At 45.3% G+C, this 57,671-nt stretch carries 45 protein-coding genes and 2 pseudogenes (2 of these 47 cut by a window edge); 21 read left to right on the top strand and 26 right to left on the bottom strand.

The window, feature by feature from the left end; translation table 11 throughout:
* Both vmeI and NB463_RS13490 read left to right on the top strand, forming a co-directional pair.
* Positions 1-1,637, top strand: the 3' portion of a protein-coding gene (gene vmeI / locus NB463_RS13495; protein WP_047008607.1) for an efflux RND transporter permease subunit VmeI. The gene continues 1,474 nt to the left of window position 1, outside the view; only the last 1,637 of its 3,111 coding nucleotides appear in the window; the start codon falls outside the window, past its left edge; its stop codon occupies positions 1,635-1,637.
* A 72-nt stretch (positions 1,638-1,709) separates the two neighbouring features.
* Positions 1,710-2,276 carry a DNA-3-methyladenine glycosylase I gene (locus tag NB463_RS13490; protein ID WP_258430835.1) on the top strand — a complete coding sequence of 189 codons (567 nt, stop codon included), beginning with the start codon at positions 1,710-1,712 and terminating at the stop codon, positions 2,274-2,276.
* 25 nt (positions 2,277-2,301) lie between these two features.
* Here the strand turns inward: NB463_RS13490 and NB463_RS13485 are convergent, their stop codons facing one another.
* The 4 genes from NB463_RS13485 to cls all read right to left on the bottom strand — a co-directional run bounded on the left by NB463_RS13485 (position 2,302) and on the right by cls (position 7,200).
* Positions 2,302-3,162 (bottom strand): lipase secretion chaperone, encoded by an 861-nt coding sequence (locus NB463_RS13485; protein ID WP_258430834.1) that lies wholly within the window; start codon positions 3,160-3,162, stop codon positions 2,302-2,304.
* Between the two features lie 12 nt (positions 3,163-3,174).
* Positions 3,175-4,104, bottom strand: a complete 930-nt coding sequence (locus tag NB463_RS13480; RefSeq protein WP_104974253.1) for an esterase/lipase family protein — start codon at positions 4,102-4,104, stop codon at positions 3,175-3,177.
* A 224-nt stretch (positions 4,105-4,328) separates the two neighbouring features.
* Positions 4,329-5,534 (bottom strand): cystathionine beta-lyase, encoded by a 1,206-nt coding sequence (locus NB463_RS13475; RefSeq protein WP_258430833.1) that lies wholly within the window; start codon positions 5,532-5,534, stop codon positions 4,329-4,331.
* A 211-nt stretch (positions 5,535-5,745) separates the two neighbouring features.
* Complete coding sequence (cls, locus tag NB463_RS13470) at positions 5,746-7,200, bottom strand: cardiolipin synthase (RefSeq protein WP_005393277.1); 1,455 nt, start codon at positions 7,198-7,200, stop codon at positions 5,746-5,748.
* Positions 7,201-7,630: 430 nt separating this feature from the next.
* Between cls and NB463_RS13465 the strand changes: the two genes are divergently transcribed.
* The 3 genes from NB463_RS13465 to NB463_RS13455 all read left to right on the top strand — a co-directional run bounded on the left by NB463_RS13465 (position 7,631) and on the right by NB463_RS13455 (position 10,740).
* On the top strand, positions 7,631-9,001 hold the full coding sequence (locus tag NB463_RS13465; protein ID WP_043884644.1) for a sodium-dependent transporter: 1,371 nt from the start codon (positions 7,631-7,633) through the stop codon (positions 8,999-9,001).
* An 82-nt stretch (positions 9,002-9,083) separates the two neighbouring features.
* Positions 9,084-9,776, top strand: a complete 693-nt coding sequence (locus NB463_RS13460; RefSeq protein ID WP_258430832.1) for a TIGR01621 family pseudouridine synthase — start codon at positions 9,084-9,086, stop codon at positions 9,774-9,776.
* Between the two features lie 31 nt (positions 9,777-9,807).
* A complete protein-coding gene (locus NB463_RS13455) occupies positions 9,808-10,740 on the top strand; it encodes a class I SAM-dependent methyltransferase (protein WP_031855477.1) in 933 nt (310 codons plus the stop codon).
* A gap of 90 nt (positions 10,741-10,830) precedes the next feature.
* Here the strand turns inward: NB463_RS13455 and NB463_RS13450 are convergent, their stop codons facing one another.
* The 9 genes from NB463_RS13450 to NB463_RS13410 form a co-directional block, all read right to left on the bottom strand.
* Complete coding sequence (locus tag NB463_RS13450; RefSeq protein ID WP_253656939.1) at positions 10,831-11,886, bottom strand: hybrid-cluster NAD(P)-dependent oxidoreductase; 1,056 nt, start codon at positions 11,884-11,886, stop codon at positions 10,831-10,833.
* A gap of 80 nt (positions 11,887-11,966) precedes the next feature.
* Positions 11,967-13,628, bottom strand: a complete 1,662-nt coding sequence (gene hcp / locus NB463_RS13445) for a hydroxylamine reductase (protein ID WP_253656938.1) — start codon at positions 13,626-13,628, stop codon at positions 11,967-11,969.
* A 174-nt stretch (positions 13,629-13,802) separates the two neighbouring features.
* A complete protein-coding gene (gene norR, locus NB463_RS13440) occupies positions 13,803-15,332 on the bottom strand; it encodes a nitric oxide reductase transcriptional regulator NorR (protein ID WP_053807230.1) in 1,530 nt (509 codons plus the stop codon).
* Between the two features lie 212 nt (positions 15,333-15,544).
* The gene (locus NB463_RS13435; RefSeq protein WP_053807231.1) at positions 15,545-16,024 is read right to left on the bottom strand and encodes a glycine zipper 2TM domain-containing protein; all 480 of its coding nucleotides are present in this window, start codon (positions 16,022-16,024) and stop codon (positions 15,545-15,547) included.
* Positions 16,025-16,148: 124 nt separating this feature from the next.
* On the bottom strand, positions 16,149-16,760 hold the full coding sequence (locus tag NB463_RS13430; RefSeq protein ID WP_053807232.1) for a CDP-alcohol phosphatidyltransferase family protein: 612 nt from the start codon (positions 16,758-16,760) through the stop codon (positions 16,149-16,151).
* The gene (locus NB463_RS13425) at positions 16,753-17,400 is read right to left on the bottom strand and encodes an ATP-binding cassette domain-containing protein (RefSeq protein ID WP_053807233.1); all 648 of its coding nucleotides are present in this window, start codon (positions 17,398-17,400) and stop codon (positions 16,753-16,755) included. Before NB463_RS13425 ends, NB463_RS13430 begins: the two co-directional genes overlap by 8 nt.
* Positions 17,366-19,075 carry an ABC transporter permease gene (locus NB463_RS13420; protein WP_053807234.1) on the bottom strand — a complete coding sequence of 570 codons (1,710 nt, stop codon included), beginning with the start codon at positions 19,073-19,075 and terminating at the stop codon, positions 17,366-17,368. The genes NB463_RS13425 and NB463_RS13420 overlap by 35 nt, the downstream gene beginning before the upstream one ends.
* Before the next feature lie 9 nt (positions 19,076-19,084).
* Positions 19,085-20,245 (bottom strand): ABC transporter substrate-binding protein, encoded by a 1,161-nt coding sequence (locus NB463_RS13415; protein WP_258430830.1) that lies wholly within the window; start codon positions 20,243-20,245, stop codon positions 19,085-19,087.
* 466 nt (positions 20,246-20,711) lie between these two features.
* On the bottom strand, positions 20,712-21,158 hold the full coding sequence (locus NB463_RS13410) for an META domain-containing protein (protein WP_005393252.1): 447 nt from the start codon (positions 21,156-21,158) through the stop codon (positions 20,712-20,714).
* Between the two features lie 210 nt (positions 21,159-21,368).
* On the opposite strand from NB463_RS13410, the gene NB463_RS13405 reads away from it, so the two are divergent.
* On the top strand, positions 21,369-21,617 hold the full coding sequence (locus tag NB463_RS13405) for a DUF1289 domain-containing protein (protein WP_012841935.1): 249 nt from the start codon (positions 21,369-21,371) through the stop codon (positions 21,615-21,617).
* A gap of 98 nt (positions 21,618-21,715) precedes the next feature.
* Here NB463_RS13405 and NB463_RS13400 read toward each other — a convergent pair whose 3' ends face one another.
* Both NB463_RS13400 and ushA read right to left on the bottom strand, forming a co-directional pair.
* Positions 21,716-21,937, bottom strand: coding sequence for a hypothetical protein (locus NB463_RS13400; protein WP_005393249.1), 222 nt, complete (start codon positions 21,935-21,937; stop codon positions 21,716-21,718).
* A gap of 413 nt (positions 21,938-22,350) precedes the next feature.
* A complete protein-coding gene (ushA, locus tag NB463_RS13395) occupies positions 22,351-24,039 on the bottom strand; it encodes a bifunctional UDP-sugar hydrolase/5'-nucleotidase UshA (protein WP_258430829.1) in 1,689 nt (562 codons plus the stop codon).
* 748 nt (positions 24,040-24,787) lie between these two features.
* Between ushA and NB463_RS13390 the strand changes: the two are divergent.
* A pseudogene (locus NB463_RS13390) lies at positions 24,788-25,302 on the top strand (GNAT family N-acetyltransferase).
* Between the two features lie 147 nt (positions 25,303-25,449).
* Here NB463_RS13390 and rplY read toward each other — a convergent pair.
* The 5 genes from rplY to NB463_RS13365 all read right to left on the bottom strand — a co-directional run bounded on the left by rplY (position 25,450) and on the right by NB463_RS13365 (position 30,360).
* On the bottom strand, positions 25,450-25,728 hold the full coding sequence (gene rplY, locus NB463_RS13385) for a 50S ribosomal protein L25 (protein WP_047008623.1): 279 nt from the start codon (positions 25,726-25,728) through the stop codon (positions 25,450-25,452).
* Between the two features lie 284 nt (positions 25,729-26,012).
* The gene (locus NB463_RS13380; protein WP_258430828.1) at positions 26,013-27,362 is read right to left on the bottom strand and encodes an ATP-binding protein; all 1,350 of its coding nucleotides are present in this window, start codon (positions 27,360-27,362) and stop codon (positions 26,013-26,015) included.
* Entirely contained in the window at positions 27,352-28,011 is a 660-nt protein-coding gene (locus NB463_RS13375; RefSeq protein WP_005378073.1) for a response regulator transcription factor, read from the bottom strand. The genes NB463_RS13380 and NB463_RS13375 overlap by 11 nt, the downstream gene beginning before the upstream one ends.
* A 76-nt stretch (positions 28,012-28,087) precedes the next feature.
* Positions 28,088-28,513, bottom strand: coding sequence for a PepSY domain-containing protein (locus NB463_RS13370; protein ID WP_258430827.1), 426 nt, complete (start codon positions 28,511-28,513; stop codon positions 28,088-28,090).
* Positions 28,514-28,608: 95 nt separating this feature from the next.
* Positions 28,609-30,360 (bottom strand): DEAD/DEAH box helicase, encoded by a 1,752-nt coding sequence (locus NB463_RS13365; protein ID WP_258430826.1) that lies wholly within the window; start codon positions 30,358-30,360, stop codon positions 28,609-28,611.
* A 121-nt stretch (positions 30,361-30,481) separates the two neighbouring features.
* Between NB463_RS13365 and rsuA the strand changes: the two genes are divergently transcribed.
* The 3 genes from rsuA (at position 30,482) to NB463_RS13350 (ending at position 33,481) form a co-directional block, all read left to right on the top strand.
* The gene (gene rsuA / locus NB463_RS13360; RefSeq protein ID WP_033905117.1) at positions 30,482-31,183 is read left to right on the top strand and encodes a 16S rRNA pseudouridine(516) synthase RsuA; all 702 of its coding nucleotides are present in this window, start codon (positions 30,482-30,484) and stop codon (positions 31,181-31,183) included.
* A gap of 436 nt (positions 31,184-31,619) precedes the next feature.
* A complete protein-coding gene (locus tag NB463_RS13355; RefSeq protein ID WP_005462380.1) occupies positions 31,620-32,822 on the top strand; it encodes a Bcr/CflA family multidrug efflux MFS transporter in 1,203 nt (400 codons plus the stop codon).
* Positions 32,822-33,481 carry a DUF2913 family protein gene (locus tag NB463_RS13350; RefSeq protein WP_005462414.1) on the top strand — a complete coding sequence of 220 codons (660 nt, stop codon included), beginning with the start codon at positions 32,822-32,824 and terminating at the stop codon, positions 33,479-33,481. The genes NB463_RS13355 and NB463_RS13350 overlap by 1 nt, the downstream gene beginning before the upstream one ends.
* A gap of 86 nt (positions 33,482-33,567) precedes the next feature.
* Here NB463_RS13350 and NB463_RS13345 read toward each other — a convergent pair whose 3' ends face one another.
* From NB463_RS13345 to NB463_RS13335, 3 genes are read right to left on the bottom strand one after another with little or no spacing between them, the layout of a single operon-like run.
* Positions 33,568-35,550: an MtrB/PioB family decaheme-associated outer membrane protein gene (locus NB463_RS13345; RefSeq protein ID WP_258430825.1), complete on the bottom strand. Its 1,983-nt coding sequence runs from the start codon at positions 35,548-35,550 to the stop codon at positions 33,568-33,570.
* A gap of 9 nt (positions 35,551-35,559) precedes the next feature.
* Positions 35,560-36,540 carry a DmsE family decaheme c-type cytochrome gene (locus NB463_RS13340; RefSeq protein WP_258430824.1) on the bottom strand — a complete coding sequence of 327 codons (981 nt, stop codon included), beginning with the start codon at positions 36,538-36,540 and terminating at the stop codon, positions 35,560-35,562.
* 53 nt (positions 36,541-36,593) lie between these two features.
* The gene (locus tag NB463_RS13335) at positions 36,594-38,858 is read right to left on the bottom strand and encodes an OmcA/MtrC family decaheme c-type cytochrome (protein WP_258430822.1); all 2,265 of its coding nucleotides are present in this window, start codon (positions 38,856-38,858) and stop codon (positions 36,594-36,596) included.
* 451 nt (positions 38,859-39,309) lie between these two features.
* Here NB463_RS13335 and NB463_RS13330 point away from each other — a divergent pair, with 451 nt between their 5' ends.
* Together NB463_RS13330 and NB463_RS13325 are read left to right on the top strand one after the other, a co-directional pair.
* The gene (locus NB463_RS13330) at positions 39,310-39,933 is read left to right on the top strand and encodes a c-type cytochrome (RefSeq protein ID WP_257082381.1); all 624 of its coding nucleotides are present in this window, start codon (positions 39,310-39,312) and stop codon (positions 39,931-39,933) included.
* 22 nt (positions 39,934-39,955) lie between these two features.
* Positions 39,956-40,527: pseudogene (locus NB463_RS13325) on the top strand (NapC/NirT family cytochrome c).
* On the opposite strand, the gene NB463_RS13320 reads toward NB463_RS13325, so the two are convergent.
* A complete protein-coding gene (locus tag NB463_RS13320; protein WP_258516009.1) occupies positions 40,484-41,962 on the bottom strand; it encodes an SDR family oxidoreductase in 1,479 nt (492 codons plus the stop codon). The pseudogene NB463_RS13325 and the gene NB463_RS13320 overlap by 44 nt on opposite strands.
* 95 nt (positions 41,963-42,057) lie before the next feature.
* Between NB463_RS13320 and NB463_RS13315 the strand changes: the two genes are divergently transcribed.
* The 8 genes from NB463_RS13315 (at position 42,058) to fabV (ending at position 54,424) form a co-directional block, all read left to right on the top strand.
* Positions 42,058-43,434: an MATE family efflux transporter gene (locus NB463_RS13315; protein ID WP_053807242.1), complete on the top strand. Its 1,377-nt coding sequence runs from the start codon at positions 42,058-42,060 to the stop codon at positions 43,432-43,434.
* A gap of 187 nt (positions 43,435-43,621) precedes the next feature.
* Positions 43,622-44,293, top strand: coding sequence for an ABC transporter ATP-binding protein (locus NB463_RS13310; RefSeq protein ID WP_005393230.1), 672 nt, complete (start codon positions 43,622-43,624; stop codon positions 44,291-44,293).
* On the top strand, positions 44,274-46,727 hold the full coding sequence (locus tag NB463_RS13305) for an ABC transporter permease (protein WP_005393229.1): 2,454 nt from the start codon (positions 44,274-44,276) through the stop codon (positions 46,725-46,727). The genes NB463_RS13310 and NB463_RS13305 overlap by 20 nt, the downstream gene beginning before the upstream one ends.
* Positions 46,727-47,851 (top strand): lipocalin-like domain-containing protein, encoded by a 1,125-nt coding sequence (locus NB463_RS13300; protein WP_005393228.1) that lies wholly within the window; start codon positions 46,727-46,729, stop codon positions 47,849-47,851. Before NB463_RS13305 ends, NB463_RS13300 begins: the two co-directional genes overlap by 1 nt.
* A 329-nt stretch (positions 47,852-48,180) precedes the next feature.
* On the top strand, positions 48,181-49,332 hold the full coding sequence (nhaA, locus tag NB463_RS13295; protein WP_006742626.1) for a Na+/H+ antiporter NhaA: 1,152 nt from the start codon (positions 48,181-48,183) through the stop codon (positions 49,330-49,332).
* 725 nt (positions 49,333-50,057) lie between these two features.
* Positions 50,058-50,702 (top strand): TetR/AcrR family transcriptional regulator, encoded by a 645-nt coding sequence (locus NB463_RS13290; RefSeq protein WP_005393225.1) that lies wholly within the window; start codon positions 50,058-50,060, stop codon positions 50,700-50,702.
* 62 nt (positions 50,703-50,764) lie between these two features.
* Positions 50,765-53,047 (top strand): acyl-CoA dehydrogenase, encoded by a 2,283-nt coding sequence (locus tag NB463_RS13285; RefSeq protein WP_006742625.1) that lies wholly within the window; start codon positions 50,765-50,767, stop codon positions 53,045-53,047.
* 174 nt (positions 53,048-53,221) lie between these two features.
* Entirely contained in the window at positions 53,222-54,424 is a 1,203-nt protein-coding gene (gene fabV / locus NB463_RS13280; RefSeq protein WP_006742624.1) for an enoyl-ACP reductase FabV, read from the top strand.
* Between the two features lie 76 nt (positions 54,425-54,500).
* Here fabV and NB463_RS13275 read toward each other — a convergent pair whose 3' ends face one another.
* Positions 54,501-56,183 (bottom strand): aspartate:alanine antiporter, encoded by a 1,683-nt coding sequence (locus NB463_RS13275; protein WP_006742623.1) that lies wholly within the window; start codon positions 56,181-56,183, stop codon positions 54,501-54,503.
* 174 nt (positions 56,184-56,357) lie between these two features.
* Positions 56,358-56,624: a GrxA family glutaredoxin gene (locus NB463_RS13270; RefSeq protein ID WP_005378026.1), complete on the bottom strand. Its 267-nt coding sequence runs from the start codon at positions 56,622-56,624 to the stop codon at positions 56,358-56,360.
* Positions 56,625-57,001: 377 nt separating this feature from the next.
* Between NB463_RS13270 and NB463_RS13265 the strand changes: the two genes are divergently transcribed.
* Positions 57,002-57,671, top strand: partial view of an iron-containing alcohol dehydrogenase gene (locus NB463_RS13265; RefSeq protein WP_258431261.1) — the 5' portion only. 575 nt of this gene lie beyond the right edge of the window; 670 of the gene's 1,245 nt are visible here — the first part of the coding sequence; its start codon is at positions 57,002-57,004; its stop codon lies beyond the right edge, outside the window.

Here is a 57,671-nt window from a genome sequence, read left to right as displayed (position 1 = left end):
TTACCGCTATCTCGTTGACACCGTTCTTTGCTGACATCTTCTTTAAAGGCCAGAAGATTAAACAAGGTGAAGGGGAAGAAAATGATCCATATAACGGGGTTATTTTCGTTATTTATAAAAAGTTTCTCCAGTTCTGTATGCGCCGTGCTTGGTTTACCGTTGTGGTGCTGATTGCGGGATTAGCGGCAAGTGTTTATGGGTTCACCTTTGTGAAGCAAGCGTTTTTCCCATCGTCGACAACGCCTATTTTTCAGTTAGATGTATGGATGCCGGAAGGAACTGATATTCGCGCCACCAACACAACGCTTAAAGAGCTAGAACGTTGGTTAACCAAGCAAGAGCATGTCGACCATATCACGACGACTGCAGGTAAAGGCTTACAGCGCTTTATGCTAACGTACGCGCCAGAGAAAAGTTATGCGGCTTATGGTGAGATAACCACTCGTATGGAAAATTACGAAGCGTTAAAACCATTAATGGCGAAGTTTCGAGAGTATTTAAAAGCCAATTACCCAGAAATCAATTACAAGCTCAAACAGATTGAGTTAGGTCCAGGTGGTGGTGCAAAAATTGAAGCGCGCATTATCGGCTCTGATCCAACCGTCCTTCGTACGATAGCCGCTCAGGTCAAGGACATCATGTACGCCGATCCTCAGGCAACAAATATCAGGCATGATTGGCGTGAACGAACCCAAGTTCTTGAACCTCAGTTTAACGAGAGTCAGGCACGTCGCTATGGCATTACAAAATCAGATGTCGATGACTTCTTGTCCATGTCATTCTCTGGAATGACGATAGGCCTTTACCGAGACGGCACGACGCTCATGCCTATCGTGGCTCGCTTACCTGAAGATGAACGTATTGATATTCGTAACATTGAAGGCATGAAAATATGGAGTCCAGCACAGAGTGAGTTTATCCCACTTCAACAAGTCACAATGGGTTACGACATGCGTTGGGAGGATCCTATCATCGTACGTAAGAACCGTAAGCGTATGCTCACTGTGATGGCAGACCCTGATATTCTAGGTGAAGAAACCGCATCGACGTTGCAAAAACGTTTACAGCCCCAAATCGAAGCGATTCAAATGCCTCCAGGCTATTCACTAGAGTGGGGTGGTGAGTACGAATCTTCAGGTGATGCTCAAGAGTCGCTGTTTACTACCATGCCAATGGGGTACTTGTTCATGTTCTTGATCACCGTATTCCTATTTAACTCTATCAAAGAGCCACTCATTGTTTGGCTTACCGTGCCGCTGGCGTTAATTGGTGTCACCACCGGTTTATTAGCACTCAACACGCCGTTTGGTTTTATGGCTTTGCTCGGCTTCTTAAGCTTATCGGGAATGGTGCTCAAAAATGGCATCGTATTACTGGACCAAATTGAAATAGAAATGAAATCGGGTAAAGAGGCTTATGATGCGGTCGTTGATGCTGCGGTAAGCCGTGTTCGTCCTGTGTGTATGGCTGCAATCACGACGATCCTTGGTATGATCCCACTATTACCAGATATTTTCTTCAAACCAATGGCGGTTACGATTATGTTTGGTTTGGGCTTTGCGACAGTCCTGACACTGATTGTCGTGCCAGTGTTGTATCGTTTGTTCCATAAAGTGGCAGTACCGAAACAGGCTTAGTGCTACTGATATAACGATGAAAAATATCGCGCCTCTAGCTCATCAGTTAGAGGCGCTTTTTAAGGAAGAATAATGACAGAACAAAAAACGTGTGCGTGGGCGATGAATCACCCATTAGAGCGCGAATATCATGATTCCGAATGGGGCGTGCCAGTATATGACGACCAAGTCCTGTTTGAATTTATTACGTTGGAAGGTGCGCAAGCTGGGCTTAGTTGGATCACCATTCTTAAAAAGCGCGAAGGGTATAGGGAAGCGTTCGAGAACTACGACCTAGATGCTTTGGAACAAAGAAATGAAGAACGCGCTGAATACATCGTGGAAAACTTCGATGTTGTGAGACATCGCGGAAAGATTAACTCGGTTTTCAGTAATGCCAAAGCGGCCAAAGCGTTAATTGCTGAATACGGAAGTTTATCAGACGCGTTGTGGCAGTTCGGGGACGGCGAACCAATCATTAATCAATGGCAACATATGAGTGACGTGCCAGCTTCGACAGAGCAATCCAAAGCCATGAGTAAATTCCTAAAAAAGAAAGGCTTCAAGTTTGTCGGTGAAACCATCTGTTATGCTTTCATGCAAGCCGTTGGCATGGTGGATGACCATATCGTTGGATGTCCTAAAAAGCAGAATAAGTAACGTTTGGCTTATTAAGTTTATGTTGTTAGTTCTGGCTATCATGAATACGTTCCAAAGCTTCGATTCGACGCCATTGAGTGGCATCGAAGCTTTGCTTTCTTAAAGCAATGATTTCTGCCTGTTTTTCGTTTTGCCCTAGAAAATCCCTATTCAGAATCTCTTGACGCTGTTTTAAGTAAGTGGCGAGTTGAGTCTCAAATGATGCTCTTTGCTCATCAAGCTTTTGCAGCCTTTGCGCTCCAGCGTCTCCCACCAGTGCAACACGGGCGATGTACTTATCTTGTGAATCAAGCTGAGAAGCTTGCTCGAGTTGCTCCGCTAATGCGTTATTGCGTTCACTTTCTCGGATATAATCTGGTTGTTCTGATAACGCTTGATTGAGAAGGTGTGTCTGACTCTCGATATCCGATGCCTGTTTTTTAATCGTCAGCTTTTCCAATGCAAGTTGGCGAAGTCGGTTTTCTTCGTCAAACAATTGAGCTATCTGGACCTCGCTAAAGTATTGAAGTTGTAAATTCAGTATCGCTTCATTCAGCTTGGTTAGCTGTTCAAGCGTTAGTTGGTTATGCTCAAAAGGCTCCAATGCAGAGAGCGCTTGCTTGTAGGAAAGGTAGGTCTGAAAAAGTTTGGCATCAATATTCAGTGTTTGTTTTGCTAAAGTGTCATCATTGACTTCCGCTTTGATCGTATCGAGATCTTCTTCGCCCAGCCGGCTAAGAGAATATTCGAAGAAGTCTTTTGGGGAAGAGACATCGGCGGCTATATCTTGCTGAGATGGCGAATGGTTAGAGGTTATCTCTTGTTGTTTGTCGCTTTGCAACAGAGAAAGCGCTCCCACGCCAAATATCGAGAGCAGGATAAAAGTGGTGAGAGCGACTTTCTTCATTGTGATGACCTCTTATAAACCTTGAAGTTTGAGACGATTTGCATGTTGGCGATAAAGCGTGACTGGATCGGTTTCAAAAAGATGATGAATACCGAGTAGGCCGTTAATTTCATCCAAATGGTTCATTTGATAATCATCACGTATGACTTTGCCCAAATGTGTGCTGCACGCACCAACTAAGCCATCATTTGGCCCATCAAAGGCTAAGCCAAGTACCATCATGGCAGCGTCGGTCGGATCGAAAACGTTTGTAAAAGTGGATGATCCGGTCCATGAGTAGTAATAAACGCCATTTGAAGCCAGCAAGTCACCATTACCACATTCACTGGTAGGGACTCCCTCCGGGTAGTGTTGGTTAAACGCTAATGATCCTTCCGTGGTTAATGCTGCTAATGAGGCTAAAGGGTCTTGGTCGAGATCAGAACCACCTGATAGAAGATTAATAAGAGTAGTTAAACCTTGCGCCAGTTTTACCGCGAGCTGCTCACTACCCGAACCCTCAGATACGGTGCCACGAACTAAATCTGCCACTTTAGACCCTTTATTAACGCCACCTATACTCGTAACTGATGCGACTAGGTCAGGACGGACAGAGGCAACATAGCGCGTTGTTGGACCACCATGACTGTGACCAATGAGATTGACTTTCTCTGCTCCTGTTGCTGCAAGTAAGGTTTCGACTTGAGCAAGCAGTTGCTCCCCTCGAACTTCGCTGCTATTGGTCGCGGATACCTGTGCAACATAAACCGTAGCGCCATCTTTTGTTAAGGAATGTGGTATTCCGAAAAAGTAATCAACGCCTGCCAGGGTATCAAAACCAAACAAACCGTGAACCAGAACAATCGGATACTTGGTTTGGGTATAACCTGTTGCAGCGTATACGGAGGTTATTGGGACGGTAATTAAGGTAAAAAGCATTAGCGCTATAAATTTGAGTTTCAAAACTATCTCCTTGTGGTATGACCTCTTATGAATGATAAAAAGTAGGAGAGAAACTCTAAATTTGGAAAGCCTATTTGTGGCACATTATTTCATTCTGTGACTGCTCAATTGAAAAACAACACAAATGATTAACATTAATTAATGGTTCGGGTGAATGTTAGTTAATTCTAATTAAGTCAGGGAGTTATAAAAACGCCCCGCAATGCAGGGCGATTCAATCATTGTTATAGGGAGGCTTCTTTTTCAAGCATTAAGGCATTATAACGCGCAAAACCAGCCTCTAGATCGGCGATCAAGTCATCCACGTCTTCTAAGCCAATATGAATACGAACTAAAGTGCCCTCAAAGTGTGGGTGCGCTACGGTTCTCAAGCTGTTAAAGCTCTTTGGTTCGTTAGCTAGAATGAGGCTTTCATACCCGCCCCAAGAATAACCCATACTGAAGTGTTTCATACCGTCAAGCAGAGCCGTCGTCGCTTTTGGATAAGACGTTTTGAGAACAAATGAAAACAAGCCGTTTCCACCAGTGAAGTCACGTTTGAAAAACTCATGGCCAGGGCACGATTCCAATGCTGGGTGGCGGACATGATCAACTTCCGGACGAGAAGCTAGCCACTTGGCGACTTTCAAGCTACTTTCTGCGTGTTGTCTTAGGCGAACATCCAGCGTGCGAATACCACGAAGGCCTAGGTATGCGTCGTCAGGAGAAACGCACTGACCCATCAAGTAGCTTTGTTCACGCAGTTGGGGCCAGTATTTTTCGGAAGCTACGGCTGTACCTAACATTACATCAGAGTGACCAACTATGTATTTGGTGGCGGCTTGAATGGAAATATCGACACCATGTTCAAATGGTGAGAAGTTCACGCCAGCTCCCCATGTGTTATCAAGCATCACAATAATATCGTGCTCGTGAGCAATGCGCGCCAATGTTGGTACGTCCTGCACCTCCATTGTGACTGACCCCGGAGATTCTAGGAAAAGGACTTTGGTATTTGGTTGAATCAAATCACGAATACCTTCTCCAATCATCGGATCATAATAGGTAGTTTCGATGCCCATTTTCTTCATGATGGTATTACAAAAATCACGAGTTGGTTCGTAACAAGTGTCCACCATTAGAATGTGATCGCCAGTTTCAACGAAAGAGAGGATGGCGTTTGAAATTGCTGCCGTTCCACAAGGGTAAAGCGCGCAACCAGCTCCACCTTCAATCTCAACCATTGCGTCTTGGAAAGCAAAGTGTGTGTTGGTGCCTCGGCGACCATAAAACAACGTTTTGTTTGCACGATTAATGGTGGCTTGGTTCTTTTCTGCAACGGTATTGAATACCACAGTTGAAGCGCGTTGAACGGGTGGGTTTACAACACCATTTGTCCACTTTTTATCGCGGCCAGCGGTAATGAGCTTGGTTTTTTTTCCCTCTGACATAAAAGTTCCCTGTCTTAAATATTGCGGTTTTGAATATTTAAAACATGGACGACGTTGGTTATGCAAGGGAAAAGTCAACTATCAGCCAATAATAGCCAAGATGAACAGGGAATGATGTCGAGAGGTATCGTGTAGATAGGGAGCTAAAAGAACAAACCTCCAGCAGGATGCTTGCAGCGCTGGAGGTTTTTTAGTCGGTGTATTTGAGGTATTAGAGGAGTGGATTGAAGAGATAGAACACTCGCTCTAAGAACCGAGAAAATAGGCTCCTTTTCTCCCATTCTTCCAATACAACAGTGTGAGATTGCTTAATATAGCTATCTTGTAACCAAGACATTTGCTTGGTGAACTCTTCGTCATCAACGGCGAGGGTAACTTCGAAGTTTAGCCACAAGCTGCGCATATCCATGTTTACGGTGCCAACTAAACAGAATTGGTCGTCAATTACGACGGATTTCGTATGCAGCAAACCACCATAAAACTCATAGATTTTGACTCCTGCACACAAAAGCTCACTATAAAACGCGCGTGACGCCCATTGCACCATCATCGAGTCATTTTTATGTGGAATAATGAGTTCAACATCAATGCCTCGTTGTGCTGTCATCTTTAACGTTTCAAGTAAGTCTGCATTGGGCACGAAATATGGTGTTGTAATTCGTACCGAGCGATTGGCTTGGTTGATTGCCAATGTTAATACTTGATAGATCAGATATTCCGGCATACCAGGGCCAGAAGGCACAACCTGAATAGGGTGTTGGAATTCACTCTCATCGATCTTGCATTCAGGTAGTCTCGGTAAATGACGTTCGCCAGTTTCGACTTCCCAATCCCAACAGTGGATAGCACTCAATACGTTTACCGTTGGTCCCGTAATGCGAACCATGATGTCCACCCAATGCCCGACGCCACTGTTTTGCTTGAAGTAAGCCGGGTCAACCAAGTTCATTGAACCTGTATAAGCAATTTCATCATCAATTACGATGATCTTGCGATGTTGGCGAAGATCAAGACGACGTAAGAAAATACGCCACATCTTCACTTCTAGCGCTTGAATAACTTCAATTCCAGCATCCTGCATCATTCGATACCAAGGACTTCTGAAAAAACGTGGACTACCTGCTGAATCGAGCAATAGTTTGACATCTACGCCGCGTTTAGCCGCTTGGATAAGTGCAGAAGCGACAGAGTCAGCCAAACCACCTGGATGCCAAATGTAGAATACCATTCGAATACTGCTCTGCGCGTTTTCGATGTCTTCAATAATGGAATGCAAAATCTCATTAGGTGACTGTTGCAGCGACAATGTATTACCGCTCAATGCGGGAAGACCAAGGCGGTTGTTACAAAGTTCATCAATTCGGTAGATGTGCCTTCCCATCGTTTCTGGGTTGTGCGCGTTACAGTCGTTAAGCTGACTGAACCACTTCTCGAATGGTGTAAACATCTCTTTTGCGCGTTCGGCCCGTTTTCTGCCTAAGTTCAGTTCACCGAAGAGGAAATAACATGCGACACCCAGAACGGGAAGGATATAAATGATCATTAGCCAAGCTAAAGACACGCTCACTGCACGGCGCTTTAAAACGACACGAATGGTCACACCTGCGACCAGTAACCAATATAGCCCGATGCCAGCTAAAGTAAGAAAGTGATAAAACTTGTCCATATACGCTCAGAGTAATATGCCCTTCTAGGATATTAAGCATAAAAGTGGGTTGGGGGAATAGGTTTCCCATTTAGACGTGGGATTGACCTTATATGAGGAACGAATTTCATAACAGCTGATTCTGTTATTTTAATGTGAAAAATAAGGCCATTCTTTAACTTTTGAACAAAAAAGCAGCATTTAACCTGCGTAACTCGACACTTGTGCGATAAATGTACTTTTTGGGGGTTCCAATTTTAAAGGGGAGCTGCTTTACTTTCTAGACATAGTGCGTCGAACGCTTATTTTATAAGTGTACAATAATTTTTACATAAACTTTTTAGACGCCTATCTCTATGCATACACAACAAACTAATTTTGGAGAAAAAGCGTGGCTACAACTAATACAGCAGCACCACGTGATACGTGGGGGTCTAAACTAGGCTTCGTAATGGCAGCAGCGGGTTCCGCTGTCGGTTTAGGCAATATATGGAAATTCCCTTACACAGCGGGTGAGAGTGGCGGCGGTGCATTCGTTGCTATCTACCTTATCTTTGTTATTTTTATCGGCTTTAGCGTGATGCTGACAGAGTTCGCTATTGGTCGTAAGACAGGTCTTTCTGCCGTAGGTGCATTCAAAACAACTGACCGACGCTGGACGTTCACTGGCGTTATGGGAGTCTTCAGTGGTCTTTTGATCATGGGCTTCTACCCAGTGGTTGGTGGTTGGGCATTGGCCTACATCTTTAAAGTGGGCGGTGGTCTACTCAGCGCGCCAGAAGCAATTGGCGACAGCTTTGGCGGTTTCATCTCAGATCCGATTCAGCCTCTCATGTGGATGGGTGTTTACCTGTTCCTTAACGTCATGATTGTGATGAAAGGGATCTCGGGTGGTATTGAGAAAGCCGGTAAGGTTCTGATGCCGCTTCTGTTCTTAATCCTAATCGTTGTTTCTGTTAAGGGCTTAATGCTGCCAGGTGCAATGGCTGGCCTTGAGTTCTTATTCATGCCGGACTTTTCTAAAGTCGACAGCAACGTGGTTCTTGCTGCACTAGGGCAGGCGTTCTTCTCACTTAGCTTAGGTATGGGCTGTATGATGACGTACGGTTCTTACCTGAAGAAGAAAGAGAACCTAGTTCAAACAACCGGTATGGTTACAGCGATGGATACAGGTGTCGCGATTCTTGCTGGTGTTGCTATGTTCCCTGCTATGTTTGCCTTTGGCATGGAGCCTGCGGCAGGCCCTGGTCTTGTATTCGTTGTCGTTCCTCAGCTATTTGCTGAAATGGGCGGTGTGATTGGGTTGCTATTCGCGTTGCTATTTTTCATCGGTTTGACGGTGGCGGCATTAACTTCTTCAGTATCACTATTGGAAGTTGTCGTGTCTTACCTAATCGACGAGAAAGGCATGAAGCGTTCTAACGCAGTTCTGTCTGCAAGTGCAGTTATGGCGGCATTATGTATTTTTGCGTCACTATCGTTAGGTGGAATGGGACCAACGCTGTTTGGTACCGGTGCCTTTGATATCTTCGACTTGCTAACGGACAAAATCTTCCTAGCGGTTGGTGGTATGTTGGTTTGTATCTTTGCAGGATGGCGCCTAAGCCGTGCTGAGCTAGAAAAAGAGATCACTAATGACGGCGAAGTATCCTTCCCGCTATTTGGATTGTGGTACAACCTAGTTAAATACCTGATTCCTGTTGCGATTGCTATTGTTGCCTTCATGGGGATTAAGTCGGGCTTTGACAGTGGCAAAGGTGAAATCATGCTGCTGGGTATCGCAATCATTGGTCTTGCTGGTATTTTCTCTAGAAAGCTCTAGCTCAGGCCTTGGGGCAAGCCTCGATAGCTTTGTCCGATAACTTATGTATACTGCTGGCTCCAAACGTGGAGCCAGTTTTTTTATGTTCGATATTCTACATACCCATCCCGATTTTCTGATCATCAATAAGCATCCCAACGTCTCTGTTCATAAAGACGATGGCGACACAATGCTGCTGCAAGAAGTGGCTAAGCAGAGTGGTGATGAGCAGCTCTATCTTATCCATCGCTTGGATAAAATGACATCGGGTATTCTGCTCCTCGGACGCAACGCCAAAGCGGCCAGTGCGTTATCGCAAGCCTTTGCTGACCGCCAAGTGGAAAAGTTCTATCTGGCGATTGGCTCTAAAAAGCCGAAAAAGAAACAAGGTTTGGTCGTTGGTGATATGGAGCGTTCTCGCCGTTCATCATGGAAGCTGGTCAACAACAAAAATAACCCAGCCGTTACCCAGTTTTTCTCTCTTGCGGCAGAGTCCGGAGAACGCCTATTTTTATGTAAGCCGCACACTGGTAAAACGCATCAAATCCGCGTGGCATTAAAATCGGTTGGCTCAGGTATTGTTGGTGACCCGATTTACAATGCAGGCAATGAGGCTGATCGCGGTTATCTGCATGCATTTTCACTTTGCTTCCAATACCGAGATGAGCAATATCGCTTTGTTTGCGATCCACGAGAATACCAAGTGCTAGGTAGCAAATGGCACAGTGAAATCGTCTCTCAGGGTTTGGATACTTGGCTTTCCCCTTGGGAACTGAACTGGCCTACGATCAAATAACCGTCACAAAGAAAACTAATAAGAGAACTCGATGCAAGCATCACAACTTCCGCTGTTCTTTCAGCATCTAGAAACCGAGCTCGCGCAAGCTCCGAATGAAATTCGTCGACTGTTTCATGGTCGTGGCCGCCGTTTTGAGGGCCTAGAGCAAATAACCTGTGATTGGTTACAAGGTCAGTTGATTATCAATTTGTTTAAAGAAGTCGACGACGCGTTTCTCGCTGAGCTGAAAAGCGGCCTCAATGCGTTGGCACAATCACAACTGTGGGCAGATAAGCAAGGTCGCACTATGGTTCTTCAGCACCGTTATGCCGATGGTGCGCCTTCAGAAGTGCTTGTCGGTGAATTAGACGCTCGCCCTGTCGTTGAAGAAAGCGGTTTGAAATACCAATTGGATATTGGCCGCAACCAAAACTTCGGTCTGTTTTTGGACATGCGCTACGGTCGTGATTGGGTACGCGAAAATGCGAAGCATAAAAACGTGCTCAACTTGTTTGCTTACACGTGTGGCTTTTCTGTCGCTGCCATTGCGGGTGGCGCGGATAAAGTGGTTAACGTCGACATGGCAAAAGCGTCGCTGTCTAAAGGTCGTGAGAACCACAAGCTAAATGGTCATAACATCAACCAGGTAAGCTTTATGGGGCACGATATCTTTAAATCGTGGGGTAAGATTAAAAAATCTGGTCAGTATGACTTGATTATCATCGATCCGCCTTCATTCCAGAAAGGCAGCTTTGCGCTGACGAAAGATTACAAAAAGATTCTACGTCGATTGCCGGATTTGTTGGCAGACGGCGGTCAAGTGATGGCATGTGTGAACTCGCCATCTGTGACAAGCGACTTCTTGATTGAAAGCATGAAAGAAGAAGCGCCAGAGTTGACATTCCGTGAGCGTCTGGATAACCCACCAGAGTTTATGGACGTAGACAGCGAAGCTGCATTGAAAGTGTTGTTATTTAGCTAAAAGACGTTTGTTGCAACAGAAGTAACATCAAAAAAAGCGCCGCGAAACATCTAGACAGACGTATCGCGGCGCTTTTTTGTATTTGGAAAATTAACCAATCTGCACTTCAAGATCCGCTTCGATGGTTGATGAGCAGGCGAGCACATAACCTTGTTCAATTTCTTCTGGCGTTAATGTTTCTAGGCTGGTGGAAGAGACGTTGCCTTGACGAACCTTGCATTTGCAAGACCCACATATGCCACTTCGACATGCGACGATGAGAGGTAAGCCCGCGTCTTCAAGCACATCTGCCAATACCTGACCTTTTTGCGCATCGATGGTTTGAGCAAAGTCAGGAACAGAAACACGAACAACTTCATCGGAGACCGATGTTTCTGCGCCAGTCGCTGGCGTAAAACTCTCTTGGTAGAAGTTCGTCATGTCAAAACCAAGGTCATTCAAATAGCCGTGAACATCTTGCATAAACTGGCTTGGACCACACAGGTAAACGGTGCGTTGCTTGAAATCAGGAACAAGCTCTTTAAGCCAGTCGGCATTCAAACGACCTTGTGAGTGTGACGTTCCTTCGCGGTTTTTCAGCAACAGCTTTAAATGGAAGTTGGGATACACAGCGTCGAATGTTTCTAGCTGATCGTAGTAAATCGTCTCTTCAGGGCTGCGTGCGATATGAAGAAATGCGATGTCTACATCGTTGTCGTTTTCATCTTGATTACTCAGCCAGTGTTTTGCCATCGAAAATACGGGCGTGACGCCGCAACCTGCACTGATAAGCAAGGCTTTTGTTTCGCCATCACGTAACACGGGTGGGTGGTCGATGCAGTTAAATTCACCCGCTGGTGGTAATGCTTGAACGGTATCACCAAGCAGCAGCGAGTCAACGATGTAGTTCGATACTTTACCGCCAGATACTCGTTTGATGGTGAGTTGAAGGTGATCGTCTTCATTGATCGAGCTGATTGAATAGGCACGAAACTCCATTTTTCCATCAATTTCGACGCCCAAGTTAATAAACTGGCCAGGCTTAAACTGAAACAGAAGTGATTCGGTTAGTTCGGCCAATTTGATGCTGACGGTGTCGTGTGTTTCGAAGTATTTGTCGATGCAACGGAGCGTGACGGGTTGGTTACCTTGCCATTCAAAAAACATAACAATCTCTTTGGTTGTGGCTATTTTTAGTTCGAAATAGAGAGCGCCTCCACGTAAGGAGGCGCGAACAAGCAAGTTTATTAAGCTGCTAGGATGGCTTTTAGATCATCCTGAACATTGCCAATACTGCGCATATCGAACTTCTCTTGGATTATGGCGATTAGGTTTGGCGTTAGGAATGCCGGTGCAGTAGGGCCTGTGTAAATGCCTTTCACGCCCAATGCAAATAGTGTTAGCAAGATAACGATCGCTTTTTGCTCGAACCAAGAAAGCACAAGCGTGAGTGGTAGTTCATTGATGTCACAGTCAAACTCTTTCGCCAGTGCAAGTGCAAGCTGGATTGCAGAGTAAGCATCGTTACATTGGCCCACATCCAATAGGCGAGGGATGCCGTTGATATCGCCGAATGTGTTCTTGTTGAAGCGGAACTTACCACACGCCAAGGTCAGGATGAGCGTGTCTTCTGGCGCTTCAGCCGTAAAATCGGTGTAGTAGCTGCGTTCCGCTTTATCACCATCACAACCGCCGACTAGGAAGAAGTGTTTGATGTTGCCTTGCTTCACTTGGTCGATAACCGCAGGGGCGGCGTTCATCAGTGCATTGCGACCAAAACCAACCGTGATGTGGTGTTCGATTTCATCGTGTTGGAAACCGTCTTGCGCCAGAGCACATTCGATCACTTGGCTGAAATCATCGCCTTCGATATGTGCAACACCAGGCCAGCCAACAATGCTACGGGTGAATAGACGGTCTGCGTATTGACCCACATTTGGATTCAACAAGCAGTTTGACGTCATTACGATTGCACCAGGGAAGTTGGCGAATTCTTTCTGTTGGTTTTGCCATGCGCTGCCGTAGTTACCGACAAGATGAGGGTATTTCTTCAGCTCAGGGTAGCCGTGTGCAGGCAGCATTTCACCATTGGTGTAAACGTTAATGCCTTTACCTTCGGTCTGTTGCAGGATTTTTTCTAGGTCATGCAAATCATGGCCAGAAACAAGAATACATTTACCTTTTACTGGCTTGACGTTCACCGTGGTTGGTTCTGGATGGCCGAAGGTCATTGTTTCACCTTGGTCGAGCATTTCCATCACTTTGTAGTTCATCAGGCCGATGCGCATTGAGCAATCAAGTAGTTCGCCGAGATCTTCAGGGTCTGTGCCCAACCACGCCATGATTTCATGGTATTCGGCATAGATATCGTTGTTGGTTTGCTCAAGAACACGTGCGTGCTCCATGTACGCGGCTGCACCTTTAAGTCCGTATAGGCAAAGTAGGCGTAGGCCAATAACATCTTCATGTACTTGGTCCTTACCACGGTTCACCGCGACTTGAGGAGCAAAAGTTAAGATCGCTTCTGCGCTGTTTGGTAGATCGAAGTTGGCAACGGCAGGAATGTCAGTAAGGTTGGTGTTTGACAAAGTCGCAGCAGACATTACTTGCTCTTTTAACAATGCTTTGTACGTTGCGGCTTGAGAAGTTAACTCTAGGATGCGTTCAGGGTCGAAGTTAACGTTCGTCAATGTAGAGAAAAATGCCTTGGGTGCCCATTGGTTGATTTCATCGTTAATGATGTTGAATTCAAGTGCTTTTGATGCCCAAAAAGAAACCCCTTGCAGTGTGTAAACCAACACGTCTTGCAGGTCAGATACTTCAGAAGTTTTACCACACATACCTTGTGCAAAAGAACAACCTTTAACAGCAGGGGTTTGAATTGTCTGTTCACATTGAATACAGAACATATTGGGTTCTCCAGTGATTGTTTTAATAGTCGTGATGTTGACCACTAGAGAGCAGAATGCGTGCCAATTATTATCTTGTTGATTTTTAATGATTTTATTTGTTTTTGATAGGGCGAGTGATGTAATTAAGACAACGTAAATGATGTCTTAATTACATCGGCTTCTTGTGGTTGGTTATTTATTGATCCCGAGCTTTTTACCCATCCGATATAAGTTCCCGCGATCCATTTGTAAAAACTCCGCTGCTTTTGCCCAAACGCCACCAGTTTGGCTCAAAGCATGTTCAATTAAATCACGTTGATAGCTTTCTATTAGCTCTCGCATTGGTTGGCTTTCTTTAGGCAGATAATGCGATGTGTTTTTTACATCATCGAGAGCCAGTGAGGTGTCAAAATGGTTAAGCATGATCGTGCTTGCACCTTGTTGAATAGCGTGTAAAGCAGCGCGAGTTAACGTATGTTCGAGCTCGCGTACGTTTCCGTACCAAGGTAAAGACTCCAGTTGAGTCAACACTTTAGGGTGAACGTGCAGATTGGGCGCATTAAATTGTTGGCGTACCTTTTCTAACAGATATCCGGCTAAAACGGGAATATCACCGTCACGGGCACGAAGTGGGGGAACTTGGATTGGGAATACGTTTAAACGGTGGAAAAGGTCTGCTCGAAATGCGCCAGCTTCGACTTCTTTTTCCAGCTGTCGATTGGTCGCGGCGATGATGCGCACATTGACCATCAAATGCTGATCGCTACCTACTCGTTGCAGCTCGCCTTGCTGAATTACGCGCAGCAATTTTGCCTGTAAAATCAAAGGCAGTTCGCCCACTTCATCGAGGAAGATAGTTCCGCCGTCTGCCAGTTCAAACTTACCGGCGCGGTGGCTATTGGCTCCAGTGAATGCGCCTTTGACATGACCAAACAGTTCACTCTCTGCCAACCCTTCAGGCAGGGCTGCACAGTTGACGTAAATCATCGGCTTATCGCTACGATGAGATTGCGCGTGCACCGAGTGCGCGACCAGTTCTTTACCAGTACCGGTCTCTCCTGTGATAAGTACCGCGTAATCCGATTGAGCAACGGTCGCAATGTTGTTTCGTAACTGGTTGATCTGCTGGCTCAAGCCTACCATTTCGCCATGTTGGGAACGGGCTTGTTGGATAAGGGTTTGAGTGACGCTTTTCTGCTTTTGGTTTTGTGCTTTGAGCGCTTTTAATTGAGCAATGTTACGCAATGTCGCAGCGGTCAAAGCCGCCAAGGTTTCGATAGCGACAGGATCGATGTCATCAAACGCGCCCACCGTTAGGGCATCCATAGTTAGTGCGCCAACAAGTTGGCCTTCTACATACAAGCTAAAACCCATACAATCGTGTACATCAATGCACTGGTCTTCGGTTAATAGTGTGCCGTCAAAAGGATCAGGCAGTGAACAATCGGCATCGAAACGCACCGGTTCGCGGCTATGAATAATGGCATCTAAGCGTGGATGCGCTTTGGGGAAATAGCGACGACCTAAGACCGAGCTGGATAAGCCTTTTACCGCGACAGGAGTCAGAAACCCATCCTCATCGAAGATAAACAGGCAGCTCGCATCACATGGGAATACTTGCGCGACCCCATCAATGAGGTTTTGATATTGCTGCTCGTGAGAGCGATTAGAGCTGAGGTTTAGCGCGATATTAAGGAGTACGTGGTCAACAGTCGGAGTCATAACAAGCCCAAAGTTATCTGGAATGGGCTCATGCTAGCAACTTGATGTCATTTGAACATCGGAAGGTGTGGGAGATTGATGTTCCATTGACGACGATCAAACTTGATACAAATAGAATCGCGCAAGCCGATGAGTAAGCAACGTACGCTTGCGCGGATTAAACTCTTTGAACTAAAACAGCAGACCAATGGAAAGGAGTTACCGCGTTCAAATTAGCGAGGAACAACCCTTGCGTCATTGCCAGACATGTTGATTTGAACGGCTTGGCCTGGCTGAAAAATCATGTTGGGGTTTGCTTCTTGAACGACAGAGATTATTCTTCCATCCTCTAAGCGAATAGTCAGATTCACACCATTTCGTTTCGCGGTTGCTTCGGCGGCTTTACTGCCAGCATAACCACCCAGCAGACCACCACCAATAGCTGCGATATCCGAGCCAGAGCCGCCCCCGACTTTTGAGCCTAATATGCCACCCACGGCGGCACCAGCGATTGTGCCTATGGCGTTGGATTGGGTAGAGGCATCAATGGTTACTGGTTCAACTTTTTCAATCGTTCCGTAGTAAACCTGCTGAACTTTGCGCGTGTCTGAAGAGCCGTATGCATCTCCGTACGGGTTAGGTGAGGTACAGCCGCTAAGCATAACAATACAAGACATGATGAGCAGCATACCTAGCTTGACGTATTTTTTCATATAGCCTCCGAATGATTTCTCTCCATCCCAAGAGTATATACCCCAATTTAATATATGCTTTAGTGTTATATAAAACAGGCACTTAGCGGCTGTTCTCTCAAGAAAACGTGAACTTCTAAGTGGTTTAATGGCCTTTAAGCGTATGAAACCCAGAGTAAATACGTGTGAATGTGGTAAACCAACATGCTGCACCAAAGATATAAGCAATGACGGCAAAGTGTTGCGGTAACAAACAAAATAGCACCAAACAACCAATGGTTTCAGTACCTTCGGTTAAACCGCTCATGTAGTAGAGAGATTTGTGTTTATACACTGGATTATCGATGCCTTGTTTACCTGCCATGATGGCAAAAGCCAAAAAGCTGCTTCCCGTCCCGACAAAGGAAAAAATCAAAAATGCCCCTGCAATGGCATTTTGTTCTGGATTTGCCAACACAAAACCAAAAGGAATCAGGGAATAGAACAGAAAATCCAAGCTGATATCGAGAAAACCACCCGCATCGGTAATGCCTTGAATTCTCGCCAGTGCGCCGTCTAATCCATCACAGATTCTGTTCAGCAAAATAAACAGCAACGCCAACAAGTACTGTTCGGCGATCAAAGCCGGTAGGGCAAAACAGCCAAGCACAAAACCAAATACTGTCGTCTGATTTGCGGTGATGCCACATTTATCGAGGTATGTCGCACTGATGGCCAGCGGTTTGCGGATGAGCTTTATACTCAGGCTATCAAGCATGGTTTGTCTCCCACGGCCAATTTAGGCAGCGGCTGCCATTAGGAATATCATCCTCATCGTGCGTTACCATCAAAGTAGGGATGTTCGCTTGCTGTAATTGTTCGACCACCCAATTGCGAAATTGTACACGCAGGTCTTTATCCAACTTGCTATAGGGTTCATCAAGTAGCGCAACTTTCGGCTTTGCCAGCAGCATACGAGTCAATGAGATACGGGCGCGTTGTCCTCCGGAGATTTGATCTGGGAAGGATTCGGCAAGTTTGGTCAATGCAATGTTCTTCAGTGCTTGCATGGCGTGTGCTTTACGCTCCTCACCTTTGATTGAGTTTGGTAGCGCGAAGGCAAGGTTCTCCCACACCGTCAAGTGAGGGAAGAGCAAATCGTCTTGGAATAGAATACCGACCTGACGCTTATGGGCAGGGAGGGCATCCAACTTTTCGTTATCAAGCGTAATGGATCCAGAGTAGTTGAACTCGGCGGATAGGTGCCCAGCAATAGCATCCAACAAAGTGGATTTACCACAACCACTTGGTCCCATCAGAGTAACAATTTCACCTTTCTCTACGGTCATGTTGAACGCTGAAAAAAGCGTGTCGCCATTGGCTTTACGGATGGCGAGGTTTTCGAGACAAAGACTCATTCAGTAGTAAACCTTTTATAGACAAGCGGCGATACTTCACGTGTAAGCGGCTTAGTAGTATCGCAAAAGAGAAGAACAAGAACGGCAAGAGTGCTTGCCAAATGGCATAAATCGCGGTGACACGTCGGTCAAAACCACTGGATAGCGCAACGGCTTCGGTGGTGATGGTGCTAATGCGCCCAGCCCCTAGCACCAATGTCGGCAGGTATTGCGCCAGACTTACGCTAATACCGACCGCCCATGCGAATGCAATCGCAGGTAGTAAAATTGGCAGTTTCACTTTTAACCAAGCTTGTATCGGTGATTTACCCAAGCTGAGTGCGACTCGAGTTAACCCATTGTCGAAGCTGCGCCACGGACCGTCTAGCGAGAGGTAAATAAATGGGAATGCGAAGAACACATGCGCCCAGCATACCCAAAAGAAATACGCGTTACTGTTTAAGTACAGCGTCACTACTTGCATACCGAATAGCACGGATAGCTGAGGAATCAGCATTGGGATGGCGATGATGTAACCGGGCACCTGCCAGCGATAACGAAGGCGATACTCATGTGCGATCAAGGCAAGAGCTAGAGCGACGGTCGCGCTGATAACGGCAATCAGCATGCTCTGTTCCAGCGTGCCAAGAATGCTGTGCCATTCGTATTCCCAAAAACGCAGGCTATAGCGGCTCGGTAGTAAATCTGGAAAGCGCCAGCGTTGAGCAAAGCTCCACACCACCATGAGTGGAATCATTAGAAGTGCGAGTAGCGCAATCAGTGAAAATAGGGTTTTACCGGGTAAACGAAACCCGTTTCGACCAGAGTACTGCCAGCGTTTGAAGCCTTTGGTAATACACCATTCCATCAAGCGTGCAAATCCAATCAAAAGGCTAGCGATTGCAAACAACACGACCGCGCCTGCGGCAGCTCTTGGTAGTAGCGATAAATCTGGGTCGTTAAACCACTGCCACACTAAAACTGCAAACGTTGGTGGGTTGGTAGGGCCAATAATCAATGCAACATCGACAACCGACAAGCTGTAAGCCAATACCGCCAGCATTGGAAAGCGCAGTTTTGCTATCCACTGTGGGAACACGCATTTCCACCACGCTTGCGCCGAACTGTAGCCCATTGAGTGACTGACTTTTTCAATCTTATCGACTTTCAATTGCTGAAGAATTGGAATACTCATCAACAATAAAAACGGCACTTCTTTAATCGCAAGCATGATGATCAAACCGAGTGCATGCGGATCTTTAATCAGCAATGCTAAGTCATTCACCGTTTGCGCATTGGGATCGTAACCAAACAGTTGGTTGAGAACCCTAACGCCCATACCAGTTGGGGCAAACAAGAACGCAAAGCCAATCGCAAACGCTACGTGCGGCATGGCAAGAAGTGGTGAGAGGCTTACTTCAATTTTTCGCCAAAACTTGCTGCCCCACGATGCTTGCAAAATCGCAAATGTGATCAAGCAAGCCAAGTAGCTACTGAAAATGGCAGAGTAGAAAGTAAGCCCGATGGATGCCCAAACACCCTCCCAATCAAAAACAGCGTTAAAGCCATCTAAAGAAAAGTGGTGCAAGCCGATAGGAGGCGCATAACCGAGCGCAGAGACCACCACTCCGAGTAGTCCCGGAATGGTAGGCAAAATACAAACTGCGATAATGACTAAATATAGCGCTCTTAACATGGGCTCTTATTAATTTCCGTAGCGTTTCAACCATTCTTTTTCTAAGGCAGATTGCCAGCTTGGATGCGGCTCAGCGATAGATGTGAATTGTTGAGTATGTTTAGCCGAACCTGTTAGGTATTGGCTGCTTAGCACTGAAGGATCGCCCCAGATGTTAAGGTTACCTTTGCGAGATTGTGCTTCAGGGCTCAATAAAAAGTTTATCGCAACTTGCGCACCAGCACTGGCATTTGCGTTCCAAGGAATCGCTAAAAAGTGGATGTTTGAGAGTGCACCTGCGTCCATCGCATACGCTTTGGTGGTTTCTGCAAGGTTACCGCTCGACTGCGCAGAGAAAACCGCGTTCGGGTTAAAGGTAATTGCCAGGTCAGTCTGACCATCATCTAGTAGTTGAAGGGTTTCTGCTGTACCGCCTGGAAACTGTTTACCACCGCGCCAAGCGACTTTATGGAACTCATCTAGGTAAGCCCACAGCGGTTGAGTAACTTGTTCAAACGTGTCATCGGTAACTGGTTTTTGCAGAGCAGGGGCGTTGTTAGACAGTTCAATGAGTAATGCTTTAATAAAGCTTGTGCCATGAAACTCTGGTGGGCGAGGGTAAGTTAGGCGATTTGGAAACGCCTTTGCGTAACTCAGCATTTCAGCAAATGATCGAGGAGGGTTATGCAGGGTTTGCTCATCATGGATAAACACTAATTGCCCCACACCCCAAGGTGCTTCCAAACCTTCAGTCGGCTCTGAAAAATCCACATCAATTGGCAATGATTTATCGACGTATTGCCAGCTTGGCAAACCTTCAACAAAAGGACCAAACAGCAATTGGTTATCCTTCATTGATTTGAAGTTTTCGCCATTGATCCAAACCATATCAACACTGCCACCGCTGTTTTTACCTGCGGCTTTTTCTGCGATAAGTCGAGTGGTGGTCTCAGAAATATCGGTGACTTTAACGTGGTTTAGCGTCAAGTTATAACGCGATTTTAGCTCTCTACTCGCCCACTGGATGTAGCGATTAATTTCTTGGCTTCCGCCCCAAGCATGAAAGTAGACGGATTGTCCGTCGGCTTGTTGTTCGATTTTTTGCCATTCACTAGCAACCGATGAGTTGGCAAAAGAAGATGTCGCGAAAGTGGTGGCTAAAATGCCAACGGTACTGAGTAGCTTTTTCATATCTATTCCGTGTTATGTCTTTTTATTCTCGTTTCCGACGTTATTGACGTCTAAACAAGTCGCTCCGCTTTGTTACAAGGATAGTAATCCATCTCTCTCTATTATCAATGCCAATCCCAAACGGAATCACTCATTGATTCAAAGAATTATTCTCAATGTGAAGCAAAACGAAGAAAGGACAATTCTGATGTCGTTTTAGGTATACAAGAGCGGACCGCTTGTTTGACGATATTCTTTCAAGTAATTGAAAATTATTGTCCTCAAGCAACTTCGATATGTTGATTTGGAAGACTGAACCCGCGTCGTAGACGTGGCGTTGAGGGCGTAAAGAGGGAAAGAGTTTGTCGTTTTAAACGATTTTGCTAACCGAAACGTGCGAAACAGACATCCTGCCTGCTTTGATATGGATTAGGAGGCATAAAAAAAGCAGCCATTTTATGGCTGCTCTTAGAATATGAAATGGGACTTAGTTTACCCAATCACGCAACTGAAACGTTAGTTCGTGATCGTCATTTTTAAGCATTAGCCCTTCTTTGGTTAGCGTTATATCACTCCATTCAGTAAGAGTTTCAGACATCGCTTGCTCAATTTTCATTTGGTCATCCATACACATCTTCATGGTCATTCCCATTTTTTCGATGCGTAGTTGATTGTTTTTTAGTTCAGCTTGACCAAAGAAGTTGTTACACCCCGCGTTACCATTTGCAGTCAGATTTTCTCCGATTTCTAAGCGAGGCGCTTGCTGACGTTCTTTTAATTCGATGTTTTTACCATCAATCTGAACCAGCTCCCAATTATGGTGCTGTAAATCTTGAGCCGTAATTTCTTTCACATTGTCACCGTTGCTAGCACATGCAGTCATAAGAACAGGAAGAGAGATTGCTGTAACTAACGTTTTTAGGCTAAGCTTCATTTTATAGACTCCGTTTTTAGAAAACGTGGTAAGTATAGGTAATAAAACACTGTTTTTGTCAGCATAAGGTAATAGTTTCGTATTACTGTGACAGAGTCCAGTTTATATACTCAAACGGCTTCAAGGTGCAAGATGTATAGCACTGTTGGGAGCGTATATTGAAGTCGTTATAATATCATTACAGCACAGCGAGCAAAAAACGGTTAGAGCATGGAGCAACTAGAGTTTTTTACCGTCCCAAACCCTTGCGTTGGTATTTGTAGTGTGGACGAAAAAGGGTATTGCAAAGGATGTATGCGTAAAAGAGAAGAGCGATTTAACTGGCTCACTTATACCCCTGCTCAACAGTTGCATGTAATTAAGCTATGCCGTCAGCGCTATAGAAGAAAGGTGTTGGCAGGGAAGGGAAAGGCAGAAGAGTCTCAAGAAGAATTATCACCACAGCAAGATCTCTTTTAAATTTCGAATTATCCCGGCTCGGCAATAATCAATGATGAGCCGGGACTGTATTAGCTCTTACTATGCGGTGCGTGTAAGGCAAATTCGCTAAATTAGCGCTACTTCATTGACCAACGGTCACTGACCCATCCCCCAGCATGTTCGTCAAAGTGGCTTCCTGAAAATCGATGATTGAATTCAACATCTAATTTACTTGTCGGGCGTTCATCCATCAGCTGATGAATGTATCTCGCCATAGGGTCCGTGCAAGCTTCGCGCTCTCTCCGGGTAACCACTTCTTTGATCATTTGAAGTCTGTAGCTATTGCTGGCTCGTTTCATTTTTGACCTCCTGAACTCGATGGCAGCAGTTTGAACATATTGACGTCCAGATCGCTGCTCATTGGTGAACGCTTGGCGGCGAATCACCTTCGTTTTAGGTCAAAAAGACAAATTGTTTGAGAGCAGTGTTTGTAACGCCATTCACATCTTTCCTAGAATCATCCACTAAGCTACGAAACTTCATAGCGAAAAGTCAGTTGATGAGTCTGTATTTTCGAAAGACCTTATCAAACATAGAAGCCCAGCACATGGGCGTCAACAACACAAATGAATAATTTTTGAACACATTATGAAGGGCGATAATTTTCAGCACTTTAACGAAAATAAAAAAACCGAAGCGTCACGCTTCGGTTTTTAGGGAGGCTCTGACGGAACAACTTCTAAAAGCTCTTCGCGTCAGAGTGTAAGGTGTTTTAGCTATTAGTTGCTGGGCAACCTTTCACAGCTTGACCGTTACTGAAGTACTTGATGTTTTCTAAGTTCTTGTTGTAGCTATCCGCAGAGATCTGTGGGTTATTTACGAAGAACTCACGTAAAACGTATGCATCGGTTAGCTGGGTAGATTGAACATCGATGATTGGATAGTTATCGCCACCAGCAGCACTGAAGCTGATTACAGAGAATGTGTACGTTGCGTCTAGATCGAAGCCTTTATCGTTAATGTCGGTAATGGTTACTGAGCCAGCATCACAATCTACATCTAAAGTGATGTTATCCAGTTGAGCGTAAGCACCAGAGCCTGCAGATTTCGTTGCTACGACATCAAGGTACTCTTTTACTTCTTGACCTGTCATTGTCGCTTTAGTCACGAAGTTACCGAACGGCTGGACTGTAAGTACATCACGGTAAGTGATGTCACCATCTTGGATTGAATCACGCACACCGCCAGAGTTCATCACACCAAAGTCAGCACCTACCGTTTTGTAAGTACGGTATGCCTCGCCCAGTAGATGACCTAGGTTAGTTTGTTGAGAGCGAACTACGTTACGATCACCTTCTAACTTACCCGTCGTATTAGAAATCTTCTCATCTAATAACTCTTGACCTTGCTGTTGGTATGGCAGTAGTAACGCTTTTACCGTCGCATCTTGTTGAATGCGTTCACCGATCACTTCATCGTTGTCGTCCAAAAGGTTTACAGGAATCAGTGCGTAGTTCGCTAAGTGAAGCTTGCCGTCGTAATATTCGAAGTCCGCACGACCCACATATTTACCCCACTCATGCGCTTGCATAATCCAAGTGCCTTTTTGTTGGTCCGGCGCGCAATCATCACCAGGTTTGAAATCAGCATACTCATTGGTACCTGGCTCCATACACACTGGGTTTTGTGAGTGACCACCGATGATAGCGTCTAGTTGTCCCTCTTTAAGAGAGCGAGCGAGCTTCACGTCCCCTGGTGCTTCACTACCATTATTACCATCTTGGTAGTGACCCATGTGCGTCGTTGCAAATACTAGGTCTACTTTTTCGTTTTCTTCGATTTCCTTAAGTACTTTTTTGATTTCAACTTGAGGGTCTTCGAAGTGGATGTTTGATACGTTGTCTGGATTAACTAGCTTCGCCGTGTCCTGGGTGGTTAGACCAATAACAGCGATCTTAAGGCCGTTGATAGTAAATACTTTGTAAGGGTCGAAGTAACGCTCATTGGTATCTTTCTTATAGATATTCGCAGCCAGCATAGGGAAGTCAGCTAGCTCAGCTTGCATATCGAGAATATCTAGTGAGTTATCAAACTCGTGGTTACCGACAGCCATTGCATCGTAACCAAGTAGGTTCATCCCTACGAAGTCTGGAACCGCATCTTGCATGTCTGATTCTGGTACGCCGGTATTAATATCACCGCCAGATAGCAGAATGGTTTCACCGCCTTTTGCTTCGACTTCTGCGCGAATAGATTCGATTAAAGTGTGACGCGCAGCCATGCCATATTCGCCGTCGCTGTTATGCCAAAAGCGACCGTGGTTATCGTTAGTGTGGAGAACGGTGAACTTAGTACAAGAATCTGCAGTCTCGCAGGTTACTGGAGAATTATCGCTATCTGAGCCGCATCCTGCTAGCGCAGCGCCCACTGCCATTACCAAAAGAGATTTGGAAAACTTCATAAGGGATCCTTTCTTTGTGATTTTGTTATTGTTACGGCGTGAAATATACGGAATTAATGTGAAACTTTAGTGATCTATCTCTTATTTATACTTCTATCGGAGACATGAATTAATAAGCCTGCAAACTACGTCTCCAATTAAACAGAAATAGTTTTTAGTATATTGAAATTAGAGGGAGGAGGTTATTTTGTGAAGTGGCCAATTGAATGAATGTGGTTTGTGTGAATCAATGCGCATTTTTGCGAAGTATAGCGCTGATTTTGGTGATTATTTTGCCAAGTTCATGTTTTTCTTAGCAGCTATGACACAAATCGTTATAAATTTTCGCTCTGATGATGAGGGAAATGTTTTGTATATAAAATGATCACTGTAAAACCTAAACTCGTTTTATCTTGGCTTACTCTGTTTAATACAACCAGAAATGGTATTTCTCTCTTTACTATAATTGCGACCGTTTAGAAATCTTATGCCTTAGATATCGTTTATTTATTCTTATTCGATACCTTACCGTGTTTATCCCGCTTTCGATACCCGGATGTTAAAACAAATAGATTCAATCTAATGAGCGAAAGTGAAACGTAAATAACGTGGCGTTTTCTCGAATATTACGATGTGCACTATCATTGAATTAATGAAAATGAAATGGAGTAATGTAAAGCGTTGCATCTGTGGCTGCTCGCTTTGAGCTTCGATTCAAAGAGTAGGGTTGAAAGAATTTATAAGTGGCGAATTTTAAGAAAGGATAGTAATGAGATACACAGTAAGGAACGCAGTCAGAGAGGAAGCAACTCAAATCGCCAAGATACATGTTGATTCGTGGCAGGTAGCATACAAAGGGTTAATGCCACAGAGCTACATCGATCAGTTTACGATTGAGCGCCGAGAAAGGATGGGACGCGAGTCATGACTGAGCAACTGGCCCAATTGATCGTCGTTGAGAGACAAGGGGAAATCGTCGGCTTTTTAAGTTACGAACTACCTAACCACACCTGTGAAGATAAAACGGCGTGGGTAACATGTTGCTATGTCTCTCCTTTGCATTATGGGCAAGGGGCAGGGAGTGCATTGTTAGATGAACTAGAAACGCGTCTACTCTCTACGCCCGTTATACAGATAAGCCTGAAAGCACTGGATACCAATAAACAGGGGCTTCACTTCTACAAGAAGTGTGGTTTTGTACGGACTGGAGAGGAAGAGGCGGAAATCATTGACCGTATGACGCTGACGGATCTCACTTTAGTGAAGTACATTGCCCGTTCGTAAATCAATTGTTATACGCCACATATAGTAAAACCCCGGAGGTGGTAAGACTCCGGGGTTTTGAAATTTTTTAGATGTCTCGGTTGGTAAGTCCGATTATCTTTAATGCAAAAGGTTTGGATTTAATCCGATTAATTCCTTGGTAGGGAATTAGATACGGATGAAGTCCATGTGTTCAACTTTTGGCTTGAACGCGTGACGTTGAACGTCTTGTGGCTTAACTTTAACTTCTTTGCCATCGATAACTAGAACTAGGCCTTCGTAGAATTCAGGCTTGTCCATTTGGTTTACGATCTCGTCGTGGTTAAGAACGATAGCTACTGCTGCTTCTTCACCGCCGTATACAACTGCAGGGAATTTGCCAGCGTGACGTAGGCGGCGGCTCGCACCTTTACCTAGTTCAGTACGTACTACTGCTTCGAATTTCATAGTATTTACTCTCAAATTAGTAAAAATCAAATGTTCACAATCAACAATGCGACCTTGTTGTTCGTGGTAAAGCTTGAAACAGGAACTGTTCAAGCGAGCGCGGATACTATCATTCCACTTATAAATGGGCAACCCAAATCGTACCCAAATCAACAAAAAGGTATGATTTATCTGGGTGTAAGGCTATCCCTTTTAACGCTTTGCTTGGATTTTGTTCACATCGGCTTCATTTTCATCGGTTTACTAATCATGGTCCGAAGAACAAAGTTTATGCGTTATATGCTTTATGTTCGGCTGAGGTGTAAGACTAAAGATGCTTTTAAGCCACCTAAAGCGCTCGCTTCCAGTGTTAATTGACCTCGGTAACTGTGTGCCATTTCACTGACTATATTTAGACCAAGACCTGACCCAGGGGTTGCTTCATCCAATCTAACGCCTCTCTTGATTACTTGACTCAGTTTCTCTTTAGGGATGCCTGGTCCATCATCTTCAATGATGATGTGTATATTGTCTTTATCCTGAGAGGAGTGCACACGAATCATGTTGTTGGCCCACTTATAGGCATTTTCAAGCAAGTTACCCAGCATTTCGTCGAGATCGGTCTGCTCTACCGCTACATTCAGCTCTGAATCAAGTTCATTAATTAAGGATATATCTCGGCTCGCATACACTTTATCAAACGCCATTGAGATAGCATCCACACGCTCTGCTGGGTTCGATTTCACTGATAAAATATTCATAGACCCCGCCATGCGAGCACGACCCAAATGGTAATCGATATGGTCTTGTATTTGATTGATTGGAGTACGCAGACGGGATTGCGTATCAGGTTCTAACGTCTGTACTTCATTTTTTAGGACAGAAAGTGGGGTTTTTAGCGCGTGTGAAAGATTGCCTGCATGATTCCTAGCTCGTTCTAACAATTCCTGATAATGGAAAAGCAGAGCGTTGAGGTCGAAGATAAGAGGAGAAATCTCTTTCGGATAGGTTTCTTCTAGACTCTTTTTGTTACCAGACTTCAGCTCTGCCAACTCTTTTTGTAACTTCGTAAGCGGACTCAATGACCATGCAATTTGCAGTAAAATGACGGTAAGAACCCCTGCGAATAATAAGCCTAAAATAAGCCAGAGTTGCCCGATTAGCGTTTGCAGGGTGTTTTTGATAGGCTCTTCGTCAATACCAATAATGATATGGATAGGCCCATCGTAATCTGGTAAGTACAGAGCTTTTTCGATGGTAATCAGCCTTTCGCCTCTCGCGCCGTAAGCATCGTTATCCAGACCTTTGTATTCGATTTTTTTGTCCCACAAAGAACGAGAACGCTCGAGACTCGTCTCAGTGGAGGCACTCCAATATAAACCACTGTAAGGTCGGTTAAATCGAGGGTCTGAGAGCAGAGCGGCGAGTGAGAGGTGCCCAGTCTCATCGACTTCTAACTGAGCGGCGATTTCATCCATAAAAATGCTCAGCTGTGAGCGAGTGTCGTCAACCATATAGTAGTACACTTGGGTCGGTATCGTCACACCAGCTGCGAGGATCATTGCCGTCAACCAAACGATCGCCGCTAAAACGAGGCGACTTTTGATACTCAGTCGTTTTATTGCGTTCAACGGTAGCCTGTTCTTATTCGGCATTTAATTGGTATCCCAACCCTCGGACAGTTTTGATGATCTTTGGCGCGATTTTTTTGCGAATTCGGCCGATAAAAACTTCGATTGTGTTGGAGTCACGATCAAAGTCTTGCTTGTAAATGTGCTCGACGAGTTCGGTGCGAGAAATTACTTTTTCTGGGTTATGCATAAAGTAAGCGACCACTTTATACTCCAGCGCCGTTAAGCTTACTGCTTGCCCTTGCCACATGACTTTAGAAGTGCGCGTATCCAAGCTCAAGTCGCCAATTTGCATCACAGGAGAGGCGTTACCTGATGCTCTTCGCAGTTGTGCGCGAATACGAGCGATAAGCTCAACCATTTCAAACGGCTTAGTTAGGTAATCGTCTGCACCTGCGTTTAGACCTTCAACTCGCTGCGTTAGGGTATCGCGAGCACTCAGAATAACGACAGGGGTATTGATGTTTTCATCACGAATGCCTTTTAGCACGGTGAGGCCATCCAATTTCGGCAGTCCTAGATCAAGAACAATAGCGTCCCATTCTTCCGATGTCGCGCGATAAAGAGCGTCTATGCCATCTTGAGATAATTCTGGTACCCAGCCGGTACTTTCTAATGTTTCGATGATTTGCTCGCCTAAACGAGGATCATCTTCAACAACAAGTATTTTCATATTGATGATTCTTATTATGTTTGGATTTTTATCGAAGTAAGCTACGCATCGCGTCTGGATTACGCATTAGACAAGTTTAGTTGTTTTGCGGCTTTAACGCTTTGTTAAAGCTGCGACCTTTGATCTCAAGCATTTCCAGCGTAGCGGCGTCGTACTCAACTTTCAGGACGCTATTGTTGTACAGAATTTTCAATTCATACACCCAAGCATCATCATCTTGTTCAAGCTCGACCTTGATGATACGGCCGTATAGGTCGTTTTCTACTGCGGCGTAAAGTTCCGAAAATGGTCGTATATATCCTTGTTGAACCGCGCGATAGACCTCATCTTGATCTTCATCGAATTCGATGCGTGTTCCAGGCTTTTCGACATCTTGCACGATGGCGTGACCATTTTGTGATGCATAGTAGTCGTCATGCTTGGCGAAACTTGGTGCACACATCAATGTCGTGATAAGGCCGAAAAGTAACGCAGAATGTTGAGAAGTCGTTGCTTTATACATAGTCAAACCTTTTCTAGAACGTTAGCCGCAGTATATCGGATATAGATGAACAGAGAGTGAATCATCGAGTTCAGTTTTACTAAATGTTGCAGACGTTATTTCAACTCGTCTTCAAAAATTTTGTCTCGCAATTTCCAAAAGCGACCGGATTTCCTTGCAATAACAAACTGAGGTAAACGGAAACGATGTTGATTGGCAACAACACGTGTCGGTGAAGCCTCTTCAAAAGGGCGATGCTTGTCTGCCAAGTGAGGGCGGACAAATTGGTCTTTAAACGTTTGTTTTTGTTTTTTGGTACTCAATGACCAAAACTCATGAACTAACGCATTGCCTTCGCCTTGGTATGGTTCACCAGAATACGTCACCTTGAGTTGAGATTTACCATCACTGGACTTGAATACTGACAGGTCCATTTCTGTGCATTCAAATATCAATGCATCTTTCAGATTAAGGGCTTCTTTTAATTTTTTATCTGGATCAACAAGCGTTGCGTCACACTCATGACAAATGCGCGCAGCGATATCGTTGTCGGCACCACATTCACCACAGTATTTGGCACGAAAACGGTATCCACAGTGTTCACGCTCGCCTGTGTCTTCATCTTCAAAGTAACCTTGGCAACGTCTACCAAAGTGTTCAACCAAGAAACCGTTACTATCCAACTTACCCCAGAAGTTGTTATTGAATCCGCAAGCCGGGCAGGGAATCGTGATAACTTCACTGTCAGAGTCTGGTTTGGGATCACCGACTTCAGGTTGGTATAAATCGTAGCTGTTGCCTGCGTAATCAAGCACTAAACATTCTGATTTTCCGTCTGATAAGCGTAATCCTCGTCCTACAATCTGTTGGTACAGACTGACTGACTCTGTTGGTCGCAAAATCGCGATTAAATCGACATGCGGCGCATCAAACCCGGTAGTCAGTACCGAAACATTGACCAAATATTTTATTTGACGATTCTTGAACGCTTGGATGATCGCATCGCGCTCCGGCGTAGGTGTATCACCAATGACGATTTCAGTTTCGCCTTCAGGCAGTAAACTGTGGATCTCTTGTGCGTGTCGGACAGTCGCGGCGAAGATCATGACACCTTGACGTTCTCTCGCATATTGCATGATTTGCTCAACAATTTGCGGAGTGGCGCGCTTAGCTTTATCGATCACCATGTCCATTTCTGCTTCTTTGTAGCGTCCGGTGTTTGCGGGTTTCAGTTGCGAGAAGTCGTAAGACAAAACGGGCGCGTCCATCATGCGGGCCGGAGTGAGGAAGTTTTCGTCGAGCAAGTAACGGATCGGCAGTTCGAAAATACAATCGCGGAAGAATCGAGGCTCTTCGGTGCGTACTTGACCTCGGGTGTGATACTGATAAATCCAGCCCATTCCTAAACGATAGGGCGTTGCAGTTAGTCCCAGAACCTTAATGCCTGGGTTCAGTTCTCGTAAGTGAGTAATAACTTTTTGGTAGCTGCTGTTTTTGTCATCCGGCACACGATGGCACTCATCAATAACGAGCAGAGAAAACTGGTTTTTGAACGAATCTAAGTTACGTACGACCGATTGAACCGAAGCAAACACGACTTGCTGGTCAGTTTCTTTTCGCCCCAATCCTGCTGAGAAGATGGAACCTTTTAAACCATAACCTTCATACTTCGCGTGGTTTTGCTCGACCAGCTCTTTAACGTGAGCGAGGACTAACACTCTCCCTTTCGCAAGGCGAGCAAGTTCTGCGATCACCAAGCTTTTTCCGGCACCGGTTGGCAGCACGATCACTGCTGGTGTCGAGTGTTTACGAAAGTAATGAATGACTGCTTTAACCGAGTCGGCTTGATAAGGACGAAGTGTGTACATGAAAATATGTGAAATTGCTCAACTATTCGAACGAGGAACGCTATAATACCTGACTTTTATACCCAAGTGACCTTTAAACCAAGATTTGGAGATCACTTGGGTATAATTCAATGAGGTATTCATGCGTTTAGATAAATATTTGTGTGATGCTCTGGGTGCAACACGCAAACAGGCAACAAAGATCATCAAAAGTGGAGACATCACCGTTGACGGTGAGGTTCAAAAAAGTGGTGCATTTAAAGTACCTGAAGGTGCAGAAGTAATGTGGGAAGACCGCGTTATTGGTGCTCCTGGTCCTCGTTACATTATGTTGTATAAGCCTGCTGACTTTGTTTGTTCACATGAAGATGGCTACAACCAAACTGCATTCGCATTGCTTGATGAGCCTAAAATTGAAAACCTTCACTTTGCGGGCCGATTAGATGTCGACACAACTGGCTTGGTGTTGATTACGGATGATGGTAAGTGGTCTCACCGTATTACCTCACCTAAGCATAAGTGTGAGAAAACGTACCGTGTTTGGCTTGTCGATGCGATTCAGCCTGATTACGCGGAAAAGCTCGAACAAGGCATCATTTTGCGCAATGAATCAGAAGCAACATTACCTGCTCGTTTGGAAATCGTGAACGAGGCAGAGAATGAAGTATTGTTAACTATTGTGGAAGGTAAGTATCACCAAGTGAAACGCATGTTTGCGGCGTTAGGAAATAAAGTTGAGTACTTACATCGTGAGCGTATTGGTTCGATTGAACTCGATGAGGCACTAGAACCTGGTGATTATCGCTACCTCACGCAGGAAGAAATTGATTCTATTTGGAATTAATTATCGGCATGGGAAATTCTTTAGTTCCCAATTGGAACTAGTTTTTTGGTAGGAATTGGCTCAAAATTAATTTTCCTACCAAAATTAGTGCCTAGACAATTCCGGTGTGCTTACTCATCTGAGTGATATGCCTTTGCATTTAGCTGAGCCATGCATACTCTTATTGCAAAGCATTCGGCTGTGGTGAATAAATGTTGGAATCAATTCCATCATTTTTACTGCATTGTGTTTATTTCCCATAAACACACTTCGCTTTCACACGCTTTTCTATGTCGAGTTCGTCAAGGTCACACCTTGGTACATATTTGCCCTTATGATTCTCGAACGTTGATAGAACAGGCCTTTGGCCTCTAGATATCAGCGATATGAGAACCGTCCGTTACGTTCACTTTGCTCTGAAAGTATTGACGAAAGGGCTCCAACAAGAGGTAAAAGAATGACAGAAAAAGCTCAAAGCGCTCCCCAATCTCAAATCAGTTTTTTACTGTTTCTTGTGCTCGGTGCAATTGGCGCGTTAACGCCATTGGCGATCGACATGTATCTACCGGCAATGCCGACCATCGCAAAAGATTTGGGCGTTGCACCTGGTGCGGTTCAAATTACATTGACGGCTTATACGGCGGGTTTTGCGATTGGTCAGTTAATTCATGGGCCGCTTGCCGATAGCTTTGGCCGCAGACCGGTACTGATTTTGGGTGTGCTTTTCTTTGGATTAGCAGCGGTGGTGAGTGCGACCACAAACGGCATTGATGCGTTAACCTATGTTCGTACCGCTCAAGGTTTTGCTGGCGCGGCTGCAGCGGTCATTATTCAAGCTGTGGTGCGTGACATGTTTGACCGTGAAGACTTTGCGCGTGCAATGTCTTTCGTCACATTAGTTATCACGATTGCCCCGTTGGTTGCGCCGATGATTGGCGGTCACCTTGCGATTTGGTTTGGATGGCGCTCTATCTTTTGGGTGTTAGCCATTTTCGCTGTGGTTGTCATTCTGCTGGTGTTCTGGAAAATTCCGGAGACGCTAAAACCAGAAAACCGCCAACCACTGCGTTTTCGCACCACATTAAAAAACTACGCCCGTTTGTGTTCAAGTTCTGAAGCGTTGGGCTTGATGTTGTCTGGTGCATTCTCGTTTTCGGGGATGTTTGCATTCCTAACTGCGGGTTCGTTTGTTTATATTGATTTATACGGTGTTCGACCTGACCAATTTGGTTACTTATTCGGTTTGAACATTGTGGCGATGATCATCATGACCAGCATTAACGGTCGTTTGGTGAAAAAAGTGGGCTCTCATGCCATGCTTCGTTTTGGGTTGTTCGTGCAACTTTTGGCGGGTATTGGTCTGTTCGTAAGTTGGCTGATGGACTTCGGATTGTGGGGCATCGTGCCTTTTGTTGTGCTGTTTATCGGTACATTGTCGACGATAGGTAGTAACGCGATGGCGCTGCTTTTAAGTGGCTACCCATCAATGGCGGGTACAGCTTCGTCTCTGGCGGGGACGTTAAGATTCGGTATCGGCTCATTGGTTGGCGCGCTGGTGGCATCACTACCTGGTAATGTGGCGTGGCCGATGATCATCGTTATGTTTGCTTGTTCTGTGCTTTCAGCACTGTTTTATTGGACTTTAGGAAGAAAGGCGTAATGTCGAATTACACCAAAGAAATTCAAAACTTGGTTAACTCTGCTCTGAATGAACTGGAGCAGGAACATCGTTCTGGCAAGTTGGCCAATGCGCCAGTGGCGAACAACCACTATCTTGTTCGTTGGGTAACAAAAGCTCTGAAATCTCAGCGTTTTGGTCGAACGGTCGGCGATGACTTAACTCGTTGGCAAAAGGCGGGGCGTTCAAAGGGGAATGACGCTGGTTTGTTGTTTATCTTCAAACGTATTTCTGCTTTCTACGCGCAATTCTTCCCTGAAGGTGAAGATTCAAAAGTGATCAAAGACTCTGACGTCGAAGCTTTTTTGGACGTAATGGAGCAAGCGGGTTGGGAGGTTTCTACCTCTGAACAATTGGTTGGTTGTGGCAAAATCCAAATCTTCACGGAAGGCCAAAATTCTTTGGCACTGTGTGCCGACCAATGCGAAAGCTGCTTCGACGGCGAGTTGCTCGTTAAACCAATGAGCTGGTTTGTGCGTGGCAACCATGCTGAGTTTGTTGAGAAAGCAGCGCAAGCGGGCTTTATGGTGCATAAAGTGACGGACTACAAATCGATGGTGAAATACCACGGCGAGTACCTTATCTTCCCTGCAAACGAAGGTAACCAATTGGCTGAGATTCCTTTGAGCTTCCAAGCTTAATCAACTTCTCACAGCAGTAGACTTTAAATACGAAAGCATCAGGCGCTTGAAACGTCTGATGCTTTTTTTGTTACGTCACTCAGTGTTTAAAAACGATATTTCCAATAGACGCCGCCATACAGACCTTCATAGCTTTGCAAAACGTCGCCCATCGTTCCGGTTTCGTTGTTAAACAAGTAATCCTCTTCTGAGTAGTCTTCATAACGGAGGTTAAGCTGCACGTTTTGATTTTCAGATACTTCATAGTCAGCGATGACTTCAAATCGATACGAGTTCGCCTCGTTATCAGGATATTGGTAACCACCAGATGTGGTTGAAGATTTACTGTCCGCTTGGCTGTAGCTGTAATCAAATGAGACAGAAAGTTTGTCGTCCAGCAGTCGCTCTTTACTCACACCAAAACCAATGGTTGTGATGTCATCTTTGAGCTTGGTGGTGTAGCGATTCCAGCCGACAATGTCAGAGTTTGCTTGTTGTTGCTCGGAGCGGATGATCTGTTGATTGTAAAAAACATGCCCGCTTAATCCGTCGAGTAAATTGAAGTTGAGGCTGAGGTCGTAGCCGTAATCTTCCCCTTCGCTTAAACCAATATCGGGTTTTGCATAGTCATCATTTCCGTACCAAAGTTCTGCAAGTAGCTGGATATCGTCTGTCATGTCATAACTGCCGTCGCCACGGAGCTCAATCCTCTCTTTGTCGGCTAAATAGTATTGGCGCAAATTAGGCGAGTCGCTGCTGTCGTCCTGCCAATCAGAGCCATCGCGGAAAGAGTAGGAGACTTTACCGCCTAATTGCCACGGACTGTTTGGTCTGTACTGAGCACCAACAAAAACGCGTTGTTCATCGGTACGTTTTCGGTCGGCATAGCTTCGCTCGTCTTGTTTGAAGTGATAACCCGCATTCACCTTCACATCAGACGCAACACGATGCGTTAACGTTGTTTCCAGTTTGGTTTTGGTGTGGTCGTATTTTTCTCTTGTAGAGCCGATGATGGTGTTTCTATCGGAGTTATCGTCTTTGTCTGAATAGTCTGCAGAAATGGCGAAAGCTGTGTCTCGCGAAAGCTTGTTATGGTAATCCGCGCTCATTTGCCAAGTGTTGGTTTCGCCATGGAATGTATTGGAGTTAACGGGGGACTGCGGAAACGGATTTAACCCGCCTTCAGAAGACGTTTGTGACCAAAGTAAGCGGCCACTGAACGTTTGTTGATTCAACCGATAATTCCCCGTGACAGCAAACTGGTGAAAGTCGTTGTCAGGCTCATACGCAAGGTGGTTGGCGTAAGGGTTAGTAACACCGCCGTAATAGAGTGCGGACTTGTCATTGCGGAAAAACGAGCCGCGATACGCAATATCCACCAGCAACAAATCTTCAATGTAGCTCACTCCTACTTGAGTATTTAAGGTTTCATGATCGACGTCTTTAGGTATGAATCCCGGCGCGTTGGCGTAACCCGGAATTGTCGATGAATAGAGCGAAGTTGTGCCTTCTTTACGTTCGTGCTTCATGGATGCATATGGCTTCCATGGCGTATGTGGTGTGTACTTGAGTTCTAACTTAAACGTCTCTCGCGTCACTGAGTTTTCATATTTCGATAGGTCACCACTAACGAGTGCATCTTCTCTTGGATGATACGCACTGAGTGAGGACTGATTCCAGAAATACGGAGTTTCACTGTAACTGCCGAGGATACGTAATCCGTCGTACTGGCCCATTTCCCACTGCAGTAAGAAGCGTTGCAAACCAAGATCTTCGACGACGATTCGATTGTAGAATCCATCGTCTTCATATTGTTCGATATCGGCGTTTAGGCTCGCGTTAAAGTGTTTGTTGTCAGAGTTTGTACCGTAAACGGGCGGATTCCAATTATAGAATCGCGAGGAACCATCGTTGTTAAGGTAACCGACGCCCGCGCTGACTTCTCCACTCCATGTGCCGTCGCTGCTGCATTCACTGCACTGCCAGCGGCTAGTGTCGGCTGGTTGAGAACGTTGTAACAAATAATCGTTGGCGTGCGTTTGCACAGCAAAAGCAAGGGAAATAGCGATGCACAGTTGAGATAGTTTCATGCCTCCCTCCTAATAACTTAATGTTTGACCACGTGGGTGGTTAGAGCCATGCACTTGATTGTGGCAGTTTAAACAACTTCCGCCGCGCACTCTCAAGTCGTTTTCAGGAATGGCTACGTTTGCATGTGGCACACGGTGACATTCCTGACATAGCATTGGTAGCCGTTTATTGAGCAGGGCTTTGTTCACTGAACCATGGGGTGTGTGGCAGGATGTGCAATCTTCAGTTACTGGCTCATGCTCCCATAAAAATGGGCCGCGTTTTTCCGCATGGCATTCGTAACAAGCGTTATTGACGGTTGACCAGTTCAGGCTCGCTTCATTTAATGTCTGATGTGGATTGTGGCAGCTAGAACAAGTCATGACGCCGTCGATAATTGGATGACGACTGCGTTTGTGGATATCCGATTTGGTGCGGGAGTGACAATCGGTGCATTTGTCTGCTTGCATTTCGGCAACCATCATCGGATCGTCTTTTTGATGCAGTTGATGACAGCTTGCACAAGACAGCCCTTCAAAAGCGTGCTCGCTACTATGCCAAGTCGAGCGTTTCGCATCTTGGTGACAAGATAAACACACGCTGTTTTGCTTTTCGGCTGGAACAGGGGAGTTTAGCCCAAAAGTGATCATCGGCTCACGGACTTGTCCTTTTCGTGGATTGCGCTCGTGATTGTTTGCTGGGCCATGGCATGCTTCACACTGTTTATCATTCATTGGACCATGCAGGTTTGCGGACTTGCCATGAATGTTATCGAAAATACCCGTTGCAGGTTTATCTGATGTATCGTCATGGCAACGAAGGCAGCCATCTGGCCCGCGGCGTGAATATTTCCCCTCGGAAAATTTGGTGTCTAATATGGTTTCAATTTCTTCTTGAGTTAACGTCGCCGCTTCGGGTTCTGTCTTGGCTACATCTTCCGAACTGACGGTGAAGATGACGCCTAACCCAAGTATCCCAGCTACCAACCACCGCAGAAACATTGCTTTCATAGCTCTTCCTTTTCTTGTCCTTAATTGTCAAAGCATTGTGTTCAATGACGAATTCAACGGTAGTCGTATACCTTGTGAACCTTATCCACCCCTTGTGACTGACCAATAGCATGGCAAGTCGCACATTGTTCGGAGCCCGTTGCTTGTGCTGCTGTGTCTGCTCCAAATACCGCGCCGTGATTCAGCATATGGTTCAGAGGCGCATCTCCTGCCACGGTATCCGGGTCAGCATTAGCTAAAGATGACTCTAGGTGACACGCGCCACAGGCGACTAACGCAGGACTAAAGTACTTACCACTTGCCAGAGAAGGGCGCGTATTTTGTTGGCTAGGTAAGTTGTATTGAGCATTGGTATGGCAGGCCTCACAGTTGTTGACTGCGCCAGGGAAAGAAGCTTCACCGCTATGAGCGGAGCCAAAGGCGTGGAATGAGTGCACGTGGTACTTTAGATCAGCCACCATTCCAGGATAAAACGCAGAACGTTCAGAGTTATGGCAATTTTTACATTGTTGGAAGTCGGTGGCGGCATGTGGATGCTCACCGAGCTTATGGATAGTCAGCTCTTTGTGACAATCGTTACACGATGAAATGTCCGCGCCCACTGGCAGTTTGTGTTGCTTGTTGATACCAGACACATCAAACGAGCCGGATGCGTTATTGGCGGCAATGACGAAAGGCGATTTGATAAGATCGATGCCTTCAAACGTGACGCATTCGGCGAGCTCGCCATCTCTACGGTTGGCGCAAAGTGGCATGTCGGCGATGTTAACCGTCAACGTAGAGTTGGAGGTTGGCTTAATCGCAGCGTCTGTGAAGTCTTTATGACACAAGAATAGGCCTTCTCCTTGAGCCTCACAGCCGTCACCAAGTGCGCCATCATCGGCGACGTTGAGACTGTTGTTTGCGACCATCGGGCCTTGGCCGTTATCCCAGTTCAGCAACAAATGGAGGTGCCCATGTTCATTAATGAAAGGGGTCAGTTCGTTGATGGAGCCAATACCTGAGCCCGCTTTCGACACTCTTAGTTCAACCTCAAACTGGTCATCAATAAATCGCGCGCTTTCAACGTTGATTTCAAGCGAATCACGCGCTTTTGCAAGATTCTCTAAACGCATTACGTGAACCGTTTTAGCACTTCGGCTTGCGTCTTGGCCGATGATTGGATCGCCATTGTCATCTCGGTCATAAGGTCGGTGACAGCCCGAGCAGGAGTTTTGTGGCTCGCCGTTTCTTACCCAAGCCGTACCGACTTGGTTATCATGCGCGCCTCTGTCTCTGTACAAGTGACAGGTCTCACAGGCAACTTGGCTTGGGTGTTCAAACCAATTGTTGGCGTCTGATGCTTTCGCGACATCGGTTGAATGGCAGGTTGTACAGTTGCGGGCATCTTGCGGGAAAGGGTTGCCTTCAATGACTAAACCATTGATGTCGGTAACGAGCACGTCATTCTCGTCGACAGGCTGTTTGTAAGTGTCGGTGTTATTTCTGTCGCTACCTAATTTGAAAACATTACCGTGGTATTGATGAACAACGGCAGCGAGAGGGCGTCTGGCTGGCGCAGCGCCAGGATTACTGTCATTGTGGCAAGCGGTACAAACGGCAATGTTGTTATCAATTGAGCGATAGCCGGGTCCATGATGAAGCGGTTCGCCCATATGACAGTTTTCGCAGGTGCCTTTTTCAATCACATTGCGGGAGACAGCCGTATCTGAACTTTCTTGCGGTACCCATTCAAACACGTAGGTAAAACCGTTGCCTTGCTCTCCATACGCCATGACGATTCGGTGGAGTTTATTCGCATCCCAAGCGATAAAACCATTGTTGCTAGAAGAGTCGGCAGTATAAGGATCGGACACTTTCAAAACGTCAGGAATGGCAAACGTGTAGCGATATCCCTCGTCTGTTTTTACTAATGTTCCATCCCAAACACTCTCCATGCTGGCACGGTTATTTGCGGTGTTGCTTGAGTGATGGAAACTCTTCCAATAAGTGTTGCCATGACGCCCATTGAAGGCAAAGGCTGGATTGCTCGAGTTTTGTGTATCGACACGAGAGGGCATTGCTTTAAGAAGTGCGATGCGAAAATCTCTCGTTTCGTCTAGCTCATGAGGTCTGCCACTGGCGTCTTTGACGGTAAAATTGACCACCAGTTTGGTTTCTCCGGTTTCTTGAGTGACCAATGATGGCTTGGAAACACTGATCTCGAAATCACCAAGTGCAGGTGGTGGTGTATTCTGATCGTTTTTGCTGTCTGGACCACATCCGGTGAGCAGTAAAATAAACAATATTAATGTAGCGATCGACTTTAAACCGTTCATAGTCCCTCTCGATTCGTCCTAAAGTAAGTGGGAATGCATGGGAATGGTTGAATATTTCAATAAACGATTGATTGAAATATTAATTTTATATTCAAGACAAAAGAAAAATATCCATATTTACATCGCTTGAATAAATCGAAATACATGGCTTGTAAGAGTATAGACGCAATATGAAATATTATTAAAATAAACCGCTATTTTTGTGTGTGAATTTTGGGGTTGAATTTATTATCATTTTAAATCAATTGTTTGGGTTGGATTTTCTGCGATTTAAGAGGTCGGCGCAGAAAAAGTGAGGGTATTGAACTACGCTACTTTAAATAGTTGACGGCTTAATATTTTTATCTTGGATATCGTTGGTTTTAAGTCGCGTTTATAAATTGATTTTCTTATCGTTTATTCGCTGTCTGGTTTTGATTAATAAAGATAATTACTACGGAGTCAGTCTAATATGCACCAGATAATTAAATTCTCACTAAAAATTTCCTCAGTGTTAGCCATCAGTTCTGCTTTGGTTTCCCACAGTTTAGCATCACCAAGTGAGCTAATTTCACAATACGAATGTGAAGCCTGTCATGGGCCAGACGGTGTTAGTTCCGACACGAATATTCCTACCATCGCAGGGATTCCCGAGTTCAACTTTTTTGACCAGATGTTGCGTTACCTTGAAGGCAGACCCTCAGCTTCGGTTAATCACGTATACGGAGACACGAGCAAAAAAGGCGACATGGTGTCGATAGTTAAATCTTTATCTGAAGAGCAGATTGAAGAGTTAGCAAAACATTATGCTGGGCTTGAGTTTGTGCCAGCTAAACAGTCTTTTGATCAAGCGTTAGCGATGAAAGGTAAGGCAATCCACGCGAAAAGCTGCGAGAACTGTCATTCGGATGGTGGCAGTAACGCTCTGGATGAAGCTTCGATTTTAGCTGGTCAGCAGAAGGGCTATCTAGCCACTACGTTGCAACAGTTTAAGCAAGGGAAACGCTCCGTTGATAAAAAAATGGATGAGGCGTTCAAAGGGCTTAGTGCCGATGATTTAAACGCGCTCGTAGAATACTATGCGAGTTATCGCTAGCGCTGCTTTGGGATGAACACCAATGAATTTATGGCGTAAACCAAACAGAAAATGGATGCTCGGCATACCAATTGGTGGCTTATTGGCGTTTATCTTTGGTGGGGCGGCCCTCAGTGTTTTTCACTTTGGTATGGATTACACCAATCGCAACGAGTTTTGTTACAGTTGCCATATTGGGATGGATACGATAGTTGAGGAGTACCAAGCATCTCCACACTTCAAAAATGCTCAGGGTGTGATTGCCGCTACGTGCAGTGATTGCCATGTCCCTAGGGAGTTTTTTGCTAAAATCGCATTGAAAATCGGCGCTACAGCCGACATCTATCATAAACTGACTGGAGAAATTACGTTAGAGAACTTCGAGGCGGAGCATCGTCCGAGGTTGGCTGCTGAAGTCACACAGCAGTTTATCAACAGTGTCGATATTGCCATTCCGTTGACAAGATGGATTTCGAAGCGCAAGGACGAACCGTTGCGCGTCGACATCAAATGATGGAAAGTCGAGAGCAATCGTGCATTGATTGCCATGCGGGGATTGCTCATCACCTGCCTATTTCTCTAGATTCTCCAGAGACTGTCCCACCTGAGGAATAATACTGATACTTTCGGCTTCTTTCGCGATGGCTTTGACCATGCCTTTGAATATGAATAGATGGGCTGGCATCATGGCAAACCAGTAAAGCAGCCCGAGAAACCCCTGTGGGTGCCACCAAGCGGTGATATCCAGTTCTCGTTCATCACCATGGTCTTTGATGGTAATTTCTAAACGTCCAAGCCCTGGGCCTTTCATCCCAAAAAACAGTGAGAGGAACTGATCTTCCTCGCAGCGAATCACTTTCCAAGAGTCAATATAATCGCCGACTTTGAGCTCCGGCCCCGGAGGAGAAACGCGAATCGGTTTCCCGCCACCAAAAAAGATGTCGAGCCATTCACGTGTGCGCCACAAAATGTTGGCAAAGTAATAGCCTTTTTCACGACTCCCGATTTTTTGAGCCACTTTCCATAATGCCGCAGCGGAGGCTTGAGTTTTTATGCTCGCACCGGCTTGTTTAGGGTAGTAGCCATACCCTGGTTGCCATCGACGAAGTGCCGCTGGTTCAAAGCCCCAAACATTGCTGCGTACAAACGTGCCTTCATCTTGAATGGTATCGGATACCGCTTGCTCGTAGCTGATCAGCGTTTGCGGAAATCGTGCTTCAATCGCTTTGGAATCGGCAATGTAGTCATGCTCTAACCCCGCGAGTAATGCTTTGCCGATGTTTGCTGGTACAGAGGTGACCAAGCCGAGCCAGTACGATGCCATTTTGGGGGTAAGCAACGGTGTCGACCACAGCCGATAAGGCTTGTTGGTGATTCGGCAAATGACTTTAAACTGCTCGCGGTAGCTGAGTGTATCTGGCCCACCAACTTCATAAATTTGGTTTTCTTCTGGGGGGGATGCTTCGGCCAGCTGCAATAAATAGTGATTGAGGTTGGGTAGGGCAATAGGGTTGGCTTTTGAGTCGACCCATTTAGGCGCGATCAAAATAGGTAAGTTGTAGACAAAATCTCGCATGATCTCGAAAGCCGCGGAACCGGGGCCAATGATGACGCCAGCAGGCAATTCAGTTACTGGAACGCCAGACTGTCGGATAATTTTGCCCGTTGCTTTGCGAGCGGCTAAATGGCGCGAGTTTCCGGTTTGCGGTTGGATGGCACTTAAATAAATGACATGTTTGACACGGCTTTGCTCCAATGCGTATTTAAAGTTCAAAGCAAGGTTTAGTTCGTATTCAACAAAGTCATCGCCTTGTGCCATTCCGTGTACTAGGAAAAATACCAAGTCAAAATCGTTCACCACAGCGAGCGTGGCTTCTGCGTCGGCTAGGTCTAGATACCGCAACCTTAAATTAGGATGGGGCCGAGTCCTTGACTCCAAATAATCGATATGTCGCGCTGCGGCAGTGACGGCGTAACCTTTATCTAAGAGTAACGGAAGAAGTTGAGAACCAATGTAACCCGAGGCGCCTAGCACCAACACCTTTTTCATTATCTGTCCTTTTAATCGTTGGTGGAATAAACACCACAGAGTATAATCATGAGACACTTTCCCCATTCTATCAATAAGTTGTCGTTGGAGCGCTTGTGACTTTTCTCTCTCAACTCTCAATACATGCAGATAAAGCATTCTTACGTCGCTTATTCGCGATCGCGCTACCAATTACACTGCAAAGCATGATGTTTTCTAGCCGAAGCCTCGTCGATGTGCTTATGCTCGGCCAACTTGGTGAAGCTGAAATAGCCGCTGTTGGGGTAGCGGCGCGCGCGACGTTTGTTACTACCATCATGTTAGTTGGGGTGACGACGGGTGGTGCGTTACTGACCGCACAATATTGGGGGGCAGGCGATAAAGTCGGGGTACGTCGCAGTACGGCTTTAACATGGATGATAGCCATGGTGTTTGCCGCCATTGCCGTTGCTTTGTTTGTTATTTTCCCACAGCCAGTCATGAAACTGACTACAGACTCACAAGAAGTGATTGAGTTAGGGGCCAGCTATCTAATTATTTCATCCGTTAGCATGTTTGCTGTTGCGTGTGTCGCTAGTATGTCGGTGGGCTTGAGAGCGATGCACCAACCGGGGCTGAGCACATTTTTTAGTGGTATAGGCATTCTGTCTAATGTTTTCCTCAACTGGGTGTTAATTTTTGGTCACTTATGTTTTCCTGCTTTAGGGATTACAGGGGCAGCCATTGCAACGGTTATCAGTGGCGCTATCGAAGTCGGTTGTCTATTTGGCTATTTATGGCTGAAGAAACACATAATTGCATTTGGTTGGGATGATATACGCGCAGGTTTGGTTGTAGACAAAATAACGCGTTTCTTGAGCCTTTCCTTACCGACCACATTTAACTTTTTGGCATGGGCTGGTGGATTGTTCGCTTACCATGCCATCATGGGGCAAGCGGGTGTGCAAGGTTTGGCAGCGTTGTCGGTGATGACGCCCGTTGAGTCAATCGCTCTCGCTATGATGATTGGCCTATCGAATGCAGCTGCGGTTTTAGTGGGTAACCAACTCGGCGCGAAAAACTTTGAACCTGTGTATTACCAAGCTTGGGCTACGGTCATTTTGAATGTGTTTATCGCATTTGTGGTCGCTGTTGTATTGATAGTGTCCAATCAATGGATCCTTAATGCGTTTAGTGCACTGACAGCGGATACTCGCCAGTTAGCTGAACAGTTTATGGTGATTCTTGCTTTAGGTGTCGTATTACGCTCGGTACCGATGATGGTCATTGTTGGGGTATTACGTGCGGGTGGTGACGTTAAGTTTTGTTTGTATCAAGACATTCTTGCGCAGTGGGTGATCGGGATTCCACTCGCGGCATTTGCTGCGATTCAGCTCGGTTGGGACCCACAATGGGTTTACTTACTCTTTTTGACCGAGGAAGTTGTGAAGTGGACGATTTGTCTGCCAAGAATGGTGAGCCGAAAATGGATGAAAAACCTTATCGGTCAATAAAGGTAAACAGAGCTTTCTGCAGCTGCAAAAATCTGCTCAATACGTCAACAAAATTAGGAACAGAAAGTGAATCGAGTTGCATTTGTACTCTCATAGTGTGATCAAGCATTCAAAATACTTTCTACTAACAGGATTTTAGTGTAGATTCTGATCCCAATTTTTAAATACCATCCGAGCGGCATAATCAATGTTAAAACTGTCAGACCTATGTAAAGGCTATGTAGATGGGGGAGAATTTCACCCTGTATTACAAGGGGCAGAATTAACATTACAGCAAGGTGACCAAGTCGCTCTGATGGGAGAAAGTGGTTCGGGTAAAAGTACTTTGCTGAACTTAATTGCCGGACTGGATACTGCAGACTCTGGTGAAGTTCAGTTTCCAAATTTTGCCATGCATGATGCGCCAGAGCATTTGAGAACCCTTTATCGCCGCAACAATATTGGTAATATCTTCCAACAGTTCAACCTGCTTCCTACGCTCAATATTGCCGACAATATTCGTTTTTGTCGTCAGTTAAAAGGTTTGCCAGAAGATAAAGAGTTGTGGCGTCAAATTCTTTCTGCTCTGGATTTAATGCCTCTGCTAGGCCGTTACCCGGAAGAAGCATCTGGTGGTCAGCAACAACGTGCTGCTATTGCTCGCGCACTCTATATGGAACCTAAAATCCTACTCGCTGATGAGCCAACTGGTAGCCTAGACGAGCGAAACGCAGAAGCGGTAATGCGCTTATTGACGAGTCTCGCTCGCCAACTGGAGTGTACTTTGCTGTTAGTGACGCACAGTGAAAAAGTGGCGGCCCATATGGAAGGTAAGATTCGACTTCAAGGAGGGCAACTGCATGTTATGGCCCGTAGTTAAGGCACTACTCGGTCATTACCGTCGTTACCCACTACAAATTATTCTTGTCTGGCTAGGGTTAACCTTAGGCGTGTCCCTTCTTGTTGGTGTTACTTCTATCAACCAGCATGCAAAACAAAGTTATGCGACAGGAGAAAAGCTTTTCTCCAATCCTTTGCCATACCGAATCCGAACTAAACACTCTGCCAATAAAATCCCTCAAGGTTTCTATATCCAGTTGCGTCGAGCTGGGTTTAACCAATGTGCGCCGTTTGACGTGCTGCATCTAGATGCTAAAACCGATATGAGCTTGATGCTGGTGGGGATTGATCCTGTCGCGATGATTCCATTGCAGCAAGGCAAATCTTTGGGTGAGATGCCCGTTCTATCATTAATGAAACCTCCTTATCCCATTCTAGTCAGTCAAGATTTGGCCGCTTACATGAGTTGGCAGGATGGGGACTTTATTGAGATGAATGACGGAAGTCGTCTCGGACCGATTCAAGTCGATAAAAACAAAATGCTCTCAGGGACTCGACTGGTTACTGATATATCGTTGTTGCGTATGCTCAAGCGGAGCTCAGGTTTATCTGCGATTTCTTGTGGTGAAATGCCAGAGGAAAAGCTAATAGCACTGAAAAATATGCTTCCCAATGGCATGACGCTCGTTAGGAATACGCGTACGGAGCTTGAGTCGTTAACTAATGCATTCCACATGAATCTCACTGCGATGGGGATGCTGTCATTTTTGGTCGGGTTGTTTATTTTTTATCAAGCGATGTCTTTGTCATTTATTCAGCGACAACGTTTGGTGGGTATTTTGAGACAGACGGGGGTCAACGGAACGCAGTTGGCTCAAGCATTGTTGTTAGAGTTATCGTTGCTCGTCTTTATTGCGTGGGCGTGTGGTAACTTTTTTGGTTTGATCTTGGCAAATGAACTGATCCCTGCAGTCTCATCGAGCCTGAGCGATTTATACGATGCCAACGTGGGCTTAACAATAGGGTGGTCTTGGCAGTCCAGCTTATATAGTCTGATCATGGCAGCGATGGGCGCATTAATATCGTGTTTGTGGCCATTGATTCGCTTGCTGAAGTCACAACCTATTCGTCTCTCTTCTCGACTGTCATTAATGCGATTTGCAGGGCGTGAGTTCTCTTGGCAGGCTCTTGCTGCGTGTGCGTTTTGTGTCGCGGCAATCGCAGTGTATCAAGCACCGAAAACACAAGAAACTGGCTTTGCCATTATTGCGCTGATGTTGGTTAGTGTGGCCTTGTTTATGCCATTTATTATGTGGCATATGTTCCAGAGCTTTTCTTACACCATGCGTTGGGTACGTGTACGTTGGTTTTTTGCCGATGCGGCTGCGAGCATGAGTTATCGCGGCGTGGCAACAATGGCGTTTATGTTGGCACTGGCGGCAAATATCGGCGTAGAAACGATGGTAGGCAGTTTTAGGGATACGACCGATAAATGGCTCAGCCAGCGATTGGCAGCGGATATTTATATCTATCCTACAAATAACTCAGCAGCTCGGATGAGTGCGTGGCTGCAAAACCAACCAGAAGTCAACTCGGTTTGGTGGCGTTGGGAAAAAGATATGCCAACCGAACATGGTGCCTTACAAGTGGTGAGTACAGGCTCTTCTGAAGGTGAGCTAGATGCACTGACGGTAAAGCTAGGTGTCCCGAATTACTGGTATCAACTGCACGCGACCAAGAGCTTGATGGTGAGTGAATCGATGGCCTTGAAGTTGGATATTCGCCCAGGAGACTTCATTAACTTGCAGGAACCACTAGGTGGAGACTGGCAAGTCGTTGGTGTTTATTACGATTATGGAAACCCGTATAACCAGGTGATGATGTCGCACCGGAATTGGCTGTATGCATTTGCAGGGACGGGCAATGTTGGCCTTGGTGTGGTGTTAAAAGATAGCGTTAATGGGGAGGGGCTGAAAAATCGCTTAGAAAATGTATTCCGCCTCCCGCAAGACCGTGTGTTTGATAATGGTAATATTTATAGTCAGGCAATGAGGGTATTTGATCATACCTTCGCTATTGCAGGAACCTTGGGCAACATCACGCTGATTATTGCTGTATTTGGCTTATTCTTCGCGACATTGGCGGGCGAGTTGTCGCGGCAGCGGCACTTCTCTTTGCTGAGATGTATGGGTGTATCAGGAAAGGAACTTGTCGCATTGGGTGGTTTGCAGTTGTTTGTCTTCGGGGCCATTTCCGCGATTATTGCGGTGCCACTTGGTCTGGCACTTGCACACTTGATCGTTGATATTATCATTAAGCAATCATTCGGCTGGTCTCTGGAGCTTCAAACGATCCCTTGGGAATACGCTCAAACTATTGCTTGGGCGATGCTTGCCATCATGATTGCTGGCGCATTGCCAGTTATTAGAATGATTAAGAGTACGCCAATGAAGTCATTAAGGGATGCGTTGTAATGAAAAAAGTGGGCTCTAAAAAACGCTTGTTAGTTTCAACGATCATTGTTATTACGTTTGCCTTTTTGACCGGGGCTGTTTTTTACTCAACTTTTTGGTTGGAAGCGACAGCGACACAAGAAAGCGAGCTTAATTCTATTCTAACGCGTGAAAATCAAACGATTTTCGAACCTGTATTACCTGACGAACATGTCTCTTTACCGTCAGATTTTCGCTTTCATCCCGAGTACCAACATGAATGGTGGCACTACTTTGCGAAACTGAAAGATGAACAAGGGAAAATATACAATGTTCAATGGAGTTACTTCAGGGTCGCGACGGACGAGCGAGAAACCAGCGGATGGCAAAACCCTCAACTGTACATTTCACATGTTGTCGTTAGCCATGGTTCGCACGTCTGGAAAGAGCAACGTGTAGCGAGAGGCGGGATAGGCCAAGCTGGCATGACTAATCGTCCTTTCAGGTTATGGATTGATAATTGGACGTGGCGTTCACTTGGTGCAACGCCTTTCCCTGGTAACTTGAATGTGACTACCGATACGTTTGGTTTAGATCTCAATACTATGACAAATGGCCCCTTTGTCGTGAATGGAGACAAAGGTTTTCAGGTTAAACACGCGTTGCAATCTGTTGCCTCTTTCAGTTTTAGTGCGCCATTTTTAAAGGTGAAAGGGAGTTTGAACATTAATGGCAAACGCTTCTCTGTTGCTGGCTCTGCTTGGGCTCAGAAAGAGTGGGGCAGTGGCTTAATTGGTGAAGGGCAACAGGGTTGGGATTGGTTTGTATTCAATTTAGATGATGGTCGAGCACTGACTGTCAGCCGCTATCGCCACCATGGACAAACACCGCATGTATTTGGCACCTTGTCCACACGCTCAGGTAAAGTCATTAATCTCTCAGATGATGATATAAGTATTAAACCAATGCAAGTGACCAGTTTATCAAATGGAAGAAGGCTGCCTTTGCAGTGGATTATTAATATTCCAAAGCATCAAATTAACTTGACCACTCGTATTATCAAATCAGATATGTGGCTTCCGTTTGTTATACCGTATTGGGAAGGTCCTACCTTAGCTTCTGGCTCCAACGAGGCTTGGGGCTTTATGCAGCTCACTGGTTATTAAATTCTGATAAAAACCACCCTAATGGGTGGTTTTTTAGTGGATGAAACTTCCTGAGTTTTTCTCAAAAGTATGGGGTTATCATGACAGTACATGCCATGTTATGCTGATTTTCTCATAATCTTGATAAACATTTGGCGCGATAACAACAAGTACGCGCTGTGATCAAAATTGAGTGTTATGTTGGAAAATACGATGTATAGTAAACTTCATATCGGAAAAATCGAAGTTTATACTCTGAAGAAGCGATTATTCTAAAGTTTTCGACCGCTATACACTCTTATCATTCTTTGTTAATCGTTTATTAAGATAATAAATATAAGGACGAAACCATGAACGATGTCATTCGTGACTTTTTCAAAATGGAATCAGCTGGTGGTATTCTTCTCGTGATTGCCGCGGCAATTGCGATGACCATTGCTAACTCACCGCTGGGCGAAACTTATCAATCTGTACTGCATACTTATGTATTTGGTATGTCAGTTTCTCACTGGATTAATGACGGCCTAATGGCTGTTTTCTTCTTACTCATTGGCCTTGAAGTTAAGCGAGAGCTGCTTGAAGGTGCGTTAAAATCAAAAGAAACCGCAATTTTCCCTGCGATTGCAGCGGTTGGCGGTATGTTAGCTCCTGCTCTTATTTACGTAGCCTTTAATGCCAACGATCCTGAGGCGATTTCTGGTTGGGCAATTCCAGCGGCGACAGATATCGCTTTTGCTTTAGGTATCATGGCGTTATTAGGTAAGCGTGTACCAGTAAGCCTAAAAGTGTTCTTGCTGGCGCTTGCTATCATCGATGATTTAGGTGTGGTTGTTATTATCGCGCTATTTTACACCGGTGACCTGTCGACCATGGCGTTGCTTGTTGGTTTCATCATGACTGGTGTCCTATTCATGTTGAATGCGAAGGAAGTAACAAAACTTACGCCATACATGATCGTCGGTGCGATCTTATGGTTCGCGGTGCTTAAATCTGGTGTTCACGCAACATTGGCAGGTGTAGTGATTGGTTTTGCTATCCCACTAAAGGGAAAGCAGGGCGAACATTCTCCACTTAAACATATGGAGCACGCGCTTCACCCATATGTGGCATTTGGTATTCTGCCTCTATTCGCATTTGCCAATGCGGGGATTTCGTTAGAAGGCGTATCGATGTCAGGTCTAACTTCAATGTTGCCACTCGGTATTGCTTTGGGTCTACTGGTTGGTAAGCCTCTAGGTATCTTTACCTTTAGCTGGGCAGCGGTAAAAATGGGCGTTGCTAAGTTACCTGAAGGCGTTAACTTCAAGCATATCTTTGCGGTATCTGTGTTGTGTGGTATTGGCTTTACAATGTCTATCTTCATTTCCTCTTTAGCGTTCGGAAATGTAAGTCCTGAATTTGATACCTATGCTCGACTCGGTATCTTAATGGGTTCTACGACAGCAGCATTACTTGGCTATGCCTTACTGCACTTTTCTTTGCCTAAGAAAGCGCAAGCGTAAGATAAAAATGAGCTATTTTGTAAAGCCTCCCAATCGGGAGGCTTTTTTATACCCATAGTTCAGTACATCAGCGACTTAATAGCGACACTTTCGTATTGAGCGGATGTCTAGACCATGGAGGTGAACGGAATCATCGAAAAAGGTAGGTTGGTAGATCTGCGGGCGAAAAAAAGCCCAGCCGAAAATTTGACTGGGCGGATACAAACATAGGAGTTAATAAGAAAAAAGCAGCAACGTAACAATTAGATGGAAACAAGTTTGACGGCCAGTGAAACTTAAAATGCCCTAGTTGTTACATTTATTCAGACCGAGCCTTTTCCAAACAGTTCCATTTTTTTTCAAAAAAAATTCGATTTAATTCTTTCTGCCCGCTTGTATCGTAAAGAAGTAAGAGAAGAGGCGAACAGCGTAACCAACTTTATGACGGTTTGAAACTCGATAGCCCTCTTTTCTATAGTAGTTATAAACCTAAATTGCATTTCAAACCCGTATCTCCCGCTCCGACAGCCCAACGACATTGCTAGCGTTTCAAATACGATGGTTTGCGAAACTTGGTCACTTTCTTCTGGCGAGCATCACTTGCTTATTAGACTTAAATTCAAAAGATTAGATCACACCTTCTAAATTCTGGTCAGACCAATTGGTGAAAGTGTGATGTTAATCATTTGTTAATCTAAAGTTTCAGGAGTATATTTTCAAACAGTTGTTTAATACGAGTGATTAAAATGGCCCCGAGAACATCAACAAAAGAAAAAATACTCGATGTCGCAGAAGGACTCTTTGCTGAACATGGTTTTAATGATACTTCGCTAAGAACGATAACAGGTAAAGCGAACGTCAACTTAGCATCGGTAAATTATCACTTTGGCGATAAAAAAACGCTAGTTAGAGCGGTTTTAGATAGATACCTAGAAGCGCTCATGCCGAGCATTAAAACCTCACTAATTGAGTTAAATACGCGTGATAGCTACGACATGGACGACGTCTTTGAGTCATTGCGTTTACCTTTGCGTACATTAAATGATGTGCGCCCCAATGGTACTGCATTATTCATGTTGTTAATTGGCCGTGGTTACACAGACGTACAAGGTCATCTGCGTTGGTTCATCACCACTCGATATGAAGAGGTACTTAACCTCTTCACCTTCTCGATAATGAAGGCAAACCCGGAACTATGTGAGGAGCAGCTGTTTTGGCGACTGCACTTCACGCTAGGTACCTGCGTATTTACGATGGCTTCAAGCCAGGCTCTTTCGGAGCTTGCTGAAAGTAAATTTGAAAAGGAAGTCGATGTGAAATCTGTCGTCGATTTACTGATTCCTTATTTGTCTGCAGGAATGTCAGCGAAGCAGTTGGCACAAGACAAATAAGAAAGTTAAACCAATAATAAAATTATGCCCAGAGCGGTTACGTGAACAAAAGGATCTGAACTATGAGCTCTCTACGAAGAAAATGGATTAGTGACCCAGCTTTTAAAGTGTTCAAAAAAGTATTGCCACCTCTCTCTAGCACCGAGAAAGAGGCGATGGAAGCGGGTAGTGTGTGGTGGGATGCCGAACTATTTTCAGGCAAGCCTAACTTCACTACATTGCACCATTATCCAACGCCGACACTGACAGCAGAAGAGCAGTCATTTATGGATAATGAGCTTGAAACCCTGCTAGAAATGCTTGATGACCAGAAGATTGTCAAAGAAGACAGGGATTTACCGCCTGAAGTATGGGAGTACTTACGTAAAGAGCGATTTTTCTCACTGATCATTTCAAAAGCGTATGGTGGTCGTGAATTTTCCGCTTTAGCGAACTCAACCATTGTTTCTCGTATTGCGACTCGTAGCATCAGCACCGCTGTCTCGGTAATGGTACCGAACTCTCTTGGTCCAGGTGAGCTTTTATCGCACTATGGCACGCAAGAGCAAAAAGATTACTGGTTGCCTCGTCTTGCTGATGGTACCGACATTCCTTGTTTTGCATTAACAGGGCCCGAAGCGGGATCTGACGCCGGTGGTATACCAGATCAAGGCGTAGTTTGTTATGGCACTCACGAAGGCAAAGAAGTGCTTGGCGTGCGAGTTAGCTGGAATAAACGCTACATCACACTTGCGCCAGTGGCGACAGTGCTCGGATTAGCATTTAAGCTACAGGATCCAGAAGGGCTACTTGGTGATAAGAAAGAGGTTGGAATCACATGTGCGCTGATCCCCGCTGACCATGAAGGTGTCGAGATAGGCGAGCGTCATGATCCTCTGGGTTCTGCATTCATGAATGGTCCGACTCGTGGTGAAGATGTCTTCATCCCTATGGACTGGTTGATCGGTGGCGCTGATTACGCAGGTAAAGGTTGGCGTATGCTGGTGGAGTGTCTTTCTGCTGGTCGTGGTATCTCTCTCCCAGCGCTTGGCACAGCGATTGGCCACCTTACTACACGTACAACCGGTGCTTATGCTTACGTGCGTAAACAGTTTGGTATGTCGATCGGTAAGTTTGAAGGTGTCGCAGAAGCAATGGGGCGCATTGGTGGTCTTACTTACCTACTAGAAGCGACACGTACGCTGACGACGACTTCTCTCGATATGAAAGAAAAACCTGGGATCGTAACCGCGATTGCCAAGTACCACATGACGGAAATCGCGCGTACTATTCTAAATGATTCGTTTGATATCCATGCGGGTCGTGCGATTCAAGATGGCCCAATGAACTATCTTGCTAAACATTATCTCGGTATTCCAGTTGCGATCACTGTTGAAGGCGCGAATATTCTGACTCGTAACCTGATGATTTTTGGTCAAGGTGCGACTCGTTGTCACCCATATGTACTGAAAGAAATGGAAGCCGCGGCGAATCCAGATTCTGAACAAGGGGCGAAAGAATTTGACAACTTGCTCTTTAAACACATCAAACATGCGGTAGGCAATACATTTGGTGCATTTGGCGCGGCGCTAACTGGTTCTCGGTTTGTAAAAGCGCACATGAGTGGCCCAACACAGCAATACTACAAAGAAATCACAAGATTAAGCCGAGCGCTTGCTGTTAGTGCTGACTTCGCGATGTTAACACTAGGCGGTGATTTGAAGCGTAAAGAAATGATTTCTGCACGTCTGGGTGATGGCTTAAGTTATCTATATATGGCGTCTGCCGCACTGAAAAAGTATGAAGATGAAGGACGTCAACAAGGCGATCTAGATTTTGTCCACTACGCCGTTCAACATTGTTTGTATAACGCATCTAAGTCATTAAATGAGGCTTATACCAACTTCCCTGTGAAATACGTTGGCGGTGTGCTGAAAGGGTTATTGTTCCCACTTGGCAATCATTTCAATAAGCCAAGCGATGAACTGTGTGTGAATCTGGCGGAAGCGATGATGACGCCAGGAGCACAACGTGATCGACTCACGCATCTTTGCTACATCGGAAAATCCGACGACGACAGCGTAGGCTTAATGGAGAATGCCTTCCTCGCAATGTACGAAATCAAACCATTAGAGCGTAAGCTTATGAAGGCGGCGAAGGATGGGAAAGTGGCTCGTAAAGGTCTGCTACACGACCGTCTGCAGCAAGCATTTGAAGCAGGCGTGTTAACTGAGCAAGAAATTGACCAAATCATGGCGGCAGACAAATTGCGTTACAAGGCGATTCAAGTTGACCACTTTAGTCATGACTTTTCTGAAGTACGAACCGATTGCCCAAAAAAGTCGCATTTGAACCCGGCGGCATAGTAAACCGTTAATACTACGAAAAGCACCTCAATGAGGTGCTTTTTTGTGTTCTTGCTGAGTGGATGTTGGGATAGTGCTCCAACCACTTGCCTTTTCAGAGCATTTTTACAGAAATTAGATGCGAAATCCCGACGAAACTTTTATCCTAACAAGGTTTTTTAAAGGAAGTTGAATATGATCATCAAACCTAGAATTCGTGGATTTATCTGTACTACAACGCACCCTGTTGGTTGTGAAGCTAACGTAAAAGAACAAATTGCGTACACTAAAGCGCAAGGCCCAATCAAAAACGCACCTAAGCGCGTTCTTGTTGTCGGTGCATCAAGTGGCTACGGTCTATCTTCTCGTATCGCTGCGGCATTTGGTGGCGGTGCATCAACTATCGGTGTTTTCTTCGAAAAAGAAGGTACTGAGAAGAAACCAGGTACGGCAGGCTTCTACAATGCAGCTGCTTTTGAAAAGCTAGCGCGTGAAGAAGGCCTGTACGCAAAAAGCCTAAACGGCGACGCTTTCTCAAATGAAGCGAAACAGAAAACTATCGAACTGATCAAAGAAGATTTAGGTCAGATCGATATGGTGGTTTACTCACTGGCTTCCCCAGTACGTAAAATGCCAGAAACTGGCGAGCTAGTTCGTTCAGCGCTTAAGCCTATTGGTGAAACTTACACATCAACTGCCGTTGATACCAACAAAGATGTGATCATCGAAGCAAGTGTTGAGCCTGCAACAGAAGAAGAAATCAAAGACACAGTAACCGTTATGGGCGGTGAAGACTGGGAACTTTGGATTAATGCACTGTCTGATGCTGGTGTTCTTGCTGAAGGCTGTAAGACAGTCGCGTACAGCTACATTGGTACTGAGCTAACTTGGCCAATCTACTGGGATGGCGCACTAGGTAAAGCGAAAATGGACCTAGATCGTGCGGCGAAAGCGCTAAACGACAAGTTAGCAGCGACAGGCGGCAGTGCAAATGTTGCTGTACTTAAATCTGTTGTAACTCAGGCAAGTTCCGCAATTCCTGTTATGCCACTGTACATTGCAATGGTATTCAAGAAAATGCGCGAAGAAGGCGTACACGAAGGCTGTATGGAACAAATCTACCGTATGTTCAGCCAACGTCTGTACAAAGAAGATGGTAGCGCAGCAGAAGTGGATGAGATGAACCGTCTACGTCTGGATGACTGGGAACTTCGTGACGACATTCAGCAGCACTGTCGTGAGCTATGGCCTCAAATTACGACTGAGAACCTAAAAGAACTGACTGACTACGTAGAGTACAAAGAAGAGTTCTTGAAACTATTTGGTTTCGGTGTTGAAGGCGTAGATTACGAAGCGGATGTAAATCCAGCGGTTGAAGCTGATTTTATCCAAATCTAATCGAATGACTGATTAGACAACCGATATACAAAAGGCGCTCATTGAGCGCCTTTTTTGCTTTCATCAGTCAAAGTTATTAACTTAATATTATCAGGATTGTACCTGCCAACGTCATCAGAATATTGGCAATCGCATAGGTACCCGCATAGCCAAGAGCTGGGATGGTGGATTTAGCGTAGTCGTTGACGACATCCATAGCTGGGGCACAAGTTCGGGCACCAATAATGGCACCGAAGAGCAGGGCACGGTTCATCTTGAGTATGTGTGCGCCCACTAAATAGGCCAATACCACAGGCACAACACTAACAATGAATGCTAAACCAATCACTTTTGGACCAACTTGAGTCAAGTGCTCGAACATCTTTCCGCCTGCACTTAGACCTATTCCCACCATAAAGAACATCAAACCCAAATCTTTGACCATATTCAGCGCCCCCTGCGGGACATAGCCGAAAGTAGGGTGATTTGCTCGTAAGAAACCAAGTGTAATACCAGATAACAAAAGACCTACCGCGTTACCCAAGCTGAACGAAACCTGGCCGAATGTCATCGTGATGAGGCCAAACAGAATACCCAAAATAAAGAAGCTGCAAAAAGCGAGTAAATCGGCCATTTGACTGTGGATCGAGATGAAACCGATTTTTTCCGCGAGTCCATGTACTCGGCTTTTCTCGCCGCTCACTTGAAGGACGTCACCTTTAGCGAGCACAATGTCTAAGTCCATCGGCATTTCTATTTGCGCACGTACCACGCGGTTTAAGAAACAGCCAAACTCAGATAAGTTTAAATCAGATAAACGCTTGCCTGCGATAGCGTCACTTTTTACGACAATTTCTTCTTCAACGATGCGCAAATCAAGCAAGTTACGATCAAATACTTCTTTTCCGTTGCGGAAGCTAGGATCCAAGCGAGCATGGCTATCAGGGAAGCCAACCAGTGCAATTTCATCACCCTCTTGCAAAATGGCATCACCATCTGGATGGGCGAGAATACCATTGCGGCGGATTCGTTCAATGTAACAGCCAGTTTGACGATAAATACCCAGTTCACGCAAGTTCTTGCCGTCAGTCCAGTCAATCAATTCTGGGCCGACTCGGTAAGCACGAATAATCGGTAAGTACACTTTTCTTTGGCTTGAATTTCCAAGGCCACGTTCTTGAGCAATTTGCTGCGCAGAATCAGACAGGTTCTGCTTCTGCAGTTTTGGCAACAGCTTCGCGAACATGATCATGCTAATTAAGCCCACCAGATAAGCCATCGCGTAACCTACAGATAGATTTTCTAATACCAAAGAAAAATCCATATTGCGCGGTATAGTAGCAAGGCCGGAGTTTAGAGCGTCTTGTGCACCAACCAGTACTGGTGTTGCTGTCAACGCGCCAGCCATCATACCGGCTGACAAGCCAAAATCGAGGCCGAAATAGTGGCTCAAGCCATACGTTAAGCTGACTGCGGACACGAGAACGGTCATACTTAAAATAAAGTAATGCTTACCATCTCTGAAGAATATGCCAAAAAAGTTTGGTCCAGCTTCAATGCCAACGCAATAGATAAACAGCATGAAGCCAATGGTTAATGCTTCTGCATTGAATGAGAAGCCAAGGTGACCCATTACCAACGAGGTAATTAGAACGCCTATGGAGTTGCCTAGTTGTAATTTGCCAAATCGGATTTTTCCGATGGCAAGGCCAATGGCTAATACGACGAAGATTAGAAGGATAGGGTTTTGCTCAAGAAGGTATACGACGTCTATGTTCACTGTGTGGCTCGGTAAAGTGTGTGCCAAAAAGATTAAGAATTGCGAATTGTAACTAAATATAGCAAAAAGATAAGTGAATTTTTTTAGGTTTTACCATTAGTTGACGTAAGGTAATAACCAACTGAAAAATAATAAAAAAGCCGCATGAAGCGGCTTTCTTAAAAACTGTCTTTATTACTCGTCAAATAGACCTAGGTGCTCTTTCGCGTATGCTTCGAACTCGTCGCAGCCACCGATGTGCTCTTGGTCGATAAAGATTTGAGGAACAGTTTCAACTGGTTTACCAACTGTTTTCTCAAGATCTGCTTTAGAAATGCCTTCAGCATGGATATCAACGTAACGGTAGTTGAAGTCGTCACGCTTCGCTTTTAGCGTTTCTGCGTGTTCTTTTGCACGAACACAGAAAGGACATGCAGGGCGACCAAAGATAACAACGAACATAATCTTATTTCTCCTAAATCTATTCTTTTTTGAAAGCGTACAAAACATAGCGGCTGAGTGCGCTCTCTTTTGTTGCAGTAACTATGCCCGATCCAGATACGGAAATAAAGCGGCAATTACCTCTTGGTTCTATAGGTGAAATCTATCGAATAAAAACTAAACGCGCTCCCTTATTCTATGGCTCTAAAGTATGTGAAGTGGCGCATAAAAAACATACATTTTAAGGGGTTAATGATGGCAAGGTGGAATTGGTCAATTTTTTTTATTCAAAAACATAGCAATCTAATCTGGCTATACGCAAATGACTTCAACTCTTACATAAGTGTTAAATCAGAGGGCAAGAGGTTATTTGGGTATATTATTTTGGGAGGATGTGTATGTTTCAGTTTATGACTGCAACAAGGATTATATTTGGTGAAGGTGCACTTCAGTCTTCATTATCCGTTATCAACCAATTTGGCTACAGTGTTTTGCTGGTAACCGGGAAGGATACCCAACGAGCCACGCCCATCATTAACTACCTTAAAGCTCAAAATATGCGTTACCAACACGTAGCAATCAATGGCGAACCTTATATCACAATGGTAGAAGAGACCGCGGTACTCGGTAGAAAATTCCAGCCTGATATGGTGATTGCTATTGGCGGTGGCAGTGTCATCGATATGGGTAAAGCCCTAGCCGCTATTATTCCTAATCAAGGCAATGTTTACGATTACGTCGAAGTGGTAGGAAGAAACGTACCATTAAAGGCAAAACCTCTTCATTTTATTGCAATTCCTACGACAGCAAGCACGGGTTCAGAGGTGACTCGAAATGCGGTGTTGAAGTCTGGACAAGATAAAGTGAAAGTGAGTCTTCGAAGCCCTGATATGCTGGCAGACGTTGCCATTGTGGATCCGACGCTCACCTATGGAACCGATCAATACACATCCGGGCGTGGCGCGATGGATGCGTTCACTCATTTGATGGAAGCGTATGTGTGTGGTGAGCCAAATCCTCTTACAGATATGGTGTGCGAAGAGGGACTTCGTCGTTTAAGCCGTTCAG

Origin of the sequence: Vibrio sp. RM-41-2B, assembly GCF_024744415.1 — a bacterium.
Taxonomy (GTDB): Bacteria; Pseudomonadota; Gammaproteobacteria; order Enterobacterales; family Vibrionaceae; genus Vibrio; species Vibrio diabolicus.
Note: the sequence above shows the minus strand (reverse complement) of the source record. Positions and strands in the feature narration are given on the sequence as shown.

What these genes read in the sequence shown, in the direction of transcription:
- NB463_RS13345 (WP_258430825.1), bottom strand. Translation starts at nt 35,550, where the DNA reads ATGAAACTATCTCAACTGTGCATCGCTATTTCCCTTGCTTTTGCTGTG.
- NB463_RS13335 (WP_258430822.1), bottom strand. Translation starts at nt 38,858, where the DNA reads ATGAACGGTTTAAAGTCGATCGCTACATTAATATTGTTTATTTTACTG.
- NB463_RS13465 (WP_043884644.1), top strand. Translation starts at nt 7,631, where the DNA reads ATGGCAGCAGCGGGTTCCGCTGTCGGTTTAGGCAATATATGGAAATTC.
- NB463_RS13430 (WP_053807232.1), bottom strand. Translation starts at nt 16,760, where the DNA reads ATGCTTGATAGCCTGAGTATAAAGCTCATCCGCAAACCGCTGGCCATC.
- NB463_RS13365 (WP_258430826.1), bottom strand. Translation starts at nt 30,360, where the DNA reads ATGTACACACTTCGTCCTTATCAAGCCGACTCGGTTAAAGCAGTCATT.
- rsuA (WP_033905117.1), top strand. Translation starts at nt 30,482, where the DNA reads ATGCGTTTAGATAAATATTTGTGTGATGCTCTGGGTGCAACACGCAAA.
- hcp (WP_253656938.1), bottom strand. Translation starts at nt 13,628, where the DNA reads ATGTTCTGTATTCAATGTGAACAGACAATTCAAACCCCTGCTGTTAAA.
- NB463_RS13350 (WP_005462414.1), top strand. Translation starts at nt 32,822, where the DNA reads ATGTCGAATTACACCAAAGAAATTCAAAACTTGGTTAACTCTGCTCTG.
- NB463_RS13380 (WP_258430828.1), bottom strand. Translation starts at nt 27,362, where the DNA reads ATGCCGAATAAGAACAGGCTACCGTTGAACGCAATAAAACGACTGAGT.
- NB463_RS13400 (WP_005393249.1), bottom strand. Translation starts at nt 21,937, where the DNA reads ATGAAACGAGCCAGCAATAGCTACAGACTTCAAATGATCAAAGAAGTG.
- cls (WP_005393277.1), bottom strand. Translation starts at nt 7,200, where the DNA reads ATGGACAAGTTTTATCACTTTCTTACTTTAGCTGGCATCGGGCTATAT.
- ushA (WP_258430829.1), bottom strand. Translation starts at nt 24,039, where the DNA reads ATGAAGTTTTCCAAATCTCTTTTGGTAATGGCAGTGGGCGCTGCGCTA.
- NB463_RS13330 (WP_257082381.1), top strand. Translation starts at nt 39,310, where the DNA reads ATGCACCAGATAATTAAATTCTCACTAAAAATTTCCTCAGTGTTAGCC.
- NB463_RS13425 (WP_053807233.1), bottom strand. Translation starts at nt 17,400, where the DNA reads ATGAGTCTTTGTCTCGAAAACCTCGCCATCCGTAAAGCCAATGGCGAC.
- NB463_RS13340 (WP_258430824.1), bottom strand. Translation starts at nt 36,540, where the DNA reads ATGAAAGCAATGTTTCTGCGGTGGTTGGTAGCTGGGATACTTGGGTTA.
- NB463_RS13375 (WP_005378073.1), bottom strand. Translation starts at nt 28,011, where the DNA reads ATGAAAATACTTGTTGTTGAAGATGATCCTCGTTTAGGCGAGCAAATC.
- rplY (WP_047008623.1), bottom strand. Translation starts at nt 25,728, where the DNA reads ATGAAATTCGAAGCAGTAGTACGTACTGAACTAGGTAAAGGTGCGAGC.
- NB463_RS13300 (WP_005393228.1), top strand. Translation starts at nt 46,727, where the DNA reads ATGAAAAAAGTGGGCTCTAAAAAACGCTTGTTAGTTTCAACGATCATT.
- NB463_RS13320 (WP_258516009.1), bottom strand. Translation starts at nt 41,962, where the DNA reads ATGAAAAAGGTGTTGGTGCTAGGCGCCTCGGGTTACATTGGTTCTCAA.
- NB463_RS13405 (WP_012841935.1), top strand. Translation starts at nt 21,369, where the DNA reads ATGGAGCAACTAGAGTTTTTTACCGTCCCAAACCCTTGCGTTGGTATT.
- NB463_RS13285 (WP_006742625.1), top strand. Translation starts at nt 50,765, where the DNA reads ATGAGCTCTCTACGAAGAAAATGGATTAGTGACCCAGCTTTTAAAGTG.
- NB463_RS13460 (WP_258430832.1), top strand. Translation starts at nt 9,084, where the DNA reads ATGTTCGATATTCTACATACCCATCCCGATTTTCTGATCATCAATAAG.
- NB463_RS13270 (WP_005378026.1), bottom strand. Translation starts at nt 56,624, where the DNA reads ATGTTCGTTGTTATCTTTGGTCGCCCTGCATGTCCTTTCTGTGTTCGT.
- NB463_RS13490 (WP_258430835.1), top strand. Translation starts at nt 1,710, where the DNA reads ATGACAGAACAAAAAACGTGTGCGTGGGCGATGAATCACCCATTAGAG.
- NB463_RS13370 (WP_258430827.1), bottom strand. Translation starts at nt 28,513, where the DNA reads ATGTATAAAGCAACGACTTCTCAACATTCTGCGTTACTTTTCGGCCTT.
- NB463_RS13355 (WP_005462380.1), top strand. Translation starts at nt 31,620, where the DNA reads ATGACAGAAAAAGCTCAAAGCGCTCCCCAATCTCAAATCAGTTTTTTA.
- NB463_RS13475 (WP_258430833.1), bottom strand. Translation starts at nt 5,534, where the DNA reads ATGTCAGAGGGAAAAAAAACCAAGCTCATTACCGCTGGCCGCGATAAA.
- nhaA (WP_006742626.1), top strand. Translation starts at nt 48,181, where the DNA reads ATGAACGATGTCATTCGTGACTTTTTCAAAATGGAATCAGCTGGTGGT.
- NB463_RS13290 (WP_005393225.1), top strand. Translation starts at nt 50,058, where the DNA reads ATGGCCCCGAGAACATCAACAAAAGAAAAAATACTCGATGTCGCAGAA.
- NB463_RS13450 (WP_253656939.1), bottom strand. Translation starts at nt 11,886, where the DNA reads ATGTTTTTTGAATGGCAAGGTAACCAACCCGTCACGCTCCGTTGCATC.
- NB463_RS13415 (WP_258430830.1), bottom strand. Translation starts at nt 20,245, where the DNA reads ATGAAAAAGCTACTCAGTACCGTTGGCATTTTAGCCACCACTTTCGCG.
- NB463_RS13485 (WP_258430834.1), bottom strand. Translation starts at nt 3,162, where the DNA reads ATGAAGAAAGTCGCTCTCACCACTTTTATCCTGCTCTCGATATTTGGC.
- NB463_RS13455 (WP_031855477.1), top strand. Translation starts at nt 9,808, where the DNA reads ATGCAAGCATCACAACTTCCGCTGTTCTTTCAGCATCTAGAAACCGAG.
- NB463_RS13410 (WP_005393252.1), bottom strand. Translation starts at nt 21,158, where the DNA reads ATGAAGCTTAGCCTAAAAACGTTAGTTACAGCAATCTCTCTTCCTGTT.
- fabV (WP_006742624.1), top strand. Translation starts at nt 53,222, where the DNA reads ATGATCATCAAACCTAGAATTCGTGGATTTATCTGTACTACAACGCAC.
- NB463_RS13310 (WP_005393230.1), top strand. Translation starts at nt 43,622, where the DNA reads ATGTTAAAACTGTCAGACCTATGTAAAGGCTATGTAGATGGGGGAGAA.
- NB463_RS13420 (WP_053807234.1), bottom strand. Translation starts at nt 19,075, where the DNA reads ATGTTAAGAGCGCTATATTTAGTCATTATCGCAGTTTGTATTTTGCCT.
- norR (WP_053807230.1), bottom strand. Translation starts at nt 15,332, where the DNA reads ATGACTCCGACTGTTGACCACGTACTCCTTAATATCGCGCTAAACCTC.
- NB463_RS13435 (WP_053807231.1), bottom strand. Translation starts at nt 16,024, where the DNA reads ATGAAAAAATACGTCAAGCTAGGTATGCTGCTCATCATGTCTTGTATT.
- NB463_RS13305 (WP_005393229.1), top strand. Translation starts at nt 44,274, where the DNA reads ATGTTATGGCCCGTAGTTAAGGCACTACTCGGTCATTACCGTCGTTAC.